This window comes from Streptomyces sp. CA-106110 (assembly GCF_050936285.1).
GTDB lineage: Bacteria > Actinomycetota > Actinomycetes > Streptomycetales > Streptomycetaceae > Streptomyces.
In genome coordinates this window covers 12212977-12270647 of sequence record NZ_JBNJNB010000001.1, presented here as the reverse complement: position 1 = coordinate 12270647, position 57671 = coordinate 12212977, and the positions used below count along the sequence as shown (strand labels likewise).

Here is a 57671-nt window from a genome sequence, read left to right as displayed (position 1 = left end):
AGGTGTCGGACTTGGCCAGGGTGAAGGTTCCGCCGTGCTTGCGGGGCCGGCCCCCCTTGGGGCTGTAACGGTGCGGTGGTGCGGGTCGAAGCAGCACCCGGTCGGAGCGGAGACGGCCCACCAGCTCGACCGGCAGGTCCGTGAGGACGAAAGCGAGGCGGGTGACGTCGTAGCCGGCGTCCATCACAATCAGGATGTCCGGGTCACCGTCGCTCCAGTGCCCTGCAGCGATGATCCGGTCGACAACTTCGCGGAGCTGGGCGGCGGTCACCGCAGTGGCGTCGTCGGCCGGGCCCAGCCGCACCGCGTCCAGCAGCGCGGTCCAGGATGTGCGTCCGGTCTCCAAGGCAGCGACGAAAGAGTAGGGCCAGCCCGGGATGAACTGCGAGTTGCTCTTGGCCCGCCCGTAGACATGACAGAACAGCCGCTCCGCGCTGGTCGGCGCATCGGGCCGCAGCCACGGCGAGACATCGACCGCCAGCACGATCCTCCCATCGGCCGCCCTGGGTAGCGGCAGGGACGCCAACGACCGGCGCAGACGTTCCACCTGGAGGCGCCCGCAGTTCAGCGCGTCGTACATCGCGCCGTGTCCCCGCTGGTGCTCCGCCACCAGCGTCAGGTCGACCAGCGAGGTGACCGGGCCGTCGGCACACAGAACCGCATCCGTCAGCTCGAACAGTGCATCCGCTCGCCGGGACAGGCAGGCATGGAAGTCCTCACGGAAGCAGGACAACACGGACAGCGACTCGACGCGGGCGGCGTCATCCAGAACACTCATCACAGCGGCCGTTTCTTGGTGCTTCGTTGCTCGACACTCCGAAGCCTCAAGGACGGCCGCGCTCTCTGTCCGGCGAATCAAGAACCCCGACAAGAAACGATCTTGCCGAGGTTAAAGATCAAGCTGAGCCGATGCTGCCGCTGGCGCCAGTGACGAACACGCGCATGGGGGGCTCCAGATGACTGCTGCGATGCTGCGTCGCAGGATGAGAACTGGCGGTCCGGGCCGTTCGGGCGCCGCCCGGCGCCGGAACATCTTCGACGAGGCGACCGCGTCTTTTCAGCCTCATTTTCAGCCTCAAGCGCGACTGTATCAGTGCATACATGTCACGCGGCGAACCCGACGCGCGCGACTCGTCGTGGCTGCCCCTCAGCACTGCCGCTGCTCAGCACGGAAGAACCCATCGAACAACTCCACTGTGAAGCCTCCAGGCACTCCTGGACCAAAGGGTCCAGTTTCTTGGTCGATGCCCATGTTATGTATGCTCGCCCTGGACTATATAGTCCACTTAGCTAATGTACTGAAGGTGCCTCGACCGGCCAACGACGGACCGGTGGATCTGCCGCGTCGAGGTATGGGCAAACAGGGGTGGAACCAAATGAGTGGGAACGTGGACAAGGACGCATCCGGCATGGCGGGTGTGCGATTGAGGCCGGAGGACGTCGCGGTCCTGCGACAGGGCGTGACGGGACCGGTTCTGGAGCCGGGCGCGGAGGGGTACGAGGCAGAGTGCGCCACGTACAACCTGAACTGTGCTCTCAGGCCGGCGGTCGTGGTGGGAGCGGCCAACGCGGAGGATGTCGTCGCGGCGGTACGGTTTGCCCGCCGGCACGGGCTGCCGGTGGCGGTGAAGTCGGCTGCCCACCAAATGGTTTCGGCGGCAGAGGGCTCGCTCCTCATCACCACGCAACGGATGAAGGACATCGCCGTCGACGCCGAGGAGCGAACCGTCCGTGTCGGGGCCGGCGTGCGTTGGAGTGAAGTACTGCCGCTCACAGCCGAGCACGGCCTTGCCCCGGTATCCGGTTCGGCACCTGAGGTCGGGGTTGTCGGATACACGCTGGGAGGTGGCCAGAGTCCGCTGTTGGGCCGCTCCCACGGGTATGCCGCCGACCACGTCAGGTGGCTGGACGTGGTGAGCGCAGACGGAGAGCTGCGTCGCGTCACACCCCAGGCCGAACCCGACCTCTATTGGGCACTACTCGGAGGCAAGGGCAACTTCGGAGTGGTGACCGCGATCGAGTTCGAGGTGTTCCCCGTCCGCCGTTTCTACGGTGGAGGCGTCTACTTTCGCGGGGAGGATCTGGAGCGTGTCCTGGCAGCCTGGCGTGCCTGGCTGCCCACCGTCGGTGAAGACATGACGTCGTCCGTCGCCATCCAGCGCCTGCCCGACGTACCGGCGCTCCCCGATCCGTTGCGTGGCGCATTCGTGGTCCATCTGCGGATCGGCTACCTCGGCACCGCTGCCGAGGGCGAGAAGCTGGTCGCACCGCTGCTGGCTGCTGCGCCGACCCTGCTCAACCTGTTGGGCGAGAAGCCCTACTCGGCCATCGGAGAGATCCATCTGGACCCAGTGGACCCGATGCCATACTTCGACCGCTGCCTGTGTCTGACGGAGTTCTCCGAACAGACTGCGCAGGCACTCGTGGAACTGACGGGCGCCGAGTCGGGCTGCGAAGTGACAACTGTGGAAATACGAGCGCTCGGCGGTGCTTTCGACCGAGAGCCGCGGTTCCCCAACTCAGTGCCCAGCAAAGGACTGCCGTATGTCCTCTTCGGCGCCGCGGTAGGCACTCCTGACCATGCCGGGGAACTGCGGGCCGGTCTGGCGCGTGTCATAGACGGACTGGCACCCTGGGCGGCCGAGCGTAATATGGTGAATTTCCTGTCGCCAGACGAGGCAAGAGACACCGATGAGGTGCGTGCGGTCTACGGCAAAGAGCGCTTCGACCGTCTCGTCGCCGCCAAGCGCCGACACGACCCGGACAACGTCTTCCGTCACAACCACAACATCAGCACGCCTGAGTGACATCACGAGCAGGAAAGCCACCCGTCGACAATGAACCCTTCTCGGTAACGTCTCGTGACGGTTCGTGATCTTCGTTCAGGCGGCGCGGCCGTGTTCCAGCTGAAGCAGGACGAGGGCGGCTCGGGCGATCCGGGTGATGCCGCCAGGGTCGAGGCTGACGCGGCGCAGGGCCTTGAACGTGACCTTTAGCAGGGCATTCGCACGTTCGGCGGCGCTGTGGATGCCACGGATCACCTTGTTGAACGTCTGCTGCTCGACGTCGAGTTCGCGGCTCTGGGGCTTTTTGACGGGGTGGCGGAAGCCGTCGCCGGCGTTCTCGTAGCCGAGATCGGTCAGGGTCGGGATGTTCAGGGTGGCGGCGAGTCGGTTCAGTGCGGTGATCAGGCCGTGGGTACGGGCGCAGGTGGTGTCGTGTTCGCGGCCGGGGCGGACCGGGGACACCCACAGCGGCCAGCCGTCCGGGGCGGAGATGACCTGCACGTTCCCGCCATGATGTTTATGCTTCCCGGACCACCAGAGATCGGCTCCGTTGGGGCCGGGGGCGGCGACGCGGTCGGTGCGGATGACGGTGCCGTCCAGGTTGAGGTGGGTGTATCCGGCAGCCGCCGCCCGCTCCAGCGCGGTGGACAGGTCCGGGGCGTGGTCGGCGAGCACGGTCAGTCCCTCGTGCAGGTAGCGGTAGGTGGTGGGCACTGAGATCCCGTTGTCGCGGGCGAGTTGGGCCAGCCGGGTCCCGTCGACGAACCACCGCAGGACAAGGATGCCCTGCTTGAAGACGCCCAGGGCGCGGGTGTTCTTGCGGGTGCCGAGCCGCTCTCGGTGCTCGCGCAGGAGCCGGGCCAGGGTCTCGGCGGTCTCCCTGCCGACATCGAGCACAGCGGTGTAGGTGATACTGGTCAACGCGTGAAGCCTCTGGCCGTACGGAACTTGATCTTCGCAGACCCGTTCCTACCAGGGGCTTCACCCATATCTCACGCCAGGTCACCAGACATGGGGCGACGCCGTCCCGCACGAGGTCACGCACCGCAACCGTCTTGTTGCTGAGAAGACCTCAGTGGGAGATCATCTCGACCGGATACCGGTGACCCCTGTACGACGGCGACGCATCCCCCACGAACAACCCCCTCCACCATGATCAACACGAAGATCATCCCACCCAGTCAGCCAACGTGACAGCGCCTTCTCATCCGCTCGATCCCGGCCAGGGACCGTGAAGTTCCGGTGACCTCGTGCCCGGCCGCAACCATCATCGGGACGAGCAGGCTGCCGACAGCGCCGGTGGCGCCAGCGATGAAGACACGCAACTCCAGTTTCGGAGGGGCGGCGGTGCGAGCTCAGGCTAGCTCGGAAGAGGCTCAAGCCTCGTTGGCCTGCTTGCCTGCTGGCCTCGGTGTTCTCGCTCGTCAGGGTGTCTTGCCATCGACGCTGTCCGGCGGCTGCTACCGCACCTGCCGCGGCGGTGGAGCATGTCCGCCCGGAGGCGGCGGCACCGCCGGCACGGCTCCGCGTCGACCGGCAACTCGAAGAGGTCCTGACCCGCGGGCCCGACCCGCTTCACCTCGCCGAGGTGTTCGGGCTCGACGAGAAGACCGCGATGCGCTATGCGGACTTCGCACGCGCCGTGTTGGAGCAGACAGCCGAGGCAGACCCTGCTGGTTGAACGCGGACCCACGGGGCCATCTCCAGAATCGGGACACCGCACCCTCGGGTTCGCGTTGAAGACTCTTCAGTCTCCGCGAACTCGCGGGGATCAAGGTCCCGGACTCCTACCTCAGTCCCCAGGGGAAAAGTAGATCTGCGTGACCTACCGGCATGTCATTGCGGAGCGCCGCGCACGGTGTTAGCCCAAGGGCATGACCGTCTTCAGAACCGGGATGCGCGCGGGCATCGTCGCGGGTGTGCTCAGTGGCGTGCCGTCGACGGTGCACGCCCTGGCTACGCGGCGCGATCCGCTGGCGGCGACCCGCGCGGCCGGATCGCTCCTGCTGCCGGACGAAGCACGCTCGGCGCGACTGCTCGCTGCCGCTATCCCCGTCCACTTCGGGCTCAGCGTCGGCTGGGGCGTGGCGCTCGCGGCCGTGCTGCCGCGGCGGGCGACCACCGCGTGGGGCGCGCTCGCCGGACTCGCTATCGCCGCGCTCGACCTCAGTGTGCCGGGCAGGCGTACCGCCCGGATCCGCGCGCTGCCACGGTGGCCGCAAGTGGCGGACCATCTCGCCTATGGCGTGATCGCCGCTGCAGCGGTGGCCACTGCACACACCGAGGAACGTAGGGTCCTTTGACCAGGCAAAGCGGGCACGCGCTACCGGTGCGGCGTCGGACGCGGCATGTCACCTTGCTCGTCGTCCTCAAGACCGGGGAGGGCAGCCGCACGTCTGCGGATCTTCTCTTGCTCTTCCTCGGTCCGTCGACGGTCCCCTTCTCCGCCTCGTCCCTCGTCTCCGGCCTCAAGACGCGGCCACAGCCAACCCAAGACAGCCACGTCGCCGCCGCCTGTTCGTGTCACGGAGTATGCCAAGCCTGGCCTGTCACCGGTATTTCGCCCACAGCTTCACGATTGCCGGATACTCGCCGCCCTTTTCGACGGGGACTGGACGGCCGAGGACGCCGTTCCGGCCGTGCTGGTGTAAGCGCGCTGCCTCGACTGGTGCGGCCACAGTCGAGCGAGGTTGCCGCCCGTCTAGGGGGTCGGGTCGGTGGTTCGTCGTCGGGTTTCGCGCAGGTGGAAGTCGATGTACCGGGCGAGGATCAGTGCGTCTTGCGGGTCGTCGGCGTGGAAGGAGATCCGGCGTAGCAGTCGCACGCTGTCGAGTGCGACGCTCTCGCGGGCGAGGACGAACAGGAGGGTGAGGAGGGCGGAGCGGGCGTTGCCGTCGTCGAAGGGGTGGAAGAAGCAGACGTCGAGGAAGGCGCGTGCGGCCCGGGCGGTCAGCGGGAGAGGCCGGGCGGCGTCCTTGGCGCTCTCGGTGAGGCAGGCGTCGAGGCGGGCGCGGGTGTCCGGGGCGATGCCGTAGCGTTCCCGGCCGCCCTTGGCGAAGGCGGGCAGGCTGCGCAACGGCGGCGGCCCGGGCGTGGCCAGGACGTGCTCTTGCCAGCGCTGGATCAGGTCGAAGTCCAGCCGGGCGCCGCGCGCGGCGTCGGCCCGCATCAGCTCCAGGGCGGTGAGCAGGCCCTGTCCGCGGGCGGGATCCAGGATGGCGTCGAAGGTGCGGATCTCCTCCGCCATTCCGTCACGGACTGGTGTCACCGGTGCGTCCCCGGTGCTGTCGGCCGCCTCATGCCACGGCACGGCGTCCCGCACGGCGAGCCAGCGCTTCAGGTGGTCGGGCAGTGGCGACTCGCAGGCTCGGGCATCCGCGTCCGGCCGTACGGTGGCCGCGAGCTGTTCGGAGATGTCCTCGACCAGCACCGGGTCGGGGCCGGTCCAGCTCTCGAACCGCCCGCCGATCGCCTGCTGAACCAGGTGCTCGGCGTCGTCGGCTGGGACGCCCCAGCGGTTGAGGAACCAGCTGAGTACCTGATGGCAGTGCCCGTACCAGCCGCTGCCGCAGCCGGTGCGGTCGGTGACGTGCAGGATCAGGTGGCGGGCGGTGCGGTCCCACAGGATCCGCTGGTCGTCGATACCGGCCAGGTCCAGGGGATAGGCCTCGAACCGGGCGGCCAGGCTCTCCAGCCACTCCCGCCACTCCCGCAGCGCCGCAGTCACCCGATCGAGGGTCTCGTCCGGGGTGGTGACCGAGTCCTGGGGGCAGCACCAGTTGCCGACCGGCCCTCCGTCGAAATCCCCTTCGTCGTGTGCCCACCGCCAGCCGGCGGTCCAGCGGCCGTAGTGCTCGGCCAAGGCATAGGTCATGGCGTCGCACCAGGGGGCGGCCTCCTCCCAGCCCCAGTCGTGCACAGCCCGGTCACCCAGCGGTACGTCGGGGCGTCGGGGCACCCGCCCGGCCGGCCCGAGCGATCTGACCACCCGCGCCGCCGCCTCGCTGTCGAACGGATGACGGGCGGGGTCCACCTCGTCCCAGGTCAGATTGCGGGGGGACAGCTCCATGAACACCGCGCAAGTCTCTTTCCTCACCGGCACCGGTTCAACCCGATTACCGAACCGCGCCGTCACACCTGCCAGGCCGTATCAGGTAGGTTGGGCGTACGGCTATGCGCGTGCGGGCAGCGGGCCGGTGCGGCTTTCAATGTGCCAGGTGTGCCGGACCCGGGTGTTTATGTCCACGCGGTGCTGAACAGTGCGTATTCGAGCAGGTCGGGTGAGGCGTCGGACGGCCAGCCGTCGGTGGACGCCGCCTGGTGGGCGGCGGCGTGCATGAATGAGAGGTAGACGTGGTAGCGGTGGGGTGAACAGTCCTGGTCTCTCCAGACCCAGCGGGCGATCGAGCCGTCGGGGTCGTGACCCGTTTCCCGGCCGACCGCTGAGGCCAGAGACCGCATGCGGTGGGCCAGGATGCGGTCGAGGACGAGCGGTTGGGGGCCGTTCGCCGGCGGGACTGTCTTGCCGGCGAAGTAGAGGAACTTGGTGAAGAAGGACGGCCCGAGCCAGGAAATGCGACCGCGCAGTGCCGCGTAGGCCGCGGTTGCGCTGTGCTCGTTCAGTGCGGTGACCGCACCGGCCAGTGCCGCTTCCAGGCTGTCGGCGGCCAGGATCCTTCGCAGCGTGGCCGGTCCGCTGCCGCCGGGGGAGCCGCCCTTGCCCTTGCCCCACACATAGGTGGCCACCAGGGCCTCTGTGAAGGCCTCGCGCCGCAGTGCGTCCGTGACGATCGATGTCACCTGCGCTCGGCTCACCGCGGCGTCACCGTCGCCCGAAGTCGAGGCCAGGGCCGAGGGCCAGGGCGTGATCTGCGCCCACCGGCTGGGCGTATAGCGGACCGTATGCCCGCCGGGCGTCTTGTCGGGGAGCCGTGCGGCGTTCCTGCTCCACCACCGGACCAGCGCCCGCAGAGCCTCATCGGGCAGCAGCCGCTTGGCCATCTCCCGGTCCACCGCATCCGCCCGGTCCTGTCTGCTCACAGCCCGCCCCCATGAATCCTGCTCCCGCCCGTGCCCCCCGCACTGGCTCGCGATGCAGCACAGGACTGCCCGCAGGGCGGCCGCCGTTCCACTCGTCGCCGCGCTCACGCTGACCACGGCAGCCACAAGACCCCGGCACTACGGCCCGGGTGATCGGGCCGGCGCCGCACAACGGGCAACAGCGGCTCGATCCGCGCCCACAGCTCATTCGACACGATCCACGTCAGTTGCTGACCCCTCCTCATGTGCGGGTCAACAGCCCAACGGACACCGGCATTCCAAGGCCAATGAGCCATGTATGTTAGGACTTCTTATTCTTACGCCGATCGTGCGTCGACTTCCCGCCATGCGGCGCGAGTTGGCCACCACCTAGATCTTGCCGTCCGGGCCCTTTCTTCTGGAACCTTGCGATCCACGTCTTTCGGGCGGCCCCGCGGTGCTCTGCGGTGCGTTGGCTCGACCTGCGGGAGGTTCCTCCATGAATCGTGTCCATAGACCGGGGAGACGGCTCAGTACCGTCGTTCTCGCAGTCATGGCCACCAGTGCTGCCATGCTCCCTTCGACGTCCGCGGTGGCCGCCTCTGCCTTGGCGTCCCCTTCTCCGGCTCCGGCCCCGAGCGGGCCTTCCACCTCCGTAACACCCCCTGCCAAGACGCCACTTGGCAAGGGGCTTTCGGTTCAGCAGCCCAAACAGCGCAGCGGCGTGGTACCCGGCGAGGTCGTGGTGACCCTGTCCGCGGGCACGTCGGTCACCGGGAAGCCGCTGACCGGCCACCGGCTGTCGACAGTGACTCCGCAGACGGACAACGCGGCTGTGAACGCCGCGCTGCGCGCGGTCGGCGCCAAGACGATGCGTGCCGCCGTCCCGGCACTGTCCCAGACTTCCGGGACAGCGCTCCGCGACAACGTTACCTCCCAACCGGCCGCGGCCTCCGCTCTGTCGCGCACCTACGTGCTCCAGACGACAGACCGCGACTCCGATGCGGTGGCGAAGAAACTGCGCAAGACGCGCGGCGTCGCGTACGCGGAACCGGACCGCTACGTCAACACGCTGGACGTGCCGGGCCAGCAGCTGCCCGCGTCCGTGGTCAAGGCCGCCGCACGGGCGGCGGCAGCGCAGGCTCACGCGACGCGGTCGGATGCGGCACGTGCCACCACCGACTCCGATGGGATTCCCAGCAACTACGGCCTGGCGGATTCCGCTCAGGCGCTGCTCAACGCCGGCGGGGTCGACGCGACGGGCGCTTTCGCGACGCTCAAGGACAAGTTCGGGCAGGAGCCCGGGGACGGCGAGATCATCACCAACGTCTCCATCGGAGACCTGGTGGACCAGTCGATGGTGAACGACAGCAACCCGGCAGCTGTCCGAAGCGGAGCCACCACCATCCTGCAGGATGGTCAGCGCTACCTCGACCTGCCGTCGATGCCGCTCATCCCGACCTATGTGTCCGATGGGCAGGGCGGCCTCAGCGGCTCCGCCGCGGTCCAGGGTGAGGACCCCGCGTTGGACGAGGTCCTGCTGGACTTCAGCGTCATGAGCCCGCTGCCCCACGACCTGCAGCGGCCTGACCGGGTCGGGAGCGGCTACACCGACCTGCTCGGCATCGCGCCTGGTGCCAAGTACCGTCTCGTCGTCCCGCAGACCCCGACGACCGATCAGATAGCCTCGGCCCTCATGGCGGCGGCCAACCAGTCGCCCCGCCCCAACGTGATCACCGCCAGTCTCGGCATCGGCACTGACACCCTGGGCTTCGCCGGGCGCTACCTGGAGGACGACCCGGTCGTCCGCGCCACGGTCCAGCACATCGTCAAGCAAGACGGCATCGTGGTGGTCATCTCCTCCAACGACGGCACCCGCCTGTTCACCAAGGCGGCGGTGGGCCCGGACGGTGGCAGCACACCGACCGACCTGGCTGCCGACGATGCCGCGGCCACGAACATCGACGACGTCGCGTTCTCGTCGGTGCCGTCACGGGATCCGGACACCGGCGCCATCGCGGCCGGCGGCACCACCCTGGACGACACGCTCGCCGACCCGGCGGGCAGCCCCACCGTGGCCGAGACCCGCATCAGCGGCTTCGGCACGTTCTCGTCCGGCTTCGGCAGCCGGGTCGACCTCTCCGCGCCCAGCGACAACATCCCCGCGTTCGTCCACCCCGTCCAGACGCTGTTCACTCCCGCCGGCGGGCCCTCGGACGTGAATGTGAGCCTCAACGGCGGCACGTCCGCGTCCGCACCGGAGATCGCCGCAGCGGCGGCCGTGGTGCTGCAGGCGTCCCAGCTGGCCGGACACCACCTGACGCCCGCCGATGTCCGCACCCTGCTGGAGCACACCGGGCGACGCGTCGCCAGCCCGCGGCAGATCGACCAGACCCTGCATGTGGGACCGCAGATCGACGTCACCGCGGCCACCCAGGCGGCTCTCGGCTCCGCGTACCAGGACAAGCCCGCCCTGGTGCGGCTGTCGGTCGCGCACCGGGTGACCCGCGGCAGTCTCGGCGGCATGTTCACGGAGACCTCGGACCCGAACCGCATCGATCTCGGTGACGCTGCCTCCGGGGGCAACGGAGAGGGTCTGGTGGGTCCGGTCACCTTCGCGGGCGACGTCACGGGCCTGCCCAGCGACACGGACGCCCAGTACCGGCTGACCGTGGGCTCAACCGTGTGGACGTCCGACACCCCGGCGATCCGTGTGACGCCGCGTCAACTGCTCACCGCGGCCGGTCTGCCGGTCGTGTCCACGAGCGACCGCACCGTCGACCTGCGCTACGACGTGCTGGTCAAGGGCAACGTGGTGGCGAGTGCCGCCCGTACGATCACCGTCGGTCCCTCCGACGGCACATATGCGGAAGCCCACGGGCCGACGGCGCCCGCGGTCGCCCCGCTGGGACACTCGGTCACCGTGCATTACGACCTGACCGGTGTCAGCGGAATGTCCAACCCGGCCATCGCCGTATCCGGCGTGGGCCACTGGAACCCCGGACTCGGACCGATCTTCTACCCGGCCTGGACGCAGCCTCTGACCGGCACCTCCGGCAGCCTCACCATTCCGGCCAGCGCCTTCCACGGCGGTGCCGGCCTCTACGGCATCGGCATCGTCCAGAGGTCCGGGAACCTCGCGAACAACGTCTACGCCGAGTTCACTCCGATCCGCATCGGCACCGACCGTGCCGCGGACCGCCCGGTGGCGCCGCTGATCACCGACGCGAGCGGAGTCCCCGGCCACTTCGCCACGACCGACCGCGCCCACCCGAAGTTCCGTCTCACGTACGACACCAGCGCCGTCCACGGGGCGGCCGCGGCCGAGGTGGAGTTCTCCGCGCCGGGGCCGACGGGTGGCAACAGGTACAACACGTTCGACAACCCCAATGGCTCGCAACTGGACAATGACGGCATCAACACGCCGTCCACCCTCCACCGGACACTGTCCGGAACGTCGGGCACGGCCGACCTGGACATCCTGAAGCTGGGGCTGCCCACCTCCGAGCTGTACAACGTGCGCGTGCTGGCCCTGAACAGCGACCACCAGGTCATCGGACAGGCGTCGCCGACCGCGGAGTTCGAGGTCGACGACGGTCTCGCTCCGGACGGCGCGCGGGTGCTCGACTTCGCCTTCGCCGGCAAGGACTCGCTGGTCTCCCTGCTGGGCCAGGACGGAACGTCCATGGTGCGGCCGTACGATCCGGCAGCAGGCACCTACGGCCCCGCGCTGGCCACTGACAGCACGCCGAGGTCCACCTATGCGGTGATCGGGGCGTCAGCCACCACCCACCGGGCCCTTGTGGCCCACCGGGCCCGGCCGAACGGCGACGTCGACCTGCAGATCTGGGACACCGCGAACCGGACGATGGTCGCCCAGCAGACGGTGTCCGCCTCGGAGTACGCCTTCGTGAACGCCAAGGTCGATCCCGTCCGGAACCGGGGCGTCGTCCTGCTCCACCGGGTGTCCGACAACACCGACGTTCTGCTGCCGGTCAGTCTGACGACGGGTGCCCCCTCCCCGGTGATTCCGATCCCGGTCTCCGGCGCGGGAGTCACCGATCCGGGCGCCGCCCTCTTCCAGTGGTCACAGCTGGCCATCGACCCCAAGGACGGCACGGTCGTCCTGCTGCCCACCGGTATCCTGTTCTGTGCGGGCACCGTCAACGCGCCTCGCATGGACCTCGACACCGGTACCGCCACGCTGGCCGGGGTCACCTCCCGGTGCAGTCACGGCCTCGCGATCGACGATGCGGGCAGCCCTTACAACGCGTCGAACACGGGGTGGAGCATCAGGCTGCCGGCCCCCAGCGTGATCACCAAGATCGACCCCAGTGGTGAGCCCGACTCGATGCTGGTCCGCCAGGACCGGAGTGGTTCCGAGCTCACCGTCGACGGCGGGCGCGACCTCGCCTTCGAGAAGTTCGGCGGACCCGACGGCCTCCACCTCTTCGGGCTTCCGATGCTGGTCTTCGACAACAACGGGATGGGGCAGATGGACGTCGTGGACCTCAAGACCGGCGAGCACGTGGAGACGGTCAACGGCACCTACGCGTACTCGGACGGCAGCCCGCTGATGACCTTCCCGCTCGGCGCGACCCGGCAATCTCAGGACGGACAGTCCATCCAGCTGGACCCCACCACCCGCACGGGATACACGATCGGCATCAACCGCCAGGAGATCCAGCAGTTCTCCTACTGATGGTGAGCTGACCACCGGCAGGTACCGGGGCGAGGAACGGCAGCCCGTTCCTCGCCCCGGCCGGCACTTCACGCATTTGTTAACCCTCCCGCACGGCCGCGTCGGTCGCCGCTGCCACAATCACCCAGGTCCGCGGAACCCAGGCAGCCCGCACCGCGGGACATGCGTGCCCCACCTGCACTTGATCCGCCCGTCCCACGGGACGGAAGCACCGGGGCTGCACTGACGCGCAGCACTAGGCCCACGGGAACCCTTCTTAGCCCTGACCCACCGCCCGAGGTCCTCGCCTTGGTGCACGATCTCGCCCGACGCGGCCGGCAGCACGCCGCGGGGCGCTGTCACGTTGGCTGACTGGGTGGGATGATCTTCGTGTTGATCATGGTGGAGGGGGTTGTTCGTGGGGGATGCGTCGCCGTCGTACAGGGGTCACCGGTATCCGGTCGAGGTGATCTCCCACTGCGTGTGGCTGTACTTCCGCTTCCCGCTGTCCTACCGCGAGGTCGAGGAACTGATGCTCCAGCGCGGCGTGATCGTCTCTCACGAGACCGTCCGGCGGTGGTGTCTGAAGTTCGGCCAGGCTTACGCCGACGGGCTGCGCCGCCGCCGTCCCCGGCCCGGTGACAAGTGGCATCTGGACGAGGTGTTCATCAAGATCAACGGGGTGCGGAAGTACCTGTGGCGGGCCGTCGACCAGGACGGCAACGTCCTCGACATCCTCGTTCAGTCCCGGCGGGACATGGCCGCGGCCAGGCGGTTCTTCCGCCGTCTGATGAAGAAGACCCGGGCGGTGCCGCGGGTGGTCGTCACGGACAAGCTGCGTTCCTACGGCGCGGCCCACCGCGAGGTGATGCCGTCGGTTGAGCACCGCTCGCACAAGGGCCTGAACAACCGGGCCGAGAACAGCCACCAGCCCACCCGCCAGCGCGAACGGGCGATGAAAGGCTTCCGCAGCGTTGGTGGAGCGCAGCGGTTCCTGGCCGCGTTCAGCGGCATCTCACCCCACTTCCGGCCGCGCCGCCACCTGATGACCGCCACCGCACACCGCCTCGAGATGACCGTCCGCTTCGCTATTTGGGACCAGATCACCGGCGCCACTGGCCGGCCCACCACGGCCTGAGCACCGGCCCGGAGCACGACCCCATCACGCCCCGCCACATCGCCAGACACCCACGCACCCATCAACGTGACAACGCCAGTCGAAGAGGTACGCGGCGTCCACGATGGTCAGGCCGAGCTCGCGTCGGGCCACGGTCTCGAGAGGGAGGGCCTCCGTGTCGTCCTTGAACGCCACGGTGCCAAGGTCCTCGACGCTGAGGGTGTAGCCCCGCAGGCGGGCAGCGTACGCGCCGACGCACAAGGTGACACCGCAGGTGAGGGGTTGATGGGGGCTGAGGCGGTCGGTTCCGGCGAGCCACAGCATCTGGTCGTGGTGCTCGGGGTGGTCGGCGATCTACTCGAGGACACGTGCGGCCAGGTCACGGTCAGCCATGAGCCGGTACTCCTTTGCTCGGCGGGGTTGGTGGCAGGGACCGTGACCGGGCAGCGGGCTACCGCCGCAACCCGCCCGCCGCGGCGGCGACGCGGCCGCGTCGCGGTGGCGTGGGAGTGGAACGCGCGACGGCCCGCACCGCGGGGTGCAGGCCGGTTCAGCGGGACCGGTGGGTGGCCTGGCCGTGCGTCAGGTGACGGCCGTGTCGGCGCAGAACGGTGCTGCGCGAGTGCGGCCCGGCACCACCACCCCTGACCCGGCGTCGGCGCCGTGCGGGACCACGGCGGAAACGCGGCGGGCCTGCCCGGCCGAAGAAGTCAGCGGCAGGGGCAGGCTCGCTCACAAGGCGGGGGCTCGGATCAGTCGCTGGCGTGGACGGCGGCCCAGTTGACGGTGTCGGCTCCGTCAGCGAGTTGTCGCAGGGCGGCCCGAACCTCGGGCGGCTCGAGAACGGGGTTGAAGAGGTGCGCGGCGTCGCGGGAGGTAAGGCCGAGTTCGCGTCGGGCCACGGCCTCGACGGGGAGGGTCTCGGCGCCCTCCTTCAACGCCAGGGTGCCACGGAGCTCGTTGCTGAGGGTGTAGCCGCGCAGGTGGGCGGCGTGTCCGGCGACACACAGTGTCGTCCCGCAAGGGAGAGGCTGGTCGGGGCTGAGGCGGTCGATGCCCTCGAGCCACTGCGCCTGGTCGTGCTGCTCGGGGTAGTCGGTGATCTGCTGGAGGATGCGTGCGGCAAGGTCACGGTCAGCCATGAGCCGGTACTCCTTTGCTCGGCGGGGTTGGTGGCCGGACCGTGACCGGGCAGCGGGCTACCGCCGCAACCCGCCCGGGACGGCGCGGTGGCCTGGGGGTGGAACACGCGACGGCCCGCACCGCGTAGGTGCGGGCCGGTTCAGCGGGACCGGTAGGTGGTCTGGCCGTGCGTCAGGGGCCGCCGGCTGGCGGGTCAGGCAGTGGCGGCGGCAGCGTTGGCTTGGATGGCCGCCCACTGCTCGCGGGTCAGGTAGCCGGTGGTGTGAGCGCGTAGGGCGACCAGTTGGCGGCGCAGCCGCCGAGCATCAACAAGCGCGAGACGCGCCTCCGCCAGGGATCGGCGCGGTGTGATGTAGGTGAGGGGCGCGGATGCCTCTTCCCGCCAGTAGCGGGCGTAGGCCAGGGACCGGCGGGCCTGGCGGAGGGTGAACTCGTCGAGGTGCGCGCGCCGCCACAGTGCCTGAGCCATGGCTGGCTCCTTCCATGAAACACGGTGTTCGGGAGGGACGCCGGGCCGCACGCACCACGCGGGAGAGAAGGGGCTTGTCGCGGGGCGCAGCCCGGTGGAAGCGACGGTGGCTCGGGCCGGGGTAAGCACCACAACCCCGCCGGCCGGGGCGGCGCGGACGTGCGGGTGGAACGCGCGACGGCCCGCACCGTGTAGGTGCGGGCCGGTTCAGCGGGCTCGGGCGGCCGGGCGGGTGTGGTCGGGTCAGATGCGGTGGCGGATCTCGAGGACGGCGCGGCGCCCGATGCGCGCAGCTGCTACCTGAACGGTCATGCCTGGAAGGGGAAGACGTAGGTGAAGAAGTCGGAGGCGTCGCCGTCGTGCAGGAACGTGATCCGATTGCCCTCGATACGGCACAGGCTCGCCTTGGGCCACGCCGTGTTTGTTTCCTGGCGCTCTGCGCCTGGCCGCGTCGCTCGGATCCGCGAAGAGCTGATGCTGTCCACCCGGCGGGGGCCAGACCGGTCAGGGAACCGGTGATGCTCCACATCGAAGGTCTCGCACTGGGCTGCGCGGCGTTTGAATTCGGCAAGGCTCATGGGCACAGGGGGCCTCCTTGAGGTGTGAGGGGCCGCAGTCTTGGACGGAAGTCGTCACAGCGGCTTGCCGTTCCGGCGGCAACGACCCTGACCCGGCAGCGGGCTACCGCCGCAACCCGCCGGCCGCGGTGGCATGGGCGTGGGGGGAACGCGTGACGGCCCGCACCGTGCGGGTGCGGGCCGGTTCGACGGGCTCGGGCGGCCGGGCGGGTGGGGTCAGATGCGGTGGCGGATCTCGTGGACGGCGCGGCGCCGCTTGAGGTCGGTGCCGAGCGGGATGTGCCGGACCGGGTCGGCGGTGCCGTCCTCGCTGATCCGCTGGACGGCCACGCAGCCGTGCGGCTGTCCCAGCTGGGGTGCGAGGACCTCGAACAGGTAGGTCGCCTGCCCCAGACGGCGCGCCCACTCCCCCGCGCTGTGGCCCGGCATGGGCTGGCGCATCCCGACGACGAACAGCCCGTAGGCGCGGGCGGCTTCGACCAGGGCGCGCCGCGTCTCGTAGAGGGCCTCATACGGGATCGCGCGCCGTACGGCGGTGCGGAAGTCGGCCATGGCGTCGTCCATCTGCCGGGGGAAGAGGATGCCCTGCAGGACGGCGGTCAGCTTGCCGAGCGCGTAGGCGCCCTTGCGGGCGGCGCGCTGCCAGGCCGCAGCAACGATGGCGCCGTTCGGGCAGCCGGGCAGGGCGTAGACGGTCTGCCGGGAGGTGCAGGCGGCGATGAGACGGCTCATCGCCATGACGGCCGGATGGTCGCTGAAGACGTGTCCCCCGGGGTTCACCAGCGGTGACACGGTCTGCTCGACGTCGGTCAGCAGCGCCCACTCGGTGGCTCTCGCGGCTTTCCCAGTGGCCTGCAGCGCCAGGTGGAGGATCTGGTAGGCGTTCTCGTCCAGATCGGTGACCGGCAGGGCGCGCAGCGCGGCGTCCACGGCAGTGAGCGTGTCGCGGCTGCCGTGCTGTTCAGCGGCACGCACCGCAGCCTGCCCAGCAGTGATCAGCAGCCGAAGATCGGCCGGACCGGCCGCGCCGGTCGTGCTCTCGCCGATCGCGACGGCGGCGGCGGTGGGGGTGGTGGTGGTGGTCATGAGTCGGGTCCTCCAAGCAAGAGACGAGGCCGGTGGCCGGTCGAGCCGGAACGGGCCGCGCGTGCGGGGTCCGGGGCGGCGTTCTGGCCGGGGGCGGGGTGCCGGGCCACGGGAGCGGCGAAGGGAGGGGGAGCCGCATCAAAACCGCGGCCCGGCAGGAAAAAACTGTGGCCGGATACCGGGCTACCACCGCAACCCGCGCCGGTTGCCCGGCATATGCCGGTCAACGACCGGGTCGGGTCGGCGTGCGGAGGGTCCGGGCATGGCGGCGGCCCCGCACCGTGCAGGGTGCGGGCCATGCGTGCAGGGTGCGGTTACATCCGGTGCAGCAACGCCCGGACGGCCAGGCCCCGCATGTACAGGGGGACGCGTACCGTCCGGCCGTGGACGGTCAGTACTGGTGGCGGGCGGGTCGGCGTACCCACAGCGTGGTGGGGTCGTCGGTGGTGGTGAACGTCATGCCCTCGTGGCTGAGGGCGCGCTGGAAGACGGCGAGCATGGCGTAGACCTTCGGGAGCTCGTCTTGGTGGTAGGGGGCGTCCACGAGGGCGGGCCGCTGGTGGCAGTAGGTGACCATCACGTGGTCGGAGGCGAGGGATGCGCTGCTCGCGTGGAATCCCCAGGCCGGGCCCTCCAGTGCGGTGAAGGCGGCCAGCGGCATGTAGCCGTGGGTGCGCAGGATGCGTGCGATCTGGTGGACGAAGCCGTCTTCCTCGGGGTCGCAGCCAAGGACGGGAGTCGGGCGTTCCGGGAGGGTCACGCCGTCGGGTGCGGCGTACTGGGCGCAGTCGTGGATCACGCCGGACGTCTGGTGCCAGTCGGCGGCCGCCATGGCGTTGAGGACCTGGTGCATGAGCGCGAACCAGGCGGCGCCGTCGGGTGATGTGTCGCCGGGGCGGGGCTTGTGCCGGTAGCCACCCCTGTCGGATAAGCGACAGGAGAGCCAAAATTCACCCTGAACCCGCCAGACACCGAGGATCAGAGTTCACGCGGTGGATCCAGGCTCATACGACGGCACAACCGGCAGTGAACTGTTCCGCTACAGCGGTCGCGAATGCTGGACCACGCCTGTCGACAAGAGGAACGAGATCGCAAATACCCAGACCGTGGCACACTCCGTGTTCCTGCGCCTGGCCGCCGACGGCATTGCCTGCGAGGGGCGCGGCGACGGGGGAGGAAGCTACGCCGGATACCTCTTCGCGGACGGCTCGGAACTCACCTGGGCCGGGAGAGACATTTACGGCCGCAGAGCCGAAAAACGGCTGCAGCAGGAAGTGGCCCGCCGGGCCCGGGCCGCGGAACAAGAGCGCCTGCGCAAGGAGAGGGAAGCGGCCAAGCAGGAGCGGGAGCAGGCGCAGCGGTGGACGGCGGCGCAGCAGGAGAAGAAGCGTCAGGAGGCGGAGCGCAAGCGGAAGGTGGAGCAGGTCGAGCGGGATCTGGCCCGTCGGCAGGCGGCGCGGGAGAGGGAGGCCGAGCAGAAGAGGAAGGAGCAGGCGCGGCAGGTGCAGCAGGCGGCGCGGCGTGCCAAGCAGGGGCAGGTCGAGCAGATGAAGGCCGAGGCACAGCAGCGGACCGGTAAGGTGCAGGCGCGTGCGGCGGCGTTGGACCGAGTGCTCATGGACCGCTCCCCCGGCCTGCGTGATCACCGTGAGGCTGTGGAGCGGGCGCTGGCGGGAGGGGCAACGGCGACCAGACGAGACGTGCTTCACGGGCGCGGTCCAGGCTGATCTGCTGCGCGATCTGGTCGGCGTCGGCCAGGTCCTCGGCCTTGAGGACCAGGCCGACGGCGCGACACCTACACCGAGACCCACCTCGCGATCGCCGGTCTCGTCTCTGACCGATCCGCCCGGCGGGCCCCCGCCGACAGACGAGCACCGAGCTCGTCCTCGTCCGCGACACCGTCTACTGATCACCCACCAGCCGAACCGCCAGGCCGGCACGCCCAGATCTCAATTTCCCCCGAGGTCGTTACTGGCGGTCACTGCGTTCGGGCCCGGCGCTGCGGCACCAGCAGGGCGTAGGTCAGTACCCCGCCTACCGCGAACGCCGATGCCACGACCGCCATCGGTAGGGCCGTGCCGCTGCCGCCGAGGCCGACGAGGGGCGCGGCGAGGCCGCCCGTGCCGTATTGGAGGAGGCCGACGAGGGCGCTGGCCGAGCCGCGGCGGCCGGTGTGGCCGTCCATGGCGCGGGCGGTGCCGTTGGGGCCGATCAGGCCGATGCTGGAGACCAGGAGGAAGAGGCTGGCCAGCACGCCGTCGAGGCCGAGGCCGATGTGGACGGAGGCGATCAGGCCTAGGCCGCCCATCGCGCTGAGGGCCAGGCCCGCACAGAGCAGGGTCTCGATGGAGAAGCGGTGCAGTAGCGCGGAGTTGAGCAGGCCCAGCGCCACGATGCCGAGCGCGTTGGTGCCGAAGACGAGCGAGAAGGTCTGCGCGCTGAGCCCGTAGACGCTCTGCAGCACGAAGGACGAGCCGGAGATGTACGCGAACATCGCCGCCATCGCGAAGCCGCCGCTCAGGGCGTAGCCGACGAAGGCGCGGTCGCGCAGCAGCGTGCCCATGCCGCGCAGCGTGTTGGACAGGCCGCCGGGGCGGCGTTCCGCCGCCGGCAGGGTCTCGCGCAGCCCGAGCGCCGTCGCGGCCGTGAGTGCGCAGCCAATCAGGGAGAGGGCGACGAAGACGCCGCGCCAGTCGGTGATCCGCAGCAGTTGGCCGCCGAAGAGCGGCGCGAGGATCGGGGCCGCGCCGTTGACGAGCAGGAGCAGTGAGAGGAACCGTGCGGCGGCGACGCCCTGGAACAGGTCGGAGACGATTGCGCGGGATATGACGATCCCGGCGCCACCCGCGAGGCCCTGGACCAGCCGCAGTGCGGTCAGCGCCGTGATCGACGGCGTCAGCGCGCACAGCACGGACGCTGCGGCGTAGGTGGCCAGCCCGACGAGCAGCGGGCGCCGCCGCCCCCACTTGTCCGCGAGCGGACCGGCCAGCAACTGGCCGAGGGAGAGTCCGATCAGACAGCTCGTCAGGGTTAGTTGTACGGCGGAGTCCGAGACGTGGAAGTCCCCGGCGAGCCGCGGCAGGCCGGGGAGGTACATGTCCAGGCTGAGCGGCGCGAACGAGGCGAGCGCGCCGAGGATCAACAGCAGACGCAGCCGGCCCTGCCGGCCGGTGCGGTCGGTGGTGGCGGTTCTCTGCTCGAGCGTGGCGGATTCCACGGAGTTCACGGCGGTCGGTTCCTCGCGGTCGGTGCTGGCGGTGGGCGGCGTCGATCTGGACCTTGAGGGCGCCCGTCTTTGGTGGATCAAGGTTGGCACCAGCCTCGGCTTCGGCGCCGGGGCGGGGTTCGTGGGCAAGTAGCGGCTGGACCAGGTGGCCAGCATGGCGGCGGCGGACTCAGCGTCCTCGCGGCGGCTGAGCAGGCGTCCACCAACGCCTGCTCGATATCCGCACCAGGTCTGACGGTGATCCAGTGCTTCTTGTTCATGTGGTAGCCGCGAGAGATGCTCGTGTGCGACGCGCGGAGCGCCTCCGCGTCTGAGGGATCGGCCTTGAGGATCACGACCGGCTCCCCAGGCATCGATGTCTGCAGCATGAACACCTTGCCACCGACTTTCCACACCTCCCAGTCGCCGGTGAACTGGTGCGTGTGCTCTGAACCCGGGAGCTCTGCGGCGCACGCGGCCGCGCGGTTTTGGACTGTCCTGTCTGCGTGCATCTTGGCCTCCTCGAGGTCGGTAGAGGTCGACTGCCCAGCGTCCGTCGAGGAGGGGTGCGGGCGCCGGACAGTCGAGTTGCGCAGAACCGAGCAGGCGCGCCGATCGCGCACCCGCTCAGTTCGTCACATGTGGGTGAAGATCTTCTCGGCGTCGAGGCGCGAGACCGGCTGGTGAGAGACGCGCGTCTCGTCGGGGTAGCCGAGCGCCATGATCAGCGTTGTGGTGAAGTCGGTGTCGGTGAGGCCGAACGCTTTGTCGATCGCGGCGCGGTCGAACCCTTCCATCGGGGTGGCGTCGACTCCGAGAGAAGCGGCGGCCATCATGGTCGCGCCGACCACGAGGTAGGTGTTCTTCTCCAGCCAGTGGAGCACGTCGCCGTCATAGTTCTTCGACTGGATCTCCACGAAGTGGGACGCTCCAGCCTCCCATCCCTTTTGGATCTCCGGGTCCGCGAAGCGATGGTCCGCGCGCTCTTTCGCGAAGATCTCCTGCAAGTGCTCGTCGGGAATCGTCTTGCGGGTCGTGAAGACGATCGCGTGCGAGGCGTTGCGCACCTTCTCCTGGTTGTCCGCGAAGCGGCCGACGAGAGCGTCCGCAAGCTTGTCCTTGCCGGCCTGCGTCTCCAGCACATGGAAGTGGTTCGGCTGGATGTTGATCGTCGTCGGCGAGGTGCGCAGGTAGCGCAGCAGGAGCTGGAAGGTCTCCTCGGGGATCTTCTTGTTCGGGTCGAAGTAGCGGGTGAGGTGCTTGGTGATCAGATTGTTGAGATCCATGCCTGGTTTTCGTTTCGTGTTCGAAGAGATCGGGTCGGGAGGTGGTTTCTGGGCGTTGGAGTCACGTCAGTACGTGGTGAGCGTCGCTGTCATGGGGGTGCCTTACGTGCCGGTCGACGTGGTTTCGACGTCGCTGGTTACGCGCCCGCACCGGGGATGTCGACGACGGTGTCGTTGACGTTGTTGAGGTAGTTCGTGAGCAGCGTGACGACCACGACGGTGACGATCGCCTGGATCTCGGGGTCCGTGTAGCCGGCCTCGCGGACCGCGGCGATGGCCTCGTCGCCCACCTGACCGCGGGTCTCGATCACCTGCTGGGAGAAGCGAGCGACGGCGGCACGCTTGAGATCGGTGGAGCCGCCGGTGCGGGCCAGCTCGATCTCCTCGGTGGACATGCCTCCGAGGTTCGCGGAGATGTATCCGTGCAGCGCCGAGCAGTAGTCGCAGTTGTTGGAGTGGGACGTGGCCAGCGCGATCGTGTGGCGGGTCTTCGCGTCGAGGAGCTTCGCGATGCTGCCCTGCAGGCCCATCACGATCTCGAGGACGGCCGGGTTGGCGGCGAGCGTGGTGAACATGCCCGGAGCGAAGCCGAACTGCTTGGCGATGGCGTCGAGCGTGCCCTGCGTCTTGGCGTCGATGTCGGTGAGCTCGGGCGTGCTGAGACGAGACATGGTGGCGGTCCTCGGGTCGGTATCAGTCTGGGCTGCTTGGCCCACTCGCAGTGAACACGACGTGGAATGGGCTGTCAAGCCCAATCCGTGCTCATGTTGGGCCGCCGAGCCCAATCTGCGGGATAGGGTGGTGACATGCAGATGAACGATGGATCGCGTGATCTTCGCGGGCGCACGGACAAGGGCCTGGCGACCCGAGGTCGCATCCTCGAGCACGCCGCGGACCTGATCTACACGCGGGGGGTCCACGCGACGAACAACGAGCTGGTGCGAAGAGCAGCGGGGGTCAGCGGCTCGCAGCTGAGCCACTACTTCGCGAACAAGGAGAGCCTGGTGCGCGCCGTCATCGACTGGCAGGCCGAGAGCGTGCTCGGCTTCCACCGAAGCGAACGGTTCGCCGGCTTCGACACGATCGAGGCGTACCAGGAGTGGGCGGACTTCTTCGCCGTCCCCGGTCGCCCGTTCGAGAACGGCTGCAGCCTCGGATCCCTCGCGAGCGAGATCGTCAAGACCGATCTGGATGTCCGCGACGACCTCACCCGCGTCTTCGCCGAATGGCAAGACATCTTCCGAGCGGGACTCGAACGGATGCAACATGACGGACGACTCGACGCGTCGGCGGACCCGGCGCGACTCGCACACATGCTGATCGCCGCCTACCAGGGAGGCAGCCTGCTCGCGCAGATCGCCCGCGACGTAGCGCCATTGCGTGACGCGCTGTATGCCGCGGTCGAGCAGCTTCGCGCGTACACAACGTCAGACGACGTCGTGTGAACCTGATACGAAGCCCGGGCCTCTTGTTTGACCATCCCCACCACGCACATGAAGGCCATCCCACGCAAGCGTTCAGGAAAACGCATGCACGTTGCGCTTACTGACCCATGCTCCTAGTGCATCCGTCGCGACCGAGGGCACGCCGCCCGCCGTATGCACAGCATCTTGCTCTGCATCCGCCTCATCTCGCCTAGCCGCCGCCTCGACGTGCCGACACCAGCGATCAGCAGCTGGTGAGCTCGCTGTGCACCGGGCCGGGGTTGGCGTTCACGGCGGTGCGCTTTTCGCGGTGTTCCAGGGCTGCGGACCACAAGGCGAGTCCGAGGGAGGAGGCCGTCATGAGTGCGCCGACCCAGTTGGGGGAGGTGTAGCCGAAGCCGGCGGCGATGACGAGGCCGCCGAGCCACGCGGCCAGAGCGTTGCCGAGGTTGAAGGCGCCGGCGTTGACGGCGGCGGCCAGGGTCGGGGCACCGTGGGCCTTGTCGATAACGCGCACATTCAGCGGCGGCACGGTGGCGAACCCGAACGCGCCGACCAGCAGGACGGTGATCGCCGCAAGCACCTCACTGTGTGCGGTGAGGGTGAACACGCCCAGCACCACGGCCAGTCCGCCGAGCGTGGTGTAGAGCATCGGCATCAGCGCACGGTCGGCGAACCTGCCGCCGAGGAGGTTGCCGATGACCATGCCGATGCCGAACAGGACCAGCAGCCAGGTCACCGCGCTGTCAGAGAAGCCCGCGACGTGAGTCATCATCGGGGCGATGTACGTGATCGCGGCGAAGACGCCGCCGAAGCCGAGCACGGTCATCGCCAGTGCGAGCAGAACCTGCGGTTTGCGCACGGCGGCGAGCTCGTGCCGCAGGTGGACGCCTTCGGGGCGGGGCAGTTCGGGGACGAGCTTGGCTATGCTGAGCAGCCCGATCACGCCGAGGCCGGCGACGAGGATGAAGGTGGTGCGCCAGCCGGCGGCCTGGCCGATGTAGGTGCCGAGCGGGACGCCCACGACGTTGGCGACGGTCAGGCCGGTGAAAAAGATGGCGATGGCACTGGCCTTCTTCTCCGGGGCGACTAGTTCGGCGGCGAGGACCGCTCCGATGCCGAAGAATGCGCCGGGCGCGAGCGAGGTGACGATGCGTCCGACCATCATCAGTCCGAAGCTGGGGGCGAGCGCGGACAGCAGGTTGCCGAGGATGAACAGGCCCATCATCAGCATCAGCATCCGCTTGCGGGGCAGCTTCGTGCCGAGTGCGGTCATCAGCGGGGCGCCAAACGCGACGCCGAGGGCGTAGCCGGTAACCAGCAGGCCGGCGGTGGGAATGGTGACGTGGAAGTCCGCGGCGACTTGGGGCAGCAGCCCCATGGGGACGAATTCCGTGGTTCCGAGACCGAAGGTACCGATGGCGAGAGCAAGAAGCGCCAGAGGCATGGGGTTAACCTTCCATGTTGCTTGAGCGAGTACCTGACGTCCAGGTCGCCGCCGGACTTCCGGGCAACAGCGCGCTGGAGGTTGTTGGGGGGGAAGCTGAAGCTGGCCAAGCTCGGCAAAGCCGAGGAGCGCGGCAAGGTCTTCGGACCGTTCGGCGCGGTCGCCGGACGGCGGATGGTGGCATCCAGGCTTCTTTGGGCTTGTCAGCCCACTCCTGAAGTAAACGCACTCAGGACTGGGCTGTCAAGCCCAATCCTCTCCCGTCGTCCAGCAGCTCGACGCGCTGGACGGACACCCCGTCGAGGTCGCTGCGGCGAAGGCCAGGGGCAGGACGATCCAGACGTGCCACAGGCGCAGGCCCCGCCGTTCCATGCGGCGTCGGGGCGTAGGTACTCCTTATCCGGAGTCCATGCCGGATCCCGGGACTAGGCCGCAGGAGCCCAAATATTGACCTCATCAGGCAGTGTCGGCAGAGGGCGGAGCGGACTGCTGGTACAGGGCGGTGTCCTCACTCGCGGACTGTGCCGTGTACGGCAGCGTGAGTGCGATGGGGTCGCGGGGAGCCATGGCCCTTTGGCCTCGTACGACGACGGTGTCCCGGAAGCCCGCCTCCAGCGGAGCGGCGGCCGCCGGCTGCACCGCGGCCTGCCCCGAGATCACCCCGCGCAGGAACCAGCGCGGTCCGTCCGCGCCGACAAACCGCACTATCTGGAACCCCTCGGTGCCGTTCGGGAGCTGCACGGATACCTGAGCCCGCAGCTCCCAGCCGAGCGGGCCCTCGACCTCGTCGACGACACCGCCCCGGGCACGTATACCGGTTGCGATCTCGGAGCGCACTTCGCCCCAGATACCTTCGGACTTCGGCGCCGCGAAGCCTGCAGTTGGATCGCGCTGTCCTGTAGTACAACGGTCGCGGCGACGATGTCCTCGCCTGTTACTTCGACCCGCAACTCCATGTCCTCGACCAGTGGCACAAAGAGCCCGCCGAGGTCGATTCTGCCGCTGTCGGGATGCGGATCGGCTGGGACAGGGGTATGACGATCCTCAAGGACCGGATCCGGGAACTGCGGCCTGCCTATGTCCCGGTCGCTCCGGTCTCCCGCACGGTCTATCGGCCTGGCGAGCTGGCTCAGTGCGATTGGGCAGCCCTCGGTAGCGGGAGCGGCGCAGGCCGAAGGTGCGTACGGTCTGGGAGTGCAGGGCCTCGACGCCGGCGCGCAGAGCGTAGCGGCGTTTCCACTCCTCGGTGTTCTGGTCGGCCCAGTTGTTCAGCTGGATCTCGTGGAGTTCCCGGGTGGGCTGCAGCGTCACCGTCCGGGGTTGGGTTGGGCTGTGGGTGCACCGGGGCCGCTCGGTGCAGGCCCTGCAGACGGTGGCGGGAAAAGATGCCTGCAGGTATGGACGTTGATTGAGTGTCAGGGTCTTCCCGGGCAGGCTCGTCTGGCCCGTGGGACAGGTCAGCTGGTGGGTGTCCCAGTCGGCGGCGAAGGCCGCCTTGCCGAAGGCCGGGTCCGGGGGCGCCTTGCGGCCGGACCCGGTGGGCAGCGGTCCGGTCAGCGTGACGCCGTGGGCCTGCCGGGCGTGGGGTAGGCGGCGTCCACCAGGTGCTCGCCGGGCAGCAGGTGCAGGTCGGCGAGGTCGGCGTGGATCTGGTCGAGGAGGGTGCCGTCCTGGACGGGGGCGATGGTGGCGGCGGCATGCACGACGACCTCCGGCAGGTCCGGGTCGCAGGCCTCCGTGAAATGTGCGCGGTACCCGCTCCACTCGGTGCCGTTCTTGACGCAGTAGTGCGCGTCGGTGTCGTAGGGGGAGTCGAAGCGCAAGCTGGTCGGGGGGAGTTCGTGGCCGTCGCGCCAGCGCAGCGAGCCGGTGGCATCCCAGTAGAAGTGGTGCGTCCACACCTGCCGGAGGATCTCGACCTGGCGCATGCGGCGCAGCCGGGGCGCTCGATGAGAATGAGACAGAACACCAGCAGCGTCAGGCAGATCACCTGAATCAGTGCGGCGACGCGGTTGTTCTTGTGGACGAAGACCGGGGTGACGGCCAGCGGGCGTTCGAAGTCGCTGTAGCGGCGTTCGACCCTGGATTGGCCGCGAGACCGCCCGGCCGACGGCCGTGGTACCGCTCGCCGGCAGAGCAGGCAAGCGTACACGCATCCGCGGCTCCCCTGACGACTGAGGCGAGCCCACTCCCGCCACGCCTTCCCGGCTTCGGTGCGGCCGTCGCTCCAGTGGCCGCCGAGGTAGGGCATGCACTCGTATACGACACAAGACCCGTACAGCCACTGGCCGGTCAAGAGATCGAGAAAACGCTGGATCAGAGGTAAGGCGTTGCCCCCCCAGGGTCATTGCATGATCGAGATCTGTCTGGGTTCGTCACGTGAGACCGAGGGCTCGTAGCGGCCGCTGGTAGTCGCGGCCGGTGTGGCGGAGGGCAGCGGCGATGTTGGTCTGACCGTCCTGGCGGAAGACGCTGATGGCGAGGTTGCGCAGGGAGGCCATGGCGCGGGGCAGGTTGCCGGCGCGGACCTTGGAGTCGTCCTCGCGGAACGTGCGGTCCCGCACGTGGTGCAGGAGGTTTTCGATGCCCCAGTGGCCTCTGATCCAGGTGGCGAGTTCGGTGCAGGTGGCGTCGAAGACGCTCAGGCTGGTGATCAGGTAGGCGCGCTCGATGGACAGTTTCCCGGTGCTCAAGTCGCGTCGCCACCGTACGACTTGGATTGCCTGGCGGGCGCCGGGGTAGTCGAGGTGGCTGAACGCGGCGACTTTGAGCCGGCGGATCTCGTCGCGGTGGTGGGCGTGGTCGCGAGTGCGGTGCCCGAGCGGGATGTCCCGCCAGGGCAGCTTCCTGACCTGGGCATACAGGCCCGGATGGTTCTTCTTCACGACGGCCACGTAGTGCGCGCCGCGACTGGTCAGATAGGCCCCGTGGTCGTGCTGGGTGTGCAGGGCGTCGGCGGTCACCACCGTGTTCTCCAGCTCGAGACCGTCCAGCAACGGCGCGAAGAAGGGGATCTCGTTGCTCTTGGAAGCGACCTCCCGCTGGGCCAGGACCACACCGTGGTGGTCCATCGCCGCCAGCAGCTGAATCGCTGCGGCCGTTGCGGTTCGCGATCCGCGGACCACCTTGCCGTCGACTGCGATCACCCGTCGCACCGGCCCTTTCTCCGCCTCCGGCTCGACCGGGGGCGGCGTTCTGGCTTGCAGATACGCGCTGATCGCCGCGTCCAGCGCGTCACCGTCCACACGCTGTAGCAGGCGGCGCACGGTTGCGGCGTGCGGCACCGGCCGCAGACCGGTAAGTGGATCGGCAGCGAAGCCGAGGACGCCCAGCACATGCTGCGGGGCATCCCTGATCCACTCGCTGATCGCGATGAGTGAGCGAGCCCCGGTCAGCACCGCCGAGACGGCTGCGCACAGCAACGCGAGGGCGGGATACCGCAGTCCTCGCGCATCGCGGGGATCGGCGACCAGGATCAGGAAACGCCGCAGGTCAGCGACATCGCTTGAGGTGAGGGGATCAGTCGGGGAGCCCAGTTGCTCCAGTGCGGAAGGGATGGGCGATGATGTTCGGGCAGGCACGGTCTCGCTCGGTTCTCATGGGTCTCGACAACCACATGATCACCAGCACCGTGCCTGCTCTGCTCTCCCGGGTCCCTTACCGCACAACAGATATGACGCCACGTCACTCATGAGACCGGCGAACAGGACCAATCCCAATCGTGACTGGTTTGGTGGTCAGGCTGGGGTGGGGATCCAGGCGCCTCGGCCGTCGAAGAGTCGGGTGATGGTGTCGAGCAGGTTGCGGCCCTGCTTGGCGGCGGTAGATAGGTAGCCGCGCACGGCGAAGAAGCGCTCGGCTCCGGGTGCCGTGCGCCAGCCGCCGGAGATCTTCTGCTGGATCTTGGCCATCCGGATGGCCTGCTCGCTGGTGTTGTTGTCGAAGGGCACCCGCCAGTCGAAGGCGAACCGGAGCACCTGGTGGCTTTCGGTGTCGAGGCGGTCGAGCAGGTTCGCGGCCTTGTCCCGTTTGCGGCGTGGTTCGCCGGGGGCGCGGGGCGGGTGCAGGGTCCGTCCGGCGGCGATGATCTCCTCGTAGCGGGCGGTGAGGCGTTCGAGGGCGTCGACGGTGAAGCCGGTGGCGTGAGGGTGCGCGGTCTGGATGTTCTTGATCTCGTCCCAGGTGTCCACCAGCAGCGCGGCCAGCTCTTCGGCCCAGTCCTCGGGGTGGCCGGCAGGCGCGTTGTCCACGACGGAGGCCAGTTCGCGCAGGTGGTGGGCATTGCATAGGGCGTGGACCGCGTCGGTGTACGTCTTGTAGGGCTTCCAGCCGTCGTGGACCGCGATGCCGGTGAAGTGCGGTAGGACGCCCATGGCTTCGAACGCCTTCACGCCGCGCTTCGTGTGGACCTGGTAGAGCGTCAGCGAGCGGGTGCAGGCGGTGTGTACCCAGCAGGTGCGCCCCGCGATCCGGGTGCCGGTCTCGTCGAAGCCGACCACCTCGCACTCGATGAGTTGCTGCCGCACGGCCTCGGTGTGCGGGGCGACTGCCTCGGCGGCCTGCCCGGCCCACCCGAGCAGAGTCGCGGTGGCCACATCCGCGTCCAGGCAGTCGGCCAGCAGTTCGGCGCACCGCTCATAGGGCAGGTGCTGGCGAGTGAGCAGGTAGACCGCCAGGCTCTTCAGCCGCGGCCCGTACTGGGCCGGGGCGGCGGGGGCGTCGGAAGGGGTGGCGGCAGCGTTGACCTGCCCGCAGGCGCAGCGGCGGTGTTCGATGCGGTGCTCGGTCACCCGCAGGCGGATCTCGGGCAGGTCGAAGACCTGCCGCCGCTCGATGGAGACTACCTCGGCCCCGGTCAGGTCACCCGCGCAGCCCAGGCAGGCGGTCGGGGAATGGACCTCGATCGCGTCGGGCTCGTCGACCTGCATCAGCGCGCCCCCGGCGCCGCCGCGGGGCTTGCCCGGGCCTCGGCCCGAGGGCTTACGTAGCGACGTCGGCCTCGCCAGCCCGTCGCTGGACGGCGGCTTGGAGGAGTTCTTCGAGTTCATCCCCAGACGCCGCTTCAGCTCACCGTTCTCCGCGCGCAGCTCAGCGATCTCGGCCCGGGCGGCCGTCAGCTCGGCCCTCAACTCGCCAACGAGTGCAATCAGTTCCGCGTAGCTCGGCAGCGGCGGGGTGTCGGACACGAGATCCAATGATCAACGAGTTGGACGCCAAGATCAACTCAGTGCGCCAGGACCACCAAACCAGTTACTCCCAATCATGCAATGCCCCTGGGGCCGACGGCGAGATCAAAGAACTGATCGTGGCGACACGGCGGTTCAGGCAGTCCGCAGGAATACCGATGAGTTTATGGCCGAACTCGCGGTAGCTCTGCTCGTGCAACGCCTCGAAGACCAGTTGTCAATCGGTGTCGTAAAGAACGCTCAGGAAGAGGTGTTGGGGCCCGCTTCGGAGGCTGTTTTGGGATCCGGTATTGTCGAGGGATGTCCCGTAATCTCCCAACATCGCTTGGATAGTCTAAGATCGCCTATCATCTCGCTCTTGTGTCGAGGGGTCACATAGCTGGTGAGACGTACCCGGAGCGGATCCGGATGGGGCTGCTGTCGCGGACCTTTACGCCCGAGTTGGTTGACTTTGTGGTTGACGAGGCTGGGGCGCGGGAGGAGCGGACTCGGTCCTTGCCGTCGCGGCTGGTGGTGTACTTCGTGCTCACGATGTGGCTGTTCACGGGAAACGGATACGGGCTGGTGCTGCGGGAGTTGGTGGAGCATTGGCCGCGTCGACGGGGTGAGGAGTGGCGGCCGGCCGGCACGGGCTCACTGACGTTGGCCCGCCAGCGAGTGGGGCCCGGTCCGCTCCGGTTGTTGTTCGACCGGGTCGCAGGGGCGAGCGGGAGTCCGGCCACCCCGGTGCCTTCTGGCGTGGCCTGCGCCTGGCTTCCCTGGATGGCTCCCTGCTCGACGTGCCGGACAGCGAGGCGAACGCCGCCGCCTACACCCGCGCCTCCAACGGAGGCGGCCCGGTCCGTATCCGCAGGTACGGCTGCTGGCACTGGTGGAGTGCGGCACCAAGGCGATGATCGGCGCGGTCTTCGACTCCTTCGCGGTGGGTGAGCGGACCCTGGCACGGCGCCTGCTGGTGCACCTGCACACGGGGATGCTCGTGATGGCCGACCGAGGCTTTCCCGCCTTCGGCCTGTGGCAGGCCGCCGCGGACAGGGGCGCCCAACTCCTTTGGCGCGTCTCGGACTCCTTCACCTTGCCGGTGGATCACGTCCTGTCGGACGGCACCTACCTCTCCCACCTCAACGGCCCGCGCGGGGCGCGGATCACGGTGCGGGTGATCGAGTACACGGTGCTGACCACCACCCTCGATAAGGACGGGGCGAGCGGGGAGACCTCCGAGCTGTTCTGTCTGATCACCACGCTGCTCGACCCGGCCTCGGCGCCCGCCCGCGAGCTGGCGGAGCTGTACACGGCGCGCTGGACCAGCGAAACGATCTTCAAACACATCAAAATCGAGCAGCGCGGCGGGCGAACCGCCACCCTCCGCTCGAACAGCCCCGCCATGGTCGAGCAGGAACTGTGGGCCATGCTGTGCGTCTACCAGGCCCTCCACCAGCTGGCCGCCGATTCCGCCCACCGCGCCCACCTCCCCGTCTCGCACATCAGCTTCAAGCAGACCCTCGCCGCCGCCCGACGCTCCGTCGGCGCGGACTTTTCCCCCTCGCCAGCTGACCGCCAAGGTCCGTGACGTCCAGGACGACCTGATCCGCGAGGCCGTCAAGCCCCGCCCCGGACGCGCCGCACCCCGCGCCACCAAGCGCAGCGGCACCGGCTACCGCAGCCTGCGACCCGACGAACCGGCCACCACCCACGTCACCCACACCATCGAGCTCCAGCTCTTCCCCCAAGACCAACGCCCCGCACCACCGAACAGCCCAGCCATCCCGCAGATCACCACATATGACGAGACGTCGCCTCCGCCTCGACAGATGGCATCAGCTGCCTAAATCAAGCGACGTTGCGTAATCTCCGGCGGGCGCGCGACGCAGGCCACGGCTCCCGCGCTCGGCTTCGCGCTCGTGCGGACGGGTTTCCGCTGCCGCGTCGACACAGCGTACGTATACATCCAGCGTGCGGACGCCCCTTACCTGGTGATACACCGCATCCGATGCCGGGCAGCCGAGGATCGCGGGACAGTTCTTGGCTCCGAGATACGGAAAACCGGTTTCCATAGTCGAAAAGGGTTACCGCTTCCTCGGCAGCACAGAGGATCGACGATGGACGTTGGCTGACGTATTCTTTGCTCTGAGTTCTCGAATGGACAACACAAGTAACCATCCGTCCAGCGCTGCTCACCTGTCTGAGGCAGCGTTCCGATTCTTGAAGGATGAAGTCATGGCGTACGATATTGAGAAGTCAAACGCCGAGTGGCGCGCGGAGCTCAGCCCGGAGGAATACAGGGTACTGCGCGGTGCTGCGGACGAACCGGCGTTTACCGGAGAATACACCGACACCAAAGAAAAGGGCGTGTACTCCTGCAGGGCCTGCGGTGCTGATCTTTTCACTTCTGCGGAAAAGTTCGACTCTCGCTGTGGCTGGCCGGCGTTCTACGACCCCAAGGACCTCAATTCGGTCGAAGTGGAGCAGAGCGGGTCCTCCTATCCCGTGGTTCGGTGCGCTCGTTGCGGGTCGTATCTTGGAGAATTGTTCGAGGGTGAGGGATTCGCGACGCCGACGGACAAGCGATACTGCATCAACAGCCTCTCCCTGCGGCTGAAGCCTGCCGATTCCGAATGATCTGGCTCAGCTCATCAATCCAAACGATGCAGGTCATGGAAGGCCTTTCCGACCTATGGTTGAGCTGGCGTGACGCAGGGTGAGGTAGCCCTTGTTCGCCCAGCAAGGGATTCGGGCGTGGTCGAGGGCGTTGAAAATGCGCTGTTCGCCGGGCGCACGAACGTCCTGTCAATGCGTCGCGAGGCCCCTAGCGGTCGGCCGAACGGTCAGCGATGACCTGTACGTTCGTGCCGTGCTTCCCGTGCTTCCGGGATCCCTCTGCGGACGTCGCCGCCGCGGACGGCAGCGGCCATCCGCGGGGCCGCGACGACCAGGTCTGCGTGATCGTGGGCACCCATCGCGCAGACCGGCATCCTGCGGGAGGAGAGGTCGATGGCGGTAGCCGGGTAGAGCTTGCTCTGGCCGGCGGTGAACGCGGCCACACGCGCCCCGTTCCTGTCTACGTCACCCAGGGACCACGCATCGCTTGAGGGCATCACGCTCCATCGCCGGCTGGGCGTTCTCCTTGCCGGGCGCAGCGCTCTTACGCCGCACCCGCTGCAACTCCTCCCGCCCGGACTTGCTCAACCCTCCCGTCTCCGACGCTTCGACGCTCTTCCCGGCCCTGGCGGCCCAACTCCCCAAGGCCCTCGCCGATCCCCGGATCCCGCGCAACCTGCGCGATCGACGTACCTGTCTCGGTCACAGCGCTGGACCGCGTCGCCGCCATTGACGGCTGGCATGACGAGCAGCGATCACGCCCGGACGAGGCCGCGTGAGCCGCACCGCCCGAGCGAAGCCGCACCCGCCGCGACAGCGCGTCTTCGTGTTCGACTCCGAGGCCCTCTCCAAGGCGGTTCAGGGCAATCGGGAGATGGCCGCACTGATCAAGACGGCCCCGCGGTTCGACATTCCGATCGTCACGTCGGGGCTCACGACCTTGGAGGCATGGGACCCTCGCGAAACGTCGAGGCAGGCACTGTGGGGCTGGACGCTGTCCCGGATCCGCATCGTGCACACGGACGACCGGGTGATCGCCCTGGCTCGCGACATGCTGAAGAAAGCCGGCCTGCATGGGCACAAGTACGCCATCGACGCCGTTCTGGCGGCTGTGGCTGGGCGGGAAGCCGCGCAGGGAGCTCAGACAACCGTGTTCACCTCCGACACCGACGACATGAGTCAACTCCTCGCGAGACACTCCGTGCGAGTGGAGAAGGTCTGACCAGACGCCGCCCACACACGCCCGGGAACAGGTCGTCGGCAAACCGGAAGGCGGTCACACCGTACGTGTCGTGCGGCTGGTCGAGCTCGCCGATGATGTTCTCCCGGCTGCGGACCCGGATCGTGACGTCGGGGCTGGCTCTCCAGGCGGCACCGCAGGAGACGCGGTTGCAGGAACAGCCACGGCTGCCGACGATGTCGGCCTCCATGTGCCCTCTGTCGGCGGCGGCAGCCGGGCCCGGGTGGTCGGTGTCAGCGGTGCCTTGGCACTGGCCCTTCAGAGCCCCAGCACCCGTGATCGACCACCGAGGATCCTACAGGGCCGGAACGCGGCCAGTACGGAGCCCCGTCTCCTGAATCTCCCCTGAACGATCAGGGAGTTATCGCCGGCCAGGAGCCGAACGACCCCCAAGCCCGCGAGGATGGGGGGGTCACCCGTCGCACCGGGCGCACAACCGAGGGGGGCAGTCCAATGTGGCGGCGGCCCGGCACGTCTTCGTCCGTCAGCCTCCGTATTGCCTCTGCGGGTAGGTCGATTCCGCAGTTCACCCCTTCAGTTGAAGGCTCCCCTCCCTGAAGGGAGGGGATTCTCCACCCTCCAGGGTTGAGCGGGGATGTACGGCTCAGGCCGCCTCTTGGTCCAGCGGCTCATGTGGTCTTACGCCCTCGACACCGTCCGGGTTCCAACCTGCCCGGACCAGCATCACGCGGGCGGAGTTCTTGTCCCTGGGGGACACGGCTCCGCACACCGTGCAGGCATACGTTCTCATCGAGAGAGGGAGTGCGTGCTTGGTTCTCGCCCCGCACGTTGCGCAGTCCATCGTGGTGTGCGCCGGGTGCACGAGACGGACGTCCTGTGCGTGCTTGCGGCCCATCTCGATCAGGGCACGCTTCGTCGCCGCGATGGCCGCGTCGGCTGCCTTGCGGGCCATGGTGGTCTTCGCGAGGAACTTCGGGCGGAAGTCCTCCACCGCCACTCCGTCATGATCGCGCATGACGGCCTTGGCCACTTGCGGCCGGTGTCCTCACGCTGCCGCGCGATCTTCCTGTGCAGCTTCGCTGCCTGTGCCTGCGCCTTCCGGTAGCCGGTGGATGCACGCTGTCCTTTCGGTCGCCGGCGCCGGGCCATCATCCGCTGGTACTTCGCGAGCCGCTGAGCGGACCGCTTGCCGTGTTCGGCATGCGGAAGGTCGTAGGCGTCGTCCGTGGTGGTCGCGGTCTCCTTCACACCCCAGTCCACGCCCAGGACGTGGCCGGTCTCCACAAGCGGCTCGACCTGGGCCGGGGCGACGAAGGAGGCGTACCAATGTCCGAGCGTGTCCTGGTACACGCGCACGCTCGACGGGTCGGCCGGAAGAGCCCGCGACCACACCACGCTCAGCACGATCTGGCCCGCAAGGTGCAGACGACCGTCCTTCAGACGGAAGCCGCGCCGGGTGTAGTTCAGGCTCGGCCTGGCCTCCCGCTTGCGCTTGAAGCGGGGCATCCCCGCCCGGCGGTGCTGCGCAAGCCCGTCCTTGACGTCCTTCAACGCCTTCGCCCGCGACTTGGCGAAGTCCCGAATCACCTGCTGCTGCGGCACCGAGGCACCCTCGGCCAGCCACGGCATCACCCCGCGGGCGTCGGTCAGCATCCTGTCCAGCTGCGCCGGACCACACGTCAACTTCTCGCCGCCCGCTCTGCTCTGCGCGTGGGCCTGCCGGGACTTGGCCACGCATTCGTTCCAGATCCAGCGGCAGCGATCCCACTCGGCTTCGAGTGCGCGCCGGGCTGTCTTCGACAGGCGTACACGGAAGGTGTACCGGGCATGCCCGGTGTCCTTCGTGGTCGCTTCTGTCGTCATGCATCCGAACCTACCCGGGAGGACTGACAGTTGAGAGTTCTTGACCGTTGTGGGCGGCATCACGGCCGTGCGGGGTGGACGCCGGATCGCCCTGACGGCGATCCGGCTGTCCCTGCCCTGCTCCGCAGGAGTCCGATTCCTCCCCGGCCTGAAGGCTGGGGCATCCTCGGAGAAAGCCGGTGAACACGCCCGGGACCGGGGCGGAGACGCTGATCCAGCTCACTCCGTCGGTTTCGGTTCATCGATCTTGGTCGGTTCGCCTGTGTTCGACACGATGACGGCCAGCAGCTTCGTCGGTTCCGTCGAGCTCGCGTTCTCCGTGAGCGCGTGGTAGGAGTTCGGCGGTTCGGCCCACTGTTCGCCGGCGCGGTAGGTGCGGACCGGCCCGTTGTCGAGCTGGCTGCGTATGGTGCCCTCGAGCACGTAGGCGTAGACGAACGCCTTGCCATGGCGATGCGGCACCGCGCGTGTGGAGGGCGGGAACTCGACGACCTCCGAGGTGAAGGTCTTGCCCGGGACATTCGGAAGTTCCTGCGCGAGCAGCACCTTCACCGTCTCGACGGGCGGCGTGGGGGGTGGTGTGAGTGGTGAGGACTGCTCAGTCCCGGAGACTGCCGCTTTTGCCACGGATGGCTCAGCAGCGGTCGCTCCCCCTGCCGCGGGGACGAAGGCGGCGGCCGTGGCCATCATGCCGACAGCCAGACACCGCACGGCACGTCGTGTTTTGATCATGACGCCGGACCTCCGGTCTTACTCGAGGGTCATCAACCAGCCGGCAAATTCCCCATGATCCGTGAGAAACCGCTCTCCCGCGACTTCGCGGTCATCGGTCCCGGCGGGCTTCACCGTACCGAGCCGACCTGCAGCACGCCGCGTCCCTGGTCACCAAGGCCCTGGGCCGGCTCCGGCTGGGCGCTGGCCGTCCTCCTGCTCGCCCTCGCCGTCTTCCTCGTACGTCAGGCGCGGGCGCACCTGGCCGCCCCCCGCACAGCATGCGTCGCGTACACGCACAGGCCGACCGCGCCCGCCTCCAACTGCGCCGCGTCCCGGAAGAACGCCGGATACCGTGCCCGCCCCACCTCCTCCTTCTGTGCCTTGAGGACGCCCCCGGCGTCCAGCACCTCGTCCGCGCGGTCGATGAACTTCGGCGGGGGAATCCGCCGCCCCTGCTCGAAGGAGGCGATCGACTGGCCCGCGTAGCCCGTGAGCTTCCCGAACTCCGGCCGTTCCGGGCCCGCCCGTACCCGCAGCAGCTTCAACTGCCGCCCGAACGCCGTCACCACGCCCGACCCCGGTTCGTCCTCCGGCCGCGGCCCGGCGTCCTCCCGCCCGCTCCCACCCTCGCCCTGCTCTACTCCGCCACCCTCGCCGACCCGCGCGGCGGCAAGCGGCGGCTGGACCTGCGCGGCCGCGGCACCGGCTGCTTCTACACCGCGCTGACCTGGCGCACGGGCACCAGCCATCTCACGCTGGCGGCCACGGCAGGTGAGGAATGGGCGGGTGGCCGGGCGGGCCTGGCCATCAGCCGGTGATGCGGGTCTTCCGGGAAGCCGACGCGCCGCGGGTGGACTGCCGCCGACACGGGGTGACGGTGACGGCGGTGCCCTGGGCCCGTCACGGCACCGGACACAACTACGCCTTCGATCAGCAGGCCGCCTGGATGGCCTCGGAGTGCTCCAAGAGCGCCACCGCGCTGGGGCTCCCGAGCTTCTGTGGTGGGTTTCATGCTTCGGACGATACTTGGATTGGGCTTGACAGCCCAGTCCCGGACAGCGTTAACTCCAGGAGTGGGCCGACAAGCCCAAAGCGACCGTCGGCACCAACCCGTACGGGAGCCCGGCAGCACCGCGTACACGGCGCCTGCAGTGAACCCCGACACACAGAGAGAGCAAGAAGATGAGCGACAGCAAGCTGTCCAGCGAAGATCCACGTACCGGAGCAGGGAAGATCAACAAGCTCATCGCGCTCATCACGGCTGTGGTGGCTCTCCTGGTGGGTTCCGTGGCCTTGAGCTCCGGAGCATGGGGTGAGAGTCGCGAGCATGACTCCTCGGCACTCCGCCCGACGTCGTCTTACCCGCAGTCTCAGCCACCCGCTGGTTTTCGGTCCAAGTTCGCGGAAGTGAATGGCTTCCGTATGCACTACGTTCGGGGTGGTAAGGGTTCACCTGTGGTGATGATCCACGGGTTCCCCGAGGACTGGTCCGAGTGGCGCAAGGAGATGGTTCCGCTCTCCAAGAACCACACCGTGATCGCCGTCGACCTGCGTGGTGCCGGCCAGTCCCAGGTCACCAAGAGTGGCTACGACGCAGTGCAGTTGTCGAAGGACGTACATCAGCTGCTGACACAGCTGAAGCTCAACAACGGCGTCCAGGTGGTCGCCCACGACATCGGTATGTGGGTCGCCTACGGCTACGCGGCGCAGTACCGCTCGGAGGTACGGAGCATGGCTGTGATGGAAGCTCCCGTCCCGGACAAGAGCATCTACACCTACGCCGCGCTCAACGCCGACCCGAACAGGCCCTCGCCGTGGCACTTCGGCCTGTTCCAGATGCCTCTCGCTGAAAAGCTCATCGCCGGTCACGAGCGCGTCATCGTCCACGACATGATGCTTGAGTACGTGAACCGCGACAAGTCGCCGTTCACGGCGTCGGACTTCGACTACTACTCCCACTTCCTGAAGGAGCCCGGCCGTGCGACGGCCTGGATGAACGTCTACCGTGGGCTCCGCACGGATGTTCAGCAGAACAAGGAGTTCCTGGCCCAGGGCAAGCTGAAGATGCCCATTCTCGCGATCGGTGGTGAGTACTCCTTCGGTTCCGGAGTCCCCAACCAGTGGCACGAGTACGCCGAGGACGTCCAGGGACGAGTCCTAGCCAAGACCGGCCACTTCGTGAACGAGGAGAGGCCGAAGGAAGTGACCGCCGCACTGCAGTCCTTCCTGCAGAAGTAACTCTCACCATCCAGGGATGAGCAACGGCCATCCCCGCGGACGGCAAGGAACAGCTCCGTAGACAGGATCGCGTCGGTGGTCACGAAAGTCTCCACCGGCGCGATCCCGTGCCGCAACGGTCGAGGGACCGGATGAACAGGACGTGGTTCACCGCCCGGTCAGGCCCGAGGCCGCGGTCGCGGCCGGCCGGCTTCAGCTTCCCCTCTACCCCACACAATCTCCAGCGCACTGTTGCCCGGCAGTCCGGAAGCGGCATGGACATCAAGTACTCACTCAAGCAACACGGAAGGGTTGAACCCATGCCCCTGGCGCTTCTTGCTCTCGCCATCGGTGCCTTCGGCCTCGGAACCACGGAGTTCATCCCCACGGGATTGCTGCCCCAGATCGCCACCGACTTCCACATCAGCATTCCCACCGCCGGACTGCTGGTCACCGTCTACGCCCTCGGCGTCGTGTTCGGCTCCCCGCTGATGACCGCACTCGGCACGAAGATGTCCCGCAAGCGGATACTGCTGCTGCTGATGGCCCTGTTCGTCCTCGGTAACCTGCTGTCCGCGCTCGCCCCCAACTTCGGGCTGATGCTCGCCGGGCGCGTCGTCACCTCGCTCGCGCACGGCGCGTACTTCGGCATCGGCGTGGTCCTCGCCACCGAACTGGTCGCCCCGGAGAAGAAGGCCAACGCCATCGCCATCACGCTCACCGGCCTGACCGTCGCCAACGTCGTGGGCGTCCCGCTCGGTACCTACATCGGCCAGGCCGCCGGCTGGCGCGTCACCTTCACCCTTGTCGCCGCCCTCGGCGTGATCGCACTGCTCGCGCTGGCCAAATTCGTCCCCGCCATGCCCCGCCCCGAAGGCGTCCACCTGCGGCACGAGATCGCCGCCCTGCGCAACCCGCAGGTTCCCCTCGCGATGGCGATAACCGTGCTCGGCTTCGGCGGCGTCTTCGCCGCGATCACGTACATCGCCCCGATGATGACCCGGATCGCGGGCTTCTCCGAGGGCTCACTGACCTGGCTGCTGATCCTGCTCGGCATCGGCATGGTCATCGGCAACCTCGCCGGCGGCAGACTCGCCGACCGTGCGCTGATGCCGATGCTCTACGTCGCGCTCGGCGGACTGGCCGTGGTGCTGGCCTTGTTCACCTTCACCGCACACAACAAGATCCTCGCGGCGATCACCACCATGCTCGTCGGCGCGTTCGGGTTCGCCACCGTGCCACCACTGAACAAGCGTGTTCTCGACCAGGCCCACGGTGCCCCGACCCTGGCCTCCGCCCTCAACGTCGGTGCTTTCAACCTCGGCAACGCTCTGTCCGCGTGGCTCGGCGGCCTCGTTATCTCCGCCGGCTTCGGTTACACCGCCCCCAACTGGGTCGGCGCACTCATGGCCGCCGCCGCCCTCGGGCTCGCCTTGTGGTCCACCGCCCTGGAACGCCGCGGCCGACGCACCGCCGTGACCGCTGACCCCGGCCCGGCGCCGAGCCAGCTCACCAAGCGCTGAGCCGCTGTCGCACACGACGAGCCCTTCGAGGACCAGGCTCAGCACGCCGGTACCGGTGACACGAACCCGGTCCGGGAAGACGGTCCTGGCAGACAGAACACCAGTGCCCACAAGCGTGACGTCGCCCGTTGCGGAGCGGAAGCCCCACCCGCTGGACAACTGAGCAACCAGGAATAGGCCCCGGCCATTCTCGTCGGCGATGCGAGCATCGCGCAGGCGCGGGCAACACTTTCCGCTGTCAAAGACTTCGCAGGTCAGGACTTGGTGCTGGATGAGCCGTAGCCGGATCGGGCTGGCGCCGTGGTGGATGGCGTTGGTGACCAGTTCACTGACGACCAGCTCCGTGGTGGACACGAGATGCTCCAGTCCCCATTCACTGAGCTGACAGGCGGTCACATGGCGCGCGGTGCAGACGACGGCCGGGTCAGTCGGCAGCTCCCAGGAGGCGATCTGTGCCGCGCTGAGTGCGCGGGTCCGGACAAGGAGCAAGGTGACGTCGTCGGACGGTGCCTGAGTCGGCACGGTTTCCATCACCGAGGAACACAAGTCATCCAAGGACTGCTCAGGCTGCGCCAGGGCGGTGCCCAGTCGGTGCAGGCCGACGTCGATGTCCTCGTCACGGGACTCGACCAAGCCGTCCGTGAAGAACGCAAGCCGGCTTCGCTCGGGCAGCTCCAATTCTATGGCGTCGAAGGGAACCAGCCCGAGACCGAGGCCGAGCGGCGCCCCAGTGGGCAGGTCGGGGAAGGTGACCTGCCCCTGCGGGTCGATGATCGCGGGCGGGACGTGCCCGGCCCGTGCCATCGTGCACCGCCCCGTGACCGGGTCGTAGACGGCGTACAGACAGGTCGCGCCCACCACCGGGGCCTGGTCCGCGTCGCCGTCTTCCTCGGTCATCCGCCGGACGCTGGCATCGAGATGGCCCAGCAGCTCGTCGGGAGGCAGATCCAGGTCCGCGAGCGTGCGGACGGCGGTGCGGAGCCTGCCCATGGTCGATGCAGCATCAATGCCATGTCCGACCACATCCCCAACGACGAGGGCCACCCGGGCGCCGGACAGCCGGATCACGTCGAACCAGTCGCCAGCCACCCCTGCGTCCATGTCGGCTGGCAGGTAGCGCGAGGCCGCCTCCACCGCGACGCCGCCCCTCAAACAATGCGGGAGCAGGCTGCACTGCAGCGCGAGGGCTGTCGTCGCGTCGGATATCTCGCGGGGCTTCGGCGGTTCAGCGAATGCGGTTTGGTCGGTGGTCGCCATTCCGGTTCCCATCACGTGCGTAGGTGCGAGGGAAGCCGATCTTCAGGAGGTCGGGCAGCGTCGCGTGGTGACCTGCTACGAACAGCCAGTCGGCCCGTGATTCGCCTCGGTCGACGCGGATCGTTTCCTCCAGGCCCTGTGCTCGGGGAGGCGCTGCGGGCTTCCCTGTGCTTCGTTCCTGCTCATGCCCACAACGCTACGTACCCAGTGGCACCGGAGTATGGTCCATTTCTATGAAAGACTCCCAGACCAATTCTGCGGACAAAGCAAGATCGCGATCTACGGAGCTGGGACTCTGACCCACTCCCAAGCGTGGCGCCCCGAGCATGCGACGTGGCGCCCCGGCTTCGCGGTGCAACTGGTCTCACAGGCGGCGCCCAGGGACCCGCCTGGCCGTTCGACGCGAAGTGAAAATGGTCCACACGTGTGGGCGGACGCACGCATACGCTCCGATCATGGCTGCAACAGCGCCCACGCCCGATGAACATCGGTGTCTTCCTCTCAGCCACTGACCTCGACGAGCACTACACCCTGACCACTCGCGAGTTTGCGGAACTCATCGGCAGGGCCGACCACGCCCTGGTGCGGGCGGATCCGATACCGGGCTGATCAAGATCGTCGCCGACGGAGTGCAGGCGCCGGGAGGGCGGCTCACGGCGATCTCGGTCGATCGACGTGAAGAACGTCCCAGGGCGTCCGAAGACGGACGAGCTGGACGCGGTCTGGCTGGCCAAGATCGCCGAACGCGGCGGGTCCGCGCCTCGTTCGTCCCACCGAAGCCGGTGCGACAGCTGCGGGACTACACCCGCACCCGCACCGTGTTCGTCCAGGAACGCACCCGGCACAAGCACCGCGTCGACAAGGCCCTGCAGGACGCGCAGATCAAACTGTCCGGCGTCGTCTCGGACCTGTTCGGCATGTCCGGGCGGGCCATGCTCGACGCGCTGGTCGCCGGAGAACGCAACCCGCGCACCCTGGCCGACCTCGGCAAGGGCAACCTGGTCAAGAAGAAGCCGGCCCTCATCGAGGCCCTGACCGGGCAGTTCGAAGACCACCACGCCCGGCTGCTGCCGGTGCTGCTGTCCACCGTCGACCACCTCACCGCACGGATCGACGAACTCGACCGGCTGATCGCCCGGACGCTGGAGGAGATCACCACCCCGCTAGGCAGCACAGGCACCGAGGAGGAGGCCACCTCGGTCAGTGCGCGGACTCTGGCCGAAAAGCTGGACGCTGTGCCCGGGATCGGGCCGACCATCGCGCAGATCATCCTCGCCGAGATCGGCGCGGACATGAGCCGTTTCCCCACCCCTGAACACCTGGTGTCCTGGGCCAAGTTGTGCCCCCGCACGATCCAGTCCGGAGCGAAGAACCCCTCGGGGCCGGCCGGGCAGGGAAACCCCTGGCTCAAGGGCGCGCTCGGTGAGGCCGCCAACGCCGCCGCCCGCACCGGCACCTTCCTCGGCGCCCGCTACCGGCGCATCGTCAAACGCCGCTGCCATGCCAACGCTCTGGTCGGCGTCGCCCGCTCGATTCTCGTCATCGCCTGACGCCTGATCAACGATCCAGATGCCGACTCCCAGGAGCTCGGTGTCGACTGGCACCGCCGTCACCTCGACCCCGCCAGCAAAACCCGCGACCTCGTCCGCCAGCTCCAGGCCCTCGGCCACCAAGTCTCGCACAGACCCTTCAGTTGGAGATCAGCGGCCCCGCTGTAGTTTGAGGACCGGTGGGTGGCGGCCGTGCCGTGGGGTGTTCGGCTTCGCGGGCATGGTTGCGCCGCCTGTGACAGGCGCGGGCGACGGCCTGGTGGCAGCGTCGCCACCAGGACCAGTGCAGGCCGTGGCGGATCCGCTCGGCCGGGGTGGGCTGGGGTGCCATCACCCACAGCAGTCGGGCGATTTCATACGCCGTGAACGCGATAGCGGCGGTGCCGGTAGGGCTGGTGGGATCGGCGAGGTCCCCCTGTGTGGCCGGGAGGCGTGTCCAAGCTGGCGTGCAGGATCTCCGCGACGCGGTCGGGGCCGGGGGCGGGCTCCTCGTCGCGGGTGGCGGCCGCGGCCTGGACAGCCAGGAAGGCCGCGGCCAGCTGGGCCAGGGTGATGTGCCGGTACCAGCCGTGGAAGGAACGCACCTCGTAATCGGCCATCCCGGCGGCCGACTTCGCGAGCTTGATCGCTTCCTCCACTCGCCAGCGGGCCCCGGGTACACAGACCAGCTCTTCCACGGTGGTCTCGGGCGGGCCCCAGGCCAGGTAGTAGTCGCGCCCGGTGGGGGTCTGCGGCCGTCGCCGGGCGATGAACCACCGCGCCCACGCCCCGTCGCCGGTCTCCGCCTCAGGGTCGGGGATAGGGCGTACCCACCACTGCCAGACGCGGGAGTCGAGCTGGGAGGGGCCGGCCGGCAGGGTGACCCAGTCGTCCTCGGCGGCGTGCCGCTCCACCAGCCTCGCGGCGTGCCGCCAGCCGGGACGGGGCAGCACCGTGTGGTTGGCCTGCACGTTCACCGCGTAGGGCAGATGGTGCTCCTCCAGGAAGACGCGGAAGGCGCCGTCGCGTCCATAGACCTCATCGGCGGCCACCCACACCCGGTCCTCGGGAAGGTTGGGCAGCGTACGGGCGATCATCTGCTCGGCCAGGCGGGGCTTGGTGGCGAAACCGACGGTGTCGGGGACGTGTGCGGCGCGGCAGCGGGCCCGGTCCTCGGTCCATTCCCGGGGCTGGTAGATCTCCCGGTCGATCAGTGCCTGCCCGCGTCCGGTGGCCCAGGCGGCCATCACCCCGATCTGGCACGGGAAGACCCCGCCGAGCGTGCCGGAGTACTGCCTGGCCACCCCGACCGAGGCCCGGCCCTTCTTGGCGAAGCCGGTCTCGTCGACCACCAAAACCCCCGCTCCGCCGGGCCCAGCTCCCCTCCCGCCGTCGTCCAGGCCATCGATGACGTAGCGTCGGGTGAAGTCCCGCAGCGCATCGACGTCCCAGACCGAGCGGTCCAGCAGATGCTGCTGCCCCCACGGCTCGGCGTCGCCGCCGTACTCGGCAAGCTGCCAGCCATTCTTGCGTGACACCGGGGAGAGCAGGCCGCGGATGCACCGCGCGGCCCGCATCCGCAGATCCGCCCGCGGGAAGATCCCGCCAACCTCCACCAGCAGGTTCTCCAACTGATCGGAGAACTCCTCGGCCCGCTCCCGATCGGTGATCTCCGGCATAATGTCCAGTAACTCCGCCTTCATACAAGGCAGTTACCCCCACACGATGACCGAGGAACTACAGCGGGGCCGCTGATCTCCAACTGAAGGGTCAGAGCGATCCGTCCGTGCGTAGCTGCGTGAACGGTTGTTCCGCCTGGTTAGTGTCAGATCCGTCGCGCCGTCTTACTCCAGCATCGGCGCAGTCGGTTCCGCGGCTGATGGCTCCTGCGTGCTCCGTCCTCGAGTTGCGGCGGGTGGTTGGCCCGATGAGTTCGGTCGATCCGTCGACGAGGAGATAATTGGACGATGTAGTCCACATCAGGTTACCGCAGCTTCGGTGAGCGTGTGTGCTTGGTCGTGACTCAGTTGATGCCGCTGATCCACGCGATCCCACCAGTGCGGGGCCGTCATGGCCGGCCCCGCCGGCGACCAGACACGCTGTACGTCGACCGCGGCTACGACCACGACGAGTAGTGCGGGCAGGCCTGCGAGGTCGGGATCACGCCGCTCATTGCCGGGTGCGGCGAGGAGTACGGCTCCGGTCTGGGTGTGTATCGCTGTAGGCTTGCCGATCACCTGAGTGGACTAAAGAGTCCTCTTCGCTGCATGATGGGCGCACCGGAGAACGAAGGTGCGTTTGTCGTGCGGTGCGCGGTCTGGCCCGGGTGTGCCGGCCTGTTTCTGTCCGGTGTCGGTTCCTTGGGCAGAGACACAGCCCGGGGCCTTCAGAAACTCCGGGGTGGTTCAGAGGAATAGAAAGGCACGGCTCGATTCTAGACGTGGCACCAGTGATCAACCTGGCTCGCCGGGGCGGAACGCTCCGGCAGGTCATTTTCACCTGAGGTGGTCTCCCCGGAGGCCTCGTTCGCCGCGTGGGCCGCGCCGATCCTCACCTGATTGACAGACCGCAACCTTGCACGTCGGCACCGCGTACACGGCGCCTGCAGTGAACCTCGAAAAACACAGAGAAAGAACAAGAAAGTGAACGACAGTAAGCTGTCCAGCAAAGATCCACGCATCGGGATAGGAAAGACCAACAGGCTCATCGCGCTCATCACGGCTGTGGTGGCTCTCCTGGTGGGCTCCGTGGTCTCGAGCGTCGGAGCATGGGGCGTGAGTCGCGAGCACGACTCCGTGGCGGCGCAGTCAACGTCGTCCTACCCGCAGTCCCTGCCACCCGCTGGCTTTCAGTCCAAGTTCGCGGAAGTAGATGGCTTTCGCATGCACTACGTTCGGGGTGGTGAAGGTTCGCCTGTGGTGATGATCCACGGGTTCCCCGAGGATTGGTCTGAGTGGCGGCAGGAGATGGTTCCGCTGTCCAGGACGCACACCGTGATCGCCGTCGACCTGCGTGGTGCCGGCCAGTCCCAGGTCACCGAGGGTGGTTACGACGCGGCGCAGTTGGCGAAGGACGTGCATCAGCTGCTGACGCAGCTGAAGCTCAACAACGGCGTGCAGGTTGTCGCCCACGATATTGGTATGTGGGTCGCCTACGGCTATGCGGCGCAGTTCCGGTCGGAAGTGCGCCGCATGGCTGTGATGGAGGCTCCCATCCCGGATAAGAGCATCTACACCTACCCGGCGCTCAACGCCGACCCGAGCAAGCCCTCGCCGTGGCACTTCGGCCTGTTCCAGCTGCCCCTCGCTGAAAAGCTGATGGCCGGTCACGAACGCGTCCTCGTCCACGACATGATGCTCGAGTACGTGGCGGGCGACAAGTCGCCGTTCACGGCGTCGGACTTTGACTACTACGCCCACTTCCTGAAGGAGCCCGGCCGCGCGACGGCCTGGATGAATGTCTACCGTGGGCTTCGCACGGATGTTCAGCAGAACAAGGAATTCCTGGCTCAGGGCAAGTTGAAGATGCCCATCCTCGCGATCGGTGGCCAGCTCTCCTTCGGTTCAGGGGTCCCCAACCAGTGGCATGAGTACGCCGTGAACGTCCAGGGACGACTCCTGAAGAATACGGGCCACTTCGTGAACGAGGAGAGGCCGAAGGAAGTGACGGCTCTGCTGCGCTCCTTCCTGCAGAAGTAGCATTCATCACCGTCAAGGAATGAGCAACGACGATCCCTGCAGACGGCGGGGAGTATCTCCGTGGATAGGGTCGCGCTGGTGGTGACGAGGATCTTCACCGGCGCGATCCGATGACGGAACGGTCGAAGGACTGCACATCACACAGCAGGCCCGTGCAGACTGCCATAAATTTCCGACACGGAAGACGAGCTTGAAAATGAGCGACCACACAAAAATCATCGTTCTGGGAGCAGTCGCTCTCTTGCTCGCCAGCGGCCTGATCGTGATACTTCAACGCGCCTACATAGCCTGAGCTTGACTGTGAAGCTGATCGGAAAATCGATGTGCGGGAGGGCAGCCGGCAGCATCCGGGCCGCTTGCGGACCGGACGGCGGTTCGACGGGACGGTCAGGCTGATGCCGGGCTGAGCGCGACTTGGCGGCCGAGGGCCTGGAGTTGGCGGACGAGGTCGCGGGTTTCGGGGCGGGGTCGAGGTGACTGCGGTGCCAGTCGACACCGAGCCCTTGATAGGAGGCGTCCGGGTCGTTGATCAGGTGCCAGGCCAAGACGAGTATCGAGCGGGCGACGGCGACCAGAGCGTCGGCAAGGCCGCGGCGCTTGACGACGGTGGACAGCAGCACCCGCAGCAGCCGGGCATGGTGGTCTTCGAACTGCCCGGTAGGGCCTCGATGAGGGCCGGCTTCTTCTTGACCAGGTTGCCCTTGCCGAGGTTTGCGAGGGTGCGCGGGTTGCGTTCTCCGGCCACCAGCGCGTCGAGCATGGCCCGCCCGCACCAGGGTGTGGTCGGCCCTGCCGATGAGCTCCGCAAACTCGCGAGCGGTCAGGGTGTAGTGCTCGTCGAGGTCAGTGGCTGAGAGGAAGACACCGATGTCTCCGTCGACGTCGCCCGGTTCCCGGCGATCTTCGCCGCCGACGTCGCGCGTGACCTCGACGAGGTGCTCGCCGTGTCCCAGCGCCCGCTGGCAGCCCAGGCATTTACCGAGGCCGCACCCACAGCGGCGTGGAAGACCAAGCCCGCCTGGGGTCTGGTCGCCGCGTCGGATCACACCATCAACCCCGATGTCGCGTGCTTCGGTTACCAGCGTGCTGGGATGCCCACGATCGAGGTCGACTCCTCGCACCTGGTCATGCTCGCCCACCCCAAGCGCGCGGCCGACCGCCGTCAAAGCCGTGGCTGACCGAGCCCCCCCACCCGCCACGTACAGCCCGCCGTACCGGCTGGGCTGCCACTTTCCGGCCGAACAGGAGCCAAACATGTCTAGCCAGCCCCCATTGCACCAGAAGAGCCGGCTGATCCAGGAGTTCGGAACAGCCAAGCAGTTCCCGATCGCGCTGTCCTACGACGCCCGTATGTACTCCTGCCAGCGCCTCAACCAGCTGCTGGTAGACACCCAGTTCCTGTACGCGCTCTATAAGAAGCATCACTGGCTCATGCGCGACGCCATGTTCTACCCGCTCCATCTGCTGCTGGACCAGTACGCCGAGCAGCAACTCGCCCTGATCGACGACATCGCCGAGCGTGTGCATTACCTGGGCGGCGTCGCCGTGGGCGACCCCCGGCACGCCGCCGAGTTCACGTCCATCCCGCGCCCCCGGACGGCGTCGAAGAGATACCCGCGATGCTGTCCCGTCTCCTGGAGGCCCAGGAGATCATCCTCACCGACGCCCATGACGCGGCCGCCCGCACTGCCGAACTCGGAGACGACAGCAGCCAGAATCTGCTCGTCTCCCAGGTGATCCGTACCGGCGAGCGCCAGGTCTGGTCCCTGGCGGAGCACTTGGTCGTGACCCCGCTCGTGCAGAGCTGAGCGGCAGGGCAGAGCCATGAAGCCGCTCAGTTCGAAGCCTCTGCTCGATGACTGGGACTGGCAGGGCTCCGCGTCCTGTCGCGGGATGGACAGCTCCGTCTTCTTCTCACCGTCCGACGAGCGCGGCGCCCGGCGGCGACAGCGTGAACAGCGCGCCCAGGAGATCTGCAGCGGGTGCCCGGTCCGCCGACCCTGCGCGGCCTTCGCGCTACTGACCGCCCAGCCCTACGGAGTGTGGGGAGGCCTCACCGAGGCCGACCGACGGGCGGCGTAGTTCGCGCGGACTCTCGGCCCTACGCGCCTCACCTCCGTTTCATTCGTGACCCCTTTTACCGCCTCTATCACTTCGACCGCCTCCATCACCGGAAGCGGCCTCCGCATCAAGGGAGACCTCATGCGTGCCTCCACGTCCGTCCGCCGGGACCTCGCCGTTGCATGCGCGGTCGCAGCCACCGGCGCGCTGGCCTTCGCCGCGCCTGTGACCGCTGCGCCGTTGAAGACCACGACCGCGGCGACCATCACCCATCACGACGCCGTCGCACAGATCAAGCCCACGATCGTGCTCGTGCACGGAGCCTGGGCCGACACGTCCGGCAGGAACCGCGTCATGTCCCGTCTGGTGCACGCGAGTTACACCGTCCACGCGCCTTTCGTCGCTTCCATCCCCGGCCCGGTGATCCTGGCCGGCCATTCCGACGGCGGCATGGTCATCACCAATTCCGCGGGCGGCTCAACCCACGTACGGGCTCTGGTCTACGACGACGCCAACATCCGCGACGAGGGAGAGACCGCCTTCCAGATCAACGCCGCCTGGCCCGGGCCCTGCATCACCGCCGATCCCTCCACTTTCCTCAATCTCGTCCCGTACCCCGATGCCCTGCCCGGCGACGCCGACGCCTACCTCAAGTACGCGCCCAGCGGTACCTACCAGGGCTTCGCCGGATGCTTCGCCAACGGTGTCCCGGCCACCCAAGCCAGGTTGCCGGCCGCAGGCCAGCGGCCCTTCGCGGTGAGCGCCGGCTCGCAGCCCTCGGGTACCCGCGCTCGGAAGTCGCTGCCGTCCTGGGCGGTCGTCGGCACCCGGGACCACGCGATCCCCGCGCCCGAGCAGCTCTTCATCGCACAGCGGGCACGCTCGCAAATCGCCAAGGTCCTCGAGGGCCACCTATCCCTCATCACGCGTGCCGACACGATCATCGCGGCCTCCCAGGCCGCCCACTGAGGCCCGGGAGGCCCCGTGTCCACACACCACATGGTCCAGGGCGATGGCTCCGCCGCAGACTCCGGAACGACGGAACTCGAACTGGACGGCCACATCGTCATGAGTGATGACGTCTGTCTCACGCTCCCGCTGCGGTTCATCTACCGCATGAGCGACCCGTATGTCGTGACCCTCGAATTCCCCAGCGAGTCCGCCGATCGCCCCCCTGTCGTTTGGAAGCTCTCCCGCGAGCTGCTGTGGGAGGGCATTCAGCGTCCGGCCGGCCTATGCGACGTCCGGATCTGGCCACCCCGCTCCCGCCTTGGCGGCGGACAACTGAGCATCCTGCTCAAGGGGGCCGGAGATTGGGCGCTGCTGGAGATTCCGTTCTCGACGATGCGCACCTGGCTCGTCTCGGACAGTCTCACGCTCGTTCCCCTGGGGACCGAGAGCCGTCTGATCGACTGGGACGCCGTACTGCAACGACTGCGCAGCGGCTTGTGAATTCTCTATGCTTCGTAATCACGGGAGTCCCTGTTCCTGTCCTCCCGTCATGGCTGCTGGAGCCGCTGTGCGACCAGTTTTCCGCGCTTCCTCCCGCGCGGTCGGCCTATGACGCTGCCCACCCGCTGGGCTGCCGCCGGCGCCGGATCGCAGACCGGATCGTGTTCGAGAAGCTGCTCCAGGTCTGCCGTTTCGGCTGCTCGTATGAGGCCATCGCCGACAGCACCTGCGGCGCTACCACCATCCGGAACCGTCGCGATGAGTGGATCAGGGCCGGGATCTTCGCCGGGCTGGCGACGATCGCGCGGGAGGCCTATGACCGCATCGTCGGTCTGCTGCTGCGGGACATCTCCGTCGTCGGGTGCATCACGAAGGCGCCCGGCGGCGGCGAGTGCGCCCGGCGCAGCCCCGTTGACCGGGGAAAACAGGGCATGAAGCGGTCCATCGCGGTCGACGGCGGCGGGATCCCGCTGGGCCGGGTCCTGGCCCCGGCCGGCCGGCACGACTCCCCGCTGCCGGCCGCCACGCTGGAACAGCTCGATGACATCGGCCCGCTCCCGGACGACATCACCGTCCACCTCGACGCCGGCTACGACTCGGGCAAGTCCCGTGACGAGCTGGCATCCCGCGGCATGCACGGCGACATCGCGCACAAGGGCGACAAGGCCCCCATCCAGGCCGGGCAGCGCTGGCACGTCGAGCGCACCAATGCCTGGCACAACAGTTTCGGCAAGCTACAGCGCTGCTAGGAGCGCAGCGAGAAAGTCATCGACGCGTTCTTCGACCTCGCCGACGCCGTCATCACTGTTCGCAGGCTCATCCGCGAGTCATGGACCCTCTGCAGGTGGGATGGCCGGCCCGCGAATCGGCCGTGATCGAATCACCTACTCGTGCGGCCCTCAACCCCCTGTCCTCCTCCGGAGGCACTCCGCCCCGCGGGCGACGTTCACACGGCCGGCTCGAGATCAGCCGGCGAGCTCGGACAACGGCTCCAGTGCGATGGTGTGCTGGGTGTGCTCCACCTTGGCGCGCAGGTAGCGGAGGTTGTGCAGGGTGGCGTGGAAGCCGGTGGGGACGCGGTCGCGGATCGGGACGCCGAGCCCGCGCAGCTGCGCGGCGTTGCCGAGGTTGTTGGAGAGCAGGTCGACGCTGCCGACGCCGAGGGGGGCGAGCATCTGGGCGGCGGCGGTGCAGTCACGGCCCTCCTCCGGGAGGCCGAGGGCGGCGTTCGCCTCGTAGGTGTCGTAGCCCTGGTCCTGCAGCGCGTAGGTGTCGAGCTTGTTGTAGAGGCCGATGCCGCGGCCTTCCTGGCGGAGGTAGAGCAGGTAGCCGTCGCGGCTCGCGATGCGCTCGACCGCCTCGCGCAGCTGGGGGCCACAGTCGCAGCGGGCGGAGCCGAAGACGTCGCCGGTGACGCACTCGGAGTGGGGACGGACCAGCGGGGCGTCGCCGGTGTCCGGCGGGGACTGGAAACGGAGCAGCAGCCACCGCGCCAGTCCCCGACCCTACTTGGTACTCCAGCCGGACCTCTGTATTTCTCCTGGTCAGCGGCCTGGCGGTGGGGAATGTAGCGGGGGGCGCATGGGCGGGACGGTCTTGACCCGGCCGTCCCGCCAACGTGTGCCCGCGCCGCATGTAATGACAGCGCGACGCAACGATGAAGAACGCGCCTTGGTCAACTGCGGGCAGCAGGTCGGAGGCGGATGGTCATCTCGACATGCCGGAGCACCGCGTCCCTGCTGTAGAGCAGCGGAAACGCCTCACCTCGAGCCCACGGCACGAACAGGTCGTCGTAGTGAGGCGAACGTGGGTCGCCCGATTGACCGGGAGAGTTCATGGCCAGGCTGCCGTCCCAGTTGCCGACGTCCACAACCATGCGGAACGTGGAACCACCCGTCTGCCGGAAGTTCCGGTCGTATGCAGTCAGTCCCACCGTGTCGCCGCTACCCGATCTGGGCAGTGGTCCGACGCGCTTCCACTGGTCGGGAACCCCAGATGTCGGGTCGAGCGCGAGGTTGATGAACGTCGAGTGGTGCAACCGGCCCCACGTCCACGAGCTCCGGTCTTGTCCAAGGAGCTCTTCCAGCTCCTTGGCGGCATCTGCCAGAGAGCCACTCACCACCTTGGTGAGCTCCTTCGCGACCCGGGCATCGTGCCAGTCGATCGCACGAAGCATCCGAAGCTCGGCACGCAGGTCGCCGCCGAACGTCTCGTCACGCAACAAGACCTTGATCGCACCGTCCAGACGCTCGCCCTCGAAGCCGTCTCGACGTAGGTGGGACTCTGCGAGCGACTTACGGAAGTGCCGGCGGAACCAGACCTCGAATACCGCAGCCTCCTGCGAGTCGACATCTTCGACGCCGTCCCACCGCCGGAGAGCTTCGAACAGACTGCCTTCGCCCACTTGCGCAATGTCGATGGGAGCGAGCAGGTCCAGCGCCTCGCGTGCGTGCACGTTCAGAGCATCGCTCTGCATTTCGACGCTCTCCGAGACGCAGACCTCGGAGCTCTCGTCCAGCCAGTCGGCAAGCCGCTCGTACCGGCCACGACTGGGCCAGTCGTACGTCACCGGAGGTCCGGCCTTCTGGAAGGCCTCGGGAAGGTTCATCTCGTTGGCGCTCGCGAACCAGCCCGACTCCGGATTCCGCACCCGGGGCAGGTCGCTGGCCCGGGCGTAGCCGTCCCATTCGTATCGGCCATCACCGGGCACAGGCAGGCTGCCGTCCCAGTTAGGTCGCTTAGGAATCGCTGCGCTTGCCTGCCAGGCGATCCCCCCGTTCGGGGCCGCGACGATCTGGTTGACCGCGGGCGCACCCCAGTGTTCGAGCGCAGCAAGGAACTCGTCGATGTTCTCGGCGCCGAGGTACGCAAGACTTCCGAGGTAGGGCACCATTCCCGGCTCGAGCCACGCGGCGCGGACCGCTACGGAGAACCGACGCTCCGGATCTGTGTGGATGACCGGACCGTGTCGCGTGAAGGTGAGCCGGACCTCCGCCGGATCCGAGTCGCGGACCCCGATCGACTCTGAAACGACCTTGAAACGTTCCCATTGGTCGCCGTACCTGTAACGCCCCAGATCGGATGGATCGAGCTCGTATACGTAGAGATCCTCCATGTCGGCCGGCTAGATCGTCAGACCGAACGCAACCCTGCCGTTGTGACCAAGCGAAATGCCCGGCAGATTTGGCTCGCCAGCCCCGATCACGCTCAATCCAGGCGCCTCGAGGTGCGCGATGTAACGCAACGAAGGCAGCGTCAGAGCTCGGTGCGGATCGCTCGCGAGAATCGGCCGGCCTGTCTCGGTCTTGGTGGCGGCAACAATCCAGTTGTTGCTGCCGTCCACCGGCCGCACGGCAGCATTCGGCGTCTCCTGGCCGGGATAGGTGACAGGCGAGAAGGCAAGGCGGTAGAGGCTCAGAACCTCGTCCTCGATTTCGGACAAGTCAAGCCCGTCCGGGAGTAGAAACGGGTCCGCCGGCTCCCGAGGCTGCCGCAACTCCTCGACTTCTGGTCCGAAGTCACGCAACGTGCGCGCACGCGCCACCTCGTGCTCAGCGTTGAAGAAGAGCCCAACGGTGCGCACGAGCAAGACGTCCTCGGCATGCCACAGCTCAAGGTTACGGAGCTTCAACCACTGGTTCACTTGCGTTACGCCTTCTGACCTTGCTAAGCGGATGACCTGAAGTTCTGCGCGTAATCCCTCGGCAGCCAGGGTGAGGACCAGGGTGCGGCGGTGGTCAGCATCTGGGTGGGTGAGCGTTGTCGGAAGAAGGCGTGGACCTGGCGCAGGCGGCTCGGCCAGGTGACGGCGGTGTTGGCGAGGAACGCCTTCAGCGCGGCCCAGATGCGCTCGACCGGGTTGTCGTGCGGGCTGTAGCGGGCGCCGAACAGCAGGCGCAGGCGGGGCTGGTCGGCCAGGTAGGCGGTCACCGCCTTCGCGTGGTGGATGCTGTCGTTGTCGCAGAGCACCGCGACGGCCGGGGTGTCGGGGTAGGCGGCCAGCAGCAGTTGGAGGAAGGCGACGAAGGTGGCGGCACTGCGGCGGCGGTCGAGGGTGTAGACCCAGGCGCCGGTGGCCACCTCCAGGGCACCGAAGACGGTGGTCTGCCGGTTCTTTCCCGGGGTGGCCACTTGCTGCCGCGTCCCGCGCAGGATCCAGCTCGCCCGGATGTGCGGCAGCAGGTGCAGGTGGGTCTCGTCCTCGGCCAGGACCACCGACCCACGGGGCAGGGCCCGCAGTTGCCGGCGCAGGGCGGCCAGGACGCGCCGCCGGTTCGGGTCGCCCTTGGCCGTCAGGCGGGGCCGCCGCCAGGCCGCCTGCTCGCGCGTGCGCCGGTAAACGGTGCGCGGGCTGATCTTCGGCCGGCCCAGGCGGTGGTGGATCCGGCGGACGGTCCACGGCCCGGGGCGGGTCAGCAGGCGGCGGATGCGCTCGCTCAACCTCGGCCCGCCGAGCCGGGGGCGTCCTGGGCGGGGGCGGTCGGCCAGGCCCGGGGCGCCGTCGGCGTGGTAGCGGTGGATCCAGCGGCGCACCGTGGCCGGGTGGTAGCCGAGCAGCTCGCCGATCTCTCCTGCGGTCAGGCCGGCGGCGGACAGCAGCACCATCACGACGCGGGCGGCCTCCCGCCAGCGGTGGTGCAGCAGGTGGTACAGGTGCTGGTCCGCCACGCCGGGAGGGTTGGCGAACACGGATGCCGGACGCATACTGGCCTTGACCTCGCCGGTTTTGTCATAGTTTGTTCAACCTCGATACAACACCCGGCGAGGTCCCCGTGTCATCGAGGCCATCGCGCCCGGCCGACGCCGCCGCCCCGGATTCCGCGCAGAACTTCAGGTCATCCGCTTAGCCGGGCCCGGACCGTCTGGCAGTGCCGACCCGTCCCGACGTTGTCAAGGCTGCTTTCCACCTTCTCCGGCGATCCCCGGATCGGGCTGCCTCCAACTTCAACCCGGCCGCTGCGACGGCCCGGCGGTGGACCCCTTCCATCTCCACACGATTGCGTTGGACTTCGTGGCGCACCATGTTGCTCTTGCCACTCAACCTGGACTGTTTCCTCTGGGACCCAACCGTCCCAGTATCAGGCTGTCCAGCTCAGCGGGGGAACTTCAGTCCAACGAGTCGATACTCGCGTGACGCGACGGGAAGACACCGCCAAACTCCCTTCATGGCCCTCACCCAACAACTCGCACGCGTGAGCCTCCAGTACTTGGCCCAGTGCCGTGAGACCGCTGCGGATTCGCAGGAGAACGACCCCGGCTGGAACCCCCCGGCCGAGGACACCCTCGACCTCGACTGGGCGATCTGGGGCCTGATCAAAGTCTTCCGCTGGGCCCACATCGATGCCGCGCACACGAACGCCCTTGAGCGGAGCATCACCGGCGACACCGGAGGTGACATCGGATTCCTCGATCACCCTGAGGTCTACGACGGCTTCGGTGCCCCTCCCGCCCTTCTGCCGCCGGAGCTCGTGACCGAGATCGCCCACGCTCTCGATGCCATTGACGTGAGCAAAGCCATCGCCCAGCTTCCGGAAGACAGCGCGGAAGCAGCCCGGGCATGCGGCTTTGAAGGCTTCGACGGGAACCTCTCGGCATACCTCGGGCAGCACTTCGACGCGCTACGGGACTTCTACCACTCCGCCTCCCGCCGTCACCTCGCGGTTGTCACCTGGGTTGATTGAGCAGCCTCGACCAGTACGCCACGACGCTCAACCCACCTGAAATCCACCCTGAACCAGCGACCGCCGCGCGGGTTCCCGGGCCTGCCCTTCCAGGAATCCGCGAACTCGCGCGCTTTCGACCCGGGCGACGCCCTCGTGCTGGCCAACATCCTGCGCACGGATATGCACGCCCACCGAGCCCTGCCGAACGACTCGGACCTGGCCCGTGCCCTCGCCGTCCTGGCCCGCGCCCAGCAGGACGCGACGTGGAATCGACAGCAGATTTCCAACCAGCTCCGGTCCCTGTTGCGGGAGTACTACCCGTCCGCCTTGGCAGCCTTCGAGCCATGGAAGAACGGGCTGTGTCGTATGGAGGCCCGCGAGATCCTCAAGGCCGCCCCGACGCCGACCCGTGCCGCGCGACTGACCCGCACCCAGCTCCAGGCCACCCTCAGGCGGGCCGGCCGCAAACGCGGCATCGATGCCGAGGCCGAACGGCTCCGTGAGGTCTTTCGCGCCGACTGGGCCCACCAGCCTCCGCTGGTCGAGGACGCGCTCGGCAAGCAGATGCTGGCCCTGCTCGTCCAGCTGGAGGCCGCCTGCGTCGCCGCTGACGACCTCGCCGAGGCGGTCGAAGAGGCTTTCCCTCAACACCCGGACGCTGAGATCATCCTCAGTTTCCCTGGCCTTGGCGTCCAGCTCGGCGCCCGGGTGCTGGCCGAAATCGGAGACGACCGCGAACGCTTCGCCGACGCACGCGGCCTGAAGGCATACGCGGGCTCCTCGCCCATCACCAGAGCGTCCGGCAAGAAGTCGTCCATCACCAGACGGTGGGTGAAGAACGACCGTCTCAACCATGCCGGCTACCTGTGGGCCTTCTCCGCGATCACTGCCTCACCCGGCGCCAAGGCCCACTACCCGCGACACCACGACGACCACGGAGACTGGCACGCCGCGGCCCAGAGACACCTCTTCAACCGGATGTTGGGGATGCTCTATCACTGTCTGCAACAGCAGAGGCCGTTCGACGAAGACGCGGCCTTCCCCACCGCACTCGCGGTCGCCGCTTGACGCGTTAACCCCCTGAGGGGTCTACGCGGCCAGAGCACTAGATTTCCGAGTGGTAGCTCGACGAAATTTGTTTGGTGGGCGGCTCTGAGTCATCCGGCGACGTCGACCGGATGATGTCTTCGCGAGGATCGTGGCTCAGCGTCGGGGAGTATGAGGCGGTTGTGTTCGACGGAAGGGGCTCATACGCGCATTGCGGTCGCGTTGCAGTCTTGCCACGGCCTGGGCTGGCTTCAGCACGTCCGACTCGAGCCTGCGGGCGGCTTCGATGTGGTCGGCGGTCCATACGACGCGGATGGCGGTGGAGGACCATCGGCCTTCGCCGTCGTTGAGGTCTCGCTCCACGGCATGGATGAGCCGCGCTCCGGCTTCTGGATCCTGGTCGGCACGGTTAGGCACTTCCCCAAATCCGGACAGGGCGTTCGCCGTCCTCTCGTACCAGGTGGCAAGTGCGGTTCCGGCCTGATCGATCTCTGTGCGCGCCGCGGTCCTGTCGCCGGCGGGTGTTCCCCGGTCCCGACTCCACAGGTCGAGCACCGCGTCTGCGGTCAGGCGCAGCACGGCGACGGCTGTGATCAGCGCGGTGGCATCGGACAGCGGCACATGTTTCGTGCCGCGTTCTGCGAGGAACCCGCGGAAGGCGTCATCCAGTCGGCGGGCAGCCGCGGCCGCACGGGAGCGCTCGTCTTCTGGCACAGGGGTCGTGGGGATGAGCGTGTCGCAGCGTGTCACTCCGTACCCGATCGCGCTGCGCAGATAGCGGATACTCTCGGCGAAGGCCTCCGCTGTGGCCAGGCCGAGGGCTGATCCCGCGCCCCGGGGCCAGAACAGGAGTCCTATCAGCACGCTCACTCCGCAGCCGATGGCGACGTCCTCGATGCGCACCAGGCCGACCGTCCACCCAGTGGGCTCAAGGATGTTGAACAGGATGAGGGTCGAGATCGTGAAGCCTGCTTGCCCGGCGGCGAACGAGATCGTCGCCGGTGCGAGGCCTGTGAACAGTACGGCGGCGGGGAGCAGGACCCACAGGAGCGCGGTATTCGTACCGACGAGGTAGACCAGCGTGCCGCCAATGACGATGCCGGCCGTGGTGCCCGCGATCGCGCGCAGGGAGCTCTGCCCCGTCAGAAGGGCGCTGGAACGCAGGACGGCCATAGTGCCGAAGGCGACCCAGAAGCTGTGCTGCACTCCGGCGACGTCGGCTACGAGCACGGCCAGCCCGAGGGAGATCGCTCCTCGAACGCTGTTGTGGAGCCACACGGAGTGGCGCTCGGCGTGCGACTTGGCCCGCTCCTGGGCTGAGGCCAGGGTGGAGCGCACACGTTCGGGGTGCTGGCCGGTGAGCCGCTGCCACAGGGTGCGTTGACGGGCCTGGACCACAAGCCCGATGTTGGCCGCGATGG

General features: G+C 68.1%; 45 protein-coding genes and 14 pseudogenes (2 of these 59 only partly in view). 28 read left to right on the top strand and 31 right to left on the bottom strand.

Annotated elements, in window-relative coordinates:
- A pseudogene (locus tag ACQEXA_RS56885) lies at window positions 1-778 on the bottom strand (NF041680 family putative transposase) (it extends 663 nt beyond the left edge of the window).
- A 481-nt stretch (window positions 779-1259) separates the two neighbouring features.
- Here ACQEXA_RS56885 and ACQEXA_RS56880 point away from each other — a divergent pair.
- Window positions 1260-2807: an FAD-binding oxidoreductase gene (locus ACQEXA_RS56880; protein ID WP_359410151.1), complete on the top strand. Its 1548-nt coding sequence runs from the start codon at window positions 1260-1262 to the stop codon at window positions 2805-2807.
- Window positions 2808-2882: 75 nt separating this feature from the next.
- Here the strand turns inward: ACQEXA_RS56880 and ACQEXA_RS56875 are convergent, their stop codons facing one another.
- A complete protein-coding gene (locus ACQEXA_RS56875; protein ID WP_433134818.1) occupies window positions 2883-3683 on the bottom strand; it encodes an HARBI1 family protein in 801 nt (266 codons plus the stop codon).
- A gap of 583 nt (window positions 3684-4266) precedes the next feature.
- On the opposite strand from ACQEXA_RS56875, the gene ACQEXA_RS56870 reads away from it, so the two are divergent.
- Window positions 4267-4467: a hypothetical protein gene (locus ACQEXA_RS56870; protein WP_432920287.1), complete on the top strand. Its 201-nt coding sequence runs from the start codon at window positions 4267-4269 to the stop codon at window positions 4465-4467.
- Between the two features lie 193 nt (window positions 4468-4660).
- The gene (locus ACQEXA_RS56865; protein ID WP_432920285.1) at window positions 4661-5089 is read left to right on the top strand and encodes a hypothetical protein; all 429 of its coding nucleotides are present in this window, start codon (window positions 4661-4663) and stop codon (window positions 5087-5089) included.
- Window positions 5090-5487: 398 nt separating this feature from the next.
- On the opposite strand, the gene ACQEXA_RS56860 is transcribed toward ACQEXA_RS56865, so the two are convergent.
- Entirely contained in the window at window positions 5488-6855 is a 1368-nt protein-coding gene (locus ACQEXA_RS56860; RefSeq protein WP_433134247.1) for a Fic family protein, read from the bottom strand.
- 167 nt (window positions 6856-7022) lie between these two features.
- Complete coding sequence (locus ACQEXA_RS56855) at window positions 7023-7826, bottom strand: hypothetical protein (protein ID WP_433134245.1); 804 nt, start codon at window positions 7824-7826, stop codon at window positions 7023-7025.
- A gap of 721 nt (window positions 7827-8547) precedes the next feature.
- Between ACQEXA_RS56855 and ACQEXA_RS56850 the strand changes: the two genes are divergently transcribed.
- Window positions 8548-12507, top strand: a complete 3960-nt coding sequence (locus ACQEXA_RS56850) for a S8 family serine peptidase (RefSeq protein ID WP_433134243.1) — start codon at window positions 8548-8550, stop codon at window positions 12505-12507.
- A gap of 397 nt (window positions 12508-12904) precedes the next feature.
- A complete protein-coding gene (locus tag ACQEXA_RS56845) occupies window positions 12905-13624 on the top strand; it encodes an IS6 family transposase (RefSeq protein ID WP_432920319.1) in 720 nt (239 codons plus the stop codon).
- A 24-nt stretch (window positions 13625-13648) separates the two neighbouring features.
- Here the strand turns inward: ACQEXA_RS56845 and ACQEXA_RS56840 are convergent, their stop codons facing one another.
- The 6 genes from ACQEXA_RS56840 to ACQEXA_RS56815 all read right to left on the bottom strand — a co-directional run bounded on the left by ACQEXA_RS56840 (window position 13649) and on the right by ACQEXA_RS56815 (window position 17732).
- The gene (locus tag ACQEXA_RS56840; protein WP_432920321.1) at window positions 13649-13927 is read right to left on the bottom strand and encodes a hypothetical protein; all 279 of its coding nucleotides are present in this window, start codon (window positions 13925-13927) and stop codon (window positions 13649-13651) included.
- Window positions 13928-14355: 428 nt separating this feature from the next.
- Window positions 14356-14745 (bottom strand): hypothetical protein, encoded by a 390-nt coding sequence (locus tag ACQEXA_RS56835; RefSeq protein WP_432920322.1) that lies wholly within the window; start codon window positions 14743-14745, stop codon window positions 14356-14358.
- Window positions 14746-14939: 194 nt separating this feature from the next.
- Window positions 14940-15215, bottom strand: a complete 276-nt coding sequence (locus ACQEXA_RS56830) for a hypothetical protein (RefSeq protein WP_433134241.1) — start codon at window positions 15213-15215, stop codon at window positions 14940-14942.
- Window positions 15216-15523: 308 nt separating this feature from the next.
- Complete coding sequence (locus ACQEXA_RS56825; protein ID WP_432920325.1) at window positions 15524-15793, bottom strand: hypothetical protein; 270 nt, start codon at window positions 15791-15793, stop codon at window positions 15524-15526.
- 216 nt (window positions 15794-16009) lie between these two features.
- Window positions 16010-16879, bottom strand: a complete 870-nt coding sequence (locus ACQEXA_RS56820) for a hypothetical protein (protein ID WP_433134239.1) — start codon at window positions 16877-16879, stop codon at window positions 16010-16012.
- A 391-nt stretch (window positions 16880-17270) separates the two neighbouring features.
- Entirely contained in the window at window positions 17271-17732 is a 462-nt protein-coding gene (locus tag ACQEXA_RS56815; RefSeq protein ID WP_432920329.1) for a hypothetical protein, read from the bottom strand.
- 139 nt (window positions 17733-17871) lie between these two features.
- Between ACQEXA_RS56815 and ACQEXA_RS56810 the strand changes: the two genes are divergently transcribed.
- A complete protein-coding gene (locus ACQEXA_RS56810; RefSeq protein WP_433134237.1) occupies window positions 17872-18606 on the top strand; it encodes a hypothetical protein in 735 nt (244 codons plus the stop codon).
- Window positions 18607-18857: 251 nt separating this feature from the next.
- Here the strand turns inward: ACQEXA_RS56810 and ACQEXA_RS56805 are convergent, their stop codons facing one another.
- Window positions 18858-20105, bottom strand: a complete 1248-nt coding sequence (locus ACQEXA_RS56805) for a multidrug effflux MFS transporter (protein ID WP_432920333.1) — start codon at window positions 20103-20105, stop codon at window positions 18858-18860.
- On the opposite strand from ACQEXA_RS56805, the gene ACQEXA_RS56800 reads away from it, so the two are divergent.
- The gene (locus ACQEXA_RS56800; RefSeq protein ID WP_432940020.1) at window positions 20083-20238 is read left to right on the top strand and encodes a hypothetical protein; all 156 of its coding nucleotides are present in this window, start codon (window positions 20083-20085) and stop codon (window positions 20236-20238) included. The two genes, ACQEXA_RS56805 and ACQEXA_RS56800, sit on opposite strands and share 23 nt — an antisense overlap.
- Here ACQEXA_RS56800 and ACQEXA_RS56795 read toward each other — a convergent pair.
- The 3 genes from ACQEXA_RS56795 to ACQEXA_RS56785 form a co-directional block, all read right to left on the bottom strand.
- Window positions 20183-20596, bottom strand: a complete 414-nt coding sequence (locus ACQEXA_RS56795) for an MmcQ/YjbR family DNA-binding protein (RefSeq protein ID WP_432920335.1) — start codon at window positions 20594-20596, stop codon at window positions 20183-20185. The genes ACQEXA_RS56800 and ACQEXA_RS56795 overlap by 56 nt on opposite strands.
- Window positions 20597-20719: 123 nt before the next feature.
- A complete protein-coding gene (locus tag ACQEXA_RS56790) occupies window positions 20720-21370 on the bottom strand; it encodes a nitroreductase family protein (protein WP_433134235.1) in 651 nt (216 codons plus the stop codon).
- A gap of 137 nt (window positions 21371-21507) precedes the next feature.
- Complete coding sequence (locus ACQEXA_RS56785; protein ID WP_433134233.1) at window positions 21508-22041, bottom strand: carboxymuconolactone decarboxylase family protein; 534 nt, start codon at window positions 22039-22041, stop codon at window positions 21508-21510.
- 135 nt (window positions 22042-22176) lie between these two features.
- Between ACQEXA_RS56785 and ACQEXA_RS56780 the strand changes: the two genes are divergently transcribed.
- Window positions 22177-22815 (top strand): TetR/AcrR family transcriptional regulator, encoded by a 639-nt coding sequence (locus ACQEXA_RS56780; RefSeq protein ID WP_432920344.1) that lies wholly within the window; start codon window positions 22177-22179, stop codon window positions 22813-22815.
- Window positions 22816-23038: 223 nt separating this feature from the next.
- Here the strand turns inward: ACQEXA_RS56780 and ACQEXA_RS56775 are convergent, their stop codons facing one another.
- From ACQEXA_RS56775 to tnpC, 6 genes and pseudogenes are all read right to left on the bottom strand, one after another.
- Window positions 23039-24241: an MFS transporter gene (locus ACQEXA_RS56775; protein WP_433134231.1), complete on the bottom strand. Its 1203-nt coding sequence runs from the start codon at window positions 24239-24241 to the stop codon at window positions 23039-23041.
- A gap of 456 nt (window positions 24242-24697) precedes the next feature.
- Window positions 24698-25320, bottom strand: a pseudogene (locus ACQEXA_RS56770) (DUF3710 domain-containing protein).
- Window positions 25286-25702, bottom strand: a complete 417-nt coding sequence (locus ACQEXA_RS56765) for a transposase (RefSeq protein WP_433134817.1) — start codon at window positions 25700-25702, stop codon at window positions 25286-25288. The pseudogene ACQEXA_RS56770 and the gene ACQEXA_RS56765 overlap by 35 nt, the downstream one beginning before the upstream one ends.
- A 92-nt stretch (window positions 25703-25794) precedes the next feature.
- The gene (locus ACQEXA_RS56760; RefSeq protein WP_433134229.1) at window positions 25795-26169 is read right to left on the bottom strand and encodes a hypothetical protein; all 375 of its coding nucleotides are present in this window, start codon (window positions 26167-26169) and stop codon (window positions 25795-25797) included.
- Between the two features lie 447 nt (window positions 26170-26616).
- Window positions 26617-27822, bottom strand: coding sequence for an ISAs1 family transposase (locus tag ACQEXA_RS56755; RefSeq protein ID WP_432920353.1), 1206 nt, complete (start codon window positions 27820-27822; stop codon window positions 26617-26619).
- Window positions 27823-27978: 156 nt separating this feature from the next.
- The gene (gene tnpC, locus ACQEXA_RS56750) at window positions 27979-29427 is read right to left on the bottom strand and encodes an IS66 family transposase (RefSeq protein WP_432920114.1); all 1449 of its coding nucleotides are present in this window, start codon (window positions 29425-29427) and stop codon (window positions 27979-27981) included.
- A 408-nt stretch (window positions 29428-29835) separates the two neighbouring features.
- On the opposite strand from tnpC, the pseudogene ACQEXA_RS56745 reads away from it, so the two are divergent.
- The 3 genes and pseudogenes from ACQEXA_RS56745 to msrB all read left to right on the top strand — a co-directional run.
- A pseudogene (locus ACQEXA_RS56745) lies at window positions 29836-30105 on the top strand (transposase domain-containing protein); the annotation flags it as partial.
- A 55-nt stretch (window positions 30106-30160) separates the two neighbouring features.
- On the top strand, window positions 30161-30997 hold the full coding sequence (locus ACQEXA_RS56740) for an IS4 family transposase (protein ID WP_433134816.1): 837 nt from the start codon (window positions 30161-30163) through the stop codon (window positions 30995-30997).
- A gap of 647 nt (window positions 30998-31644) precedes the next feature.
- On the top strand, window positions 31645-32046 hold the full coding sequence (gene msrB, locus ACQEXA_RS56735; protein ID WP_359411014.1) for a peptide-methionine (R)-S-oxide reductase MsrB: 402 nt from the start codon (window positions 31645-31647) through the stop codon (window positions 32044-32046).
- Window positions 32047-32252: 206 nt separating this feature from the next.
- On the opposite strand, the gene ACQEXA_RS56730 is transcribed toward msrB, so the two are convergent.
- Together ACQEXA_RS56730 and ACQEXA_RS56725 are read right to left on the bottom strand one after the other, a co-directional pair.
- Window positions 32253-32468, bottom strand: coding sequence for a hypothetical protein (locus ACQEXA_RS56730; RefSeq protein ID WP_433134228.1), 216 nt, complete (start codon window positions 32466-32468; stop codon window positions 32253-32255).
- A 22-nt stretch (window positions 32469-32490) separates the two neighbouring features.
- On the bottom strand, window positions 32491-32613 hold the full coding sequence (locus tag ACQEXA_RS56725) for a hypothetical protein (RefSeq protein WP_433134226.1): 123 nt from the start codon (window positions 32611-32613) through the stop codon (window positions 32491-32493).
- Between the two features lie 187 nt (window positions 32614-32800).
- Between ACQEXA_RS56725 and ACQEXA_RS56720 the strand changes: the two genes are divergently transcribed.
- Window positions 32801-33247 (top strand): hypothetical protein, encoded by a 447-nt coding sequence (locus ACQEXA_RS56720; protein WP_432920360.1) that lies wholly within the window; start codon window positions 32801-32803, stop codon window positions 33245-33247.
- Between the two features lie 622 nt (window positions 33248-33869).
- Here the strand turns inward: ACQEXA_RS56720 and ACQEXA_RS56715 are convergent.
- The 3 genes and pseudogenes from ACQEXA_RS56715 to ACQEXA_RS56705 all read right to left on the bottom strand — a co-directional run bounded on the left by ACQEXA_RS56715 (window position 33870) and on the right by ACQEXA_RS56705 (window position 36552).
- A pseudogene (locus tag ACQEXA_RS56715) lies at window positions 33870-35089 on the bottom strand (RNA-guided endonuclease InsQ/TnpB family protein).
- Window positions 35090-35308: 219 nt separating this feature from the next.
- A complete protein-coding gene (locus ACQEXA_RS56710) occupies window positions 35309-35821 on the bottom strand; it encodes a cupin domain-containing protein (protein ID WP_433134224.1) in 513 nt (170 codons plus the stop codon).
- Between the two features lie 224 nt (window positions 35822-36045).
- Window positions 36046-36552 carry a helix-turn-helix domain-containing protein gene (locus ACQEXA_RS56705; protein WP_433134222.1) on the bottom strand — a complete coding sequence of 169 codons (507 nt, stop codon included), beginning with the start codon at window positions 36550-36552 and terminating at the stop codon, window positions 36046-36048.
- A 68-nt stretch (window positions 36553-36620) separates the two neighbouring features.
- Here ACQEXA_RS56705 and ACQEXA_RS56700 point away from each other — a divergent pair.
- From ACQEXA_RS56700 to ACQEXA_RS56690, 3 genes and pseudogenes are all read left to right on the top strand, one after another.
- Window positions 36621-36776 (top strand): annotated as a pseudogene (locus tag ACQEXA_RS56700) (ISL3 family transposase); the annotation flags it as partial.
- A 488-nt stretch (window positions 36777-37264) separates the two neighbouring features.
- On the top strand, window positions 37265-38041 hold the full coding sequence (locus ACQEXA_RS56695) for an alpha/beta fold hydrolase (RefSeq protein WP_356006332.1): 777 nt from the start codon (window positions 37265-37267) through the stop codon (window positions 38039-38041).
- A 299-nt stretch (window positions 38042-38340) separates the two neighbouring features.
- Entirely contained in the window at window positions 38341-39543 is a 1203-nt protein-coding gene (locus ACQEXA_RS56690) for an MFS transporter (RefSeq protein WP_433131772.1), read from the top strand.
- A 150-nt stretch (window positions 39544-39693) separates the two neighbouring features.
- Here ACQEXA_RS56690 and ACQEXA_RS56685 read toward each other — a convergent pair.
- Window positions 39694-40644: pseudogene (locus ACQEXA_RS56685) on the bottom strand (SpoIIE family protein phosphatase); the annotation flags it as partial.
- 636 nt (window positions 40645-41280) lie between these two features.
- On the opposite strand from ACQEXA_RS56685, the pseudogene ACQEXA_RS56680 reads away from it, so the two are divergent.
- Both ACQEXA_RS56680 and ACQEXA_RS56675 read left to right on the top strand, forming a co-directional pair.
- Window positions 41281-41501, top strand: a pseudogene (locus ACQEXA_RS56680) (TIGR00730 family Rossman fold protein); the annotation flags it as partial.
- A gap of 81 nt (window positions 41502-41582) precedes the next feature.
- Window positions 41583-42350, top strand: a complete 768-nt coding sequence (locus ACQEXA_RS56675; protein ID WP_433134663.1) for a transposase — start codon at window positions 41583-41585, stop codon at window positions 42348-42350.
- A 353-nt stretch (window positions 42351-42703) separates the two neighbouring features.
- Here ACQEXA_RS56675 and ACQEXA_RS56670 read toward each other — a convergent pair whose 3' ends face one another.
- Window positions 42704-44032 (bottom strand): IS701 family transposase, encoded by a 1329-nt coding sequence (locus ACQEXA_RS56670; RefSeq protein WP_432933157.1) that lies wholly within the window; start codon window positions 44030-44032, stop codon window positions 42704-42706.
- 315 nt (window positions 44033-44347) lie between these two features.
- On the opposite strand from ACQEXA_RS56670, the pseudogene ACQEXA_RS56665 reads away from it, so the two are divergent.
- The 9 genes and pseudogenes from ACQEXA_RS56665 to ACQEXA_RS56625 all read left to right on the top strand — a co-directional run.
- Window positions 44348-44548 (top strand): annotated as a pseudogene (locus ACQEXA_RS56665) (IS5/IS1182 family transposase); the annotation flags it as partial.
- A 423-nt stretch (window positions 44549-44971) separates the two neighbouring features.
- Window positions 44972-46027: an alpha/beta fold hydrolase gene (locus ACQEXA_RS56660; protein WP_433134220.1), complete on the top strand. Its 1056-nt coding sequence runs from the start codon at window positions 44972-44974 to the stop codon at window positions 46025-46027.
- Between the two features lie 482 nt (window positions 46028-46509).
- Window positions 46510-46881 carry a hypothetical protein gene (locus ACQEXA_RS56655; RefSeq protein ID WP_432920382.1) on the top strand — a complete coding sequence of 124 codons (372 nt, stop codon included), beginning with the start codon at window positions 46510-46512 and terminating at the stop codon, window positions 46879-46881.
- Window positions 46882-46890: 9 nt separating this feature from the next.
- Window positions 46891-47205 (top strand): annotated as a pseudogene (locus ACQEXA_RS56650) (alpha/beta fold hydrolase); the annotation flags it as partial.
- A gap of 76 nt (window positions 47206-47281) precedes the next feature.
- A pseudogene (locus tag ACQEXA_RS56645) lies at window positions 47282-47835 on the top strand (Dps family protein).
- A gap of 16 nt (window positions 47836-47851) precedes the next feature.
- Window positions 47852-48109, top strand: coding sequence for a WhiB family transcriptional regulator (locus ACQEXA_RS56640; RefSeq protein WP_359410156.1), 258 nt, complete (start codon window positions 47852-47854; stop codon window positions 48107-48109).
- 120 nt (window positions 48110-48229) lie between these two features.
- A complete protein-coding gene (locus tag ACQEXA_RS56635; RefSeq protein ID WP_432920385.1) occupies window positions 48230-49057 on the top strand; it encodes an alpha/beta fold hydrolase in 828 nt (275 codons plus the stop codon).
- Window positions 49058-49072: 15 nt separating this feature from the next.
- A complete protein-coding gene (locus tag ACQEXA_RS56630; protein ID WP_432920388.1) occupies window positions 49073-49540 on the top strand; it encodes an SsgA family sporulation/cell division regulator in 468 nt (155 codons plus the stop codon).
- Between the two features lie 17 nt (window positions 49541-49557).
- Window positions 49558-50415 (top strand): annotated as a pseudogene (locus ACQEXA_RS56625) (IS5 family transposase).
- Window positions 50416-50505: 90 nt separating this feature from the next.
- On the opposite strand, the pseudogene ribA reads toward ACQEXA_RS56625, so the two are convergent.
- From ribA to ACQEXA_RS56610, 3 genes and pseudogenes are all read right to left on the bottom strand, one after another.
- Window positions 50506-51000, bottom strand: a pseudogene (gene ribA, locus ACQEXA_RS56620) (GTP cyclohydrolase II RibA); the annotation flags it as partial.
- 215 nt (window positions 51001-51215) lie between these two features.
- A pseudogene (locus ACQEXA_RS56615) lies at window positions 51216-53183 on the bottom strand (penicillin acylase family protein).
- Window positions 53184-53206: 23 nt separating this feature from the next.
- A complete protein-coding gene (locus ACQEXA_RS56610; RefSeq protein ID WP_432920584.1) occupies window positions 53207-54244 on the bottom strand; it encodes an IS630 family transposase in 1038 nt (345 codons plus the stop codon).
- Between the two features lie 461 nt (window positions 54245-54705).
- Here ACQEXA_RS56610 and ACQEXA_RS56605 point away from each other — a divergent pair, with 461 nt between their 5' ends.
- Together ACQEXA_RS56605 and ACQEXA_RS56600 are read left to right on the top strand one after the other, a co-directional pair.
- Window positions 54706-55221 (top strand): DUF1877 family protein, encoded by a 516-nt coding sequence (locus tag ACQEXA_RS56605; RefSeq protein ID WP_432920396.1) that lies wholly within the window; start codon window positions 54706-54708, stop codon window positions 55219-55221.
- Between the two features lie 117 nt (window positions 55222-55338).
- Window positions 55339-56271, top strand: a pseudogene (locus ACQEXA_RS56600) (transposase); the annotation flags it as partial.
- Window positions 56272-56406: 135 nt separating this feature from the next.
- Here ACQEXA_RS56600 and ACQEXA_RS56595 read toward each other — a convergent pair.
- A protein-coding gene (locus ACQEXA_RS56595) for an FUSC family protein (protein WP_433134815.1) crosses the window boundary here: on the bottom strand, window positions 56407-57671 show its 3' portion. It continues 1081 nt past the right edge of the window; the window shows 1265 of its 2346 coding nt (coding positions 1082-2346); its start codon lies beyond the right edge, outside the window; it ends in the stop codon at window positions 56407-56409.

Bases quoted from the DNA above. Each gene is read 5' to 3' on its own strand.
- ACQEXA_RS56880 (WP_359410151.1), top strand. From the start codon at position 1,260: ATGCTCGCCCTGGACTATATAGTCCACTTAGCTAATGTACTGAAGGTG.
- ACQEXA_RS56865 (WP_432920285.1), top strand. From the start codon at position 4,661: ATGACCGTCTTCAGAACCGGGATGCGCGCGGGCATCGTCGCGGGTGTG.
- ACQEXA_RS56860 (WP_433134247.1), bottom strand. From the start codon at position 6,855: ATGGAGCTGTCCCCCCGCAATCTGACCTGGGACGAGGTGGACCCCGCC.
- ACQEXA_RS56840 (WP_432920321.1), bottom strand. From the start codon at position 13,927: ATGCTGTGGCTCGCCGGAACCGACCGCCTCAGCCCCCATCAACCCCTC.
- ACQEXA_RS56835 (WP_432920322.1), bottom strand. From the start codon at position 14,745: ATGGCTGACCGTGACCTTGCCGCACGCATCCTCCAGCAGATCACCGAC.
- ACQEXA_RS56830 (WP_433134241.1), bottom strand. From the start codon at position 15,215: ATGGCTCAGGCACTGTGGCGGCGCGCGCACCTCGACGAGTTCACCCTC.
- ACQEXA_RS56825 (WP_432920325.1), bottom strand. From the start codon at position 15,793: ATGAGCCTTGCCGAATTCAAACGCCGCGCAGCCCAGTGCGAGACCTTC.
- ACQEXA_RS56820 (WP_433134239.1), bottom strand. From the start codon at position 16,879: ATGACCACCACCACCACCCCCACCGCCGCCGCCGTCGCGATCGGCGAG.
- ACQEXA_RS56815 (WP_432920329.1), bottom strand. From the start codon at position 17,732: ATGCACCAGGTCCTCAACGCCATGGCGGCCGCCGACTGGCACCAGACG.
- ACQEXA_RS56795 (WP_432920335.1), bottom strand. From the start codon at position 20,596: ATGCACGCAGACAGGACAGTCCAAAACCGCGCGGCCGCGTGCGCCGCA.
- ACQEXA_RS56790 (WP_433134235.1), bottom strand. From the start codon at position 21,370: ATGGATCTCAACAATCTGATCACCAAGCACCTCACCCGCTACTTCGAC.
- ACQEXA_RS56785 (WP_433134233.1), bottom strand. From the start codon at position 22,041: ATGTCTCGTCTCAGCACGCCCGAGCTCACCGACATCGACGCCAAGACG.
- ACQEXA_RS56780 (WP_432920344.1), top strand. From the start codon at position 22,177: ATGCAGATGAACGATGGATCGCGTGATCTTCGCGGGCGCACGGACAAG.
- ACQEXA_RS56775 (WP_433134231.1), bottom strand. From the start codon at position 24,241: ATGCCTCTGGCGCTTCTTGCTCTCGCCATCGGTACCTTCGGTCTCGGA.
- ACQEXA_RS56760 (WP_433134229.1), bottom strand. From the start codon at position 26,169: ATGCGCCAGGTCGAGATCCTCCGGCAGGTGTGGACGCACCACTTCTAC.
- msrB (WP_359411014.1), top strand. From the start codon at position 31,645: ATGGCGTACGATATTGAGAAGTCAAACGCCGAGTGGCGCGCGGAGCTC.
- ACQEXA_RS56710 (WP_433134224.1), bottom strand. From the start codon at position 35,821: ATGATCAAAACACGACGTGCCGTGCGGTGTCTGGCTGTCGGCATGATG.
- ACQEXA_RS56705 (WP_433134222.1), bottom strand. From the start codon at position 36,552: ATGGCTGGTGCCCGTGCGCCAGGTCAGCGCGGTGTAGAAGCAGCCGGT.
- ACQEXA_RS56695 (WP_356006332.1), top strand. From the start codon at position 37,265: ATGATCCACGGGTTCCCCGAGGACTGGTCCGAGTGGCGCAAGGAGATG.
- ACQEXA_RS56690 (WP_433131772.1), top strand. From the start codon at position 38,341: ATGCCCCTGGCGCTTCTTGCTCTCGCCATCGGTGCCTTCGGCCTCGGA.
- ACQEXA_RS56670 (WP_432933157.1), bottom strand. From the start codon at position 44,032: ATGAAGGCGGAGTTACTGGACATTATGCCGGAGATCACCGATCGGGAG.
- ACQEXA_RS56640 (WP_359410156.1), top strand. From the start codon at position 47,852: ATGAAGCCGCTCAGTTCGAAGCCTCTGCTCGATGACTGGGACTGGCAG.
- ACQEXA_RS56635 (WP_432920385.1), top strand. From the start codon at position 48,230: ATGCGTGCCTCCACGTCCGTCCGCCGGGACCTCGCCGTTGCATGCGCG.
- ACQEXA_RS56610 (WP_432920584.1), bottom strand. From the start codon at position 54,244: ATGCGTCCGGCATCCGTGTTCGCCAACCCTCCCGGCGTGGCGGACCAG.
- ACQEXA_RS56605 (WP_432920396.1), top strand. From the start codon at position 54,706: ATGGCCCTCACCCAACAACTCGCACGCGTGAGCCTCCAGTACTTGGCC.